Source organism: Pantoea sp. SGAir0175 (assembly GCF_043547855.1).
This window is the reverse complement of the sequence record NZ_CP028081.1, coordinates 1,611,394-1,669,064: the sequence shown is the minus strand read 5'-3', so window position 1 is coordinate 1,669,064 and position 57,671 is coordinate 1,611,394. Positions and strand designations below refer to the sequence as shown.

Annotated in this window: 53 protein-coding genes and 1 other annotated feature (2 of these 54 only partly in view); of the genes, 25 read left to right on the top strand and 28 right to left on the bottom strand. The window is 54.3% G+C overall.

All coding sequences use genetic code 11. From position 1 onward, the window contains the following. A protein-coding gene (locus C1N56_RS07570; protein WP_346302972.1) for a TonB-dependent receptor crosses the window boundary here: on the top strand, nt 1–715 show its 3' portion. The gene continues 557 nt to the left of window position 1, outside the view; the window shows 715 of its 1,272 coding nt (coding positions 558–1,272); its start codon lies beyond the left edge, outside the window; its stop codon occupies nt 713–715. Nucleotides 716–889: 174 nt separating this feature from the next. On the opposite strand, the gene C1N56_RS07565 is transcribed toward C1N56_RS07570, so the two are convergent. From C1N56_RS07565 to C1N56_RS07555, 3 genes are read right to left on the bottom strand one after another with little or no spacing between them, the layout of a single operon-like run. Next, on the bottom strand, nt 890–1,546 hold the full coding sequence (locus C1N56_RS07565) for a methionine ABC transporter permease (RefSeq protein ID WP_088518053.1): 657 nt from the start codon (nt 1,544–1,546) through the stop codon (nt 890–892). After that, entirely contained in the window at nt 1,527–2,651 is a 1,125-nt protein-coding gene (locus tag C1N56_RS07560; protein WP_394517345.1) for a methionine ABC transporter ATP-binding protein, read from the bottom strand. Before C1N56_RS07560 ends, C1N56_RS07565 begins: the two co-directional genes overlap by 20 nt. An 11-nt stretch (nt 2,652–2,662) precedes the next feature. Next, complete coding sequence (locus C1N56_RS07555) at nt 2,663–3,490, bottom strand: MetQ/NlpA family ABC transporter substrate-binding protein (protein ID WP_394517344.1); 828 nt, start codon at nt 3,488–3,490, stop codon at nt 2,663–2,665. 212 nt (nt 3,491–3,702) lie between these two features. On the opposite strand from C1N56_RS07555, the gene C1N56_RS07550 reads away from it, so the two are divergent. The 3 genes from C1N56_RS07550 (at nt 3,703) to C1N56_RS07540 (ending at nt 6,655) form a co-directional block, all read left to right on the top strand. Further along, nucleotides 3,703–4,344, top strand: a complete 642-nt coding sequence (locus tag C1N56_RS07550; RefSeq protein ID WP_125310083.1) for a TetR family transcriptional regulator — start codon at nt 3,703–3,705, stop codon at nt 4,342–4,344. A 78-nt stretch (nt 4,345–4,422) separates the two neighbouring features. Then, the gene (locus C1N56_RS07545) at nt 4,423–5,805 is read left to right on the top strand and encodes a D-arabinono-1,4-lactone oxidase (RefSeq protein ID WP_394517343.1); all 1,383 of its coding nucleotides are present in this window, start codon (nt 4,423–4,425) and stop codon (nt 5,803–5,805) included. Nucleotides 5,806–5,827: 22 nt separating this feature from the next. Beyond that, nucleotides 5,828–6,655, top strand: coding sequence for a glycosyltransferase family 8 protein (locus C1N56_RS07540; protein ID WP_058771104.1), 828 nt, complete (start codon nt 5,828–5,830; stop codon nt 6,653–6,655). A 304-nt stretch (nt 6,656–6,959) separates the two neighbouring features. On the opposite strand, the gene C1N56_RS07535 is transcribed toward C1N56_RS07540, so the two are convergent. The 3 genes from C1N56_RS07535 to C1N56_RS07525 form a co-directional block, all read right to left on the bottom strand. After that, nucleotides 6,960–7,370: a type II toxin-antitoxin system HicB family antitoxin gene (locus C1N56_RS07535; protein ID WP_058771103.1), complete on the bottom strand. Its 411-nt coding sequence runs from the start codon at nt 7,368–7,370 to the stop codon at nt 6,960–6,962. Between the two features lie 18 nt (nt 7,371–7,388). Further along, nucleotides 7,389–7,577 (bottom strand): type II toxin-antitoxin system HicA family toxin, encoded by a 189-nt coding sequence (locus C1N56_RS07530; protein ID WP_058771102.1) that lies wholly within the window; start codon nt 7,575–7,577, stop codon nt 7,389–7,391. 120 nt (nt 7,578–7,697) lie between these two features. Next, nucleotides 7,698–8,720: an LLM class flavin-dependent oxidoreductase gene (locus C1N56_RS07525; protein WP_021509376.1), complete on the bottom strand. Its 1,023-nt coding sequence runs from the start codon at nt 8,718–8,720 to the stop codon at nt 7,698–7,700. 217 nt (nt 8,721–8,937) lie between these two features. On the opposite strand from C1N56_RS07525, the gene C1N56_RS07520 reads away from it, so the two are divergent. Together C1N56_RS07520 and C1N56_RS07515 are read left to right on the top strand one after the other, a co-directional pair. After that, entirely contained in the window at nt 8,938–10,005 is a 1,068-nt protein-coding gene (locus C1N56_RS07520) for a fatty acid desaturase (RefSeq protein WP_394517342.1), read from the top strand. Continuing rightward, a complete protein-coding gene (locus C1N56_RS07515; RefSeq protein WP_394517341.1) occupies nt 9,902–10,687 on the top strand; it encodes a phosphate/phosphite/phosphonate ABC transporter substrate-binding protein in 786 nt (261 codons plus the stop codon). Before C1N56_RS07520 ends, C1N56_RS07515 begins: the two co-directional genes overlap by 104 nt. A gap of 38 nt (nt 10,688–10,725) precedes the next feature. Here the strand turns inward: C1N56_RS07515 and fusA are convergent, their stop codons facing one another. Further along, nucleotides 10,726–12,825, bottom strand: a complete 2,100-nt coding sequence (gene fusA / locus C1N56_RS07510) for an elongation factor G (protein WP_394517340.1) — start codon at nt 12,823–12,825, stop codon at nt 10,726–10,728. A 210-nt stretch (nt 12,826–13,035) separates the two neighbouring features. Between fusA and C1N56_RS07505 the strand changes: the two genes are divergently transcribed. Then, a complete protein-coding gene (locus C1N56_RS07505) occupies nt 13,036–13,947 on the top strand; it encodes a ketopantoate reductase family protein (RefSeq protein ID WP_288421905.1) in 912 nt (303 codons plus the stop codon). A 215-nt stretch (nt 13,948–14,162) separates the two neighbouring features. Here the strand turns inward: C1N56_RS07505 and C1N56_RS07500 are convergent, their stop codons facing one another. Next, nucleotides 14,163–14,933, bottom strand: coding sequence for a YdcF family protein (locus C1N56_RS07500; protein WP_058757325.1), 771 nt, complete (start codon nt 14,931–14,933; stop codon nt 14,163–14,165). 99 nt (nt 14,934–15,032) lie between these two features. Between C1N56_RS07500 and C1N56_RS07495 the strand changes: the two genes are divergently transcribed. After that, nucleotides 15,033–16,100 (top strand): LacI family DNA-binding transcriptional regulator, encoded by a 1,068-nt coding sequence (locus C1N56_RS07495; protein WP_394517339.1) that lies wholly within the window; start codon nt 15,033–15,035, stop codon nt 16,098–16,100. Nucleotides 16,101–16,143: 43 nt separating this feature from the next. On the opposite strand, the gene tmaR is transcribed toward C1N56_RS07495, so the two are convergent. The 3 genes from tmaR to dacD all read right to left on the bottom strand — a co-directional run bounded on the left by tmaR (nt 16,144) and on the right by dacD (nt 19,023). After that, nucleotides 16,144–16,464 carry a PTS system regulator TmaR gene (tmaR, locus tag C1N56_RS07490; protein ID WP_021509369.1) on the bottom strand — a complete coding sequence of 107 codons (321 nt, stop codon included), beginning with the start codon at nt 16,462–16,464 and terminating at the stop codon, nt 16,144–16,146. A 171-nt stretch (nt 16,465–16,635) separates the two neighbouring features. Continuing rightward, nucleotides 16,636–17,694 carry an FUSC family protein gene (locus tag C1N56_RS07485; protein ID WP_021509368.1) on the bottom strand — a complete coding sequence of 353 codons (1,059 nt, stop codon included), beginning with the start codon at nt 17,692–17,694 and terminating at the stop codon, nt 16,636–16,638. Nucleotides 17,695–17,856: 162 nt separating this feature from the next. Beyond that, a complete protein-coding gene (gene dacD, locus C1N56_RS07480) occupies nt 17,857–19,023 on the bottom strand; it encodes a serine-type D-Ala-D-Ala carboxypeptidase DacD (protein ID WP_394517338.1) in 1,167 nt (388 codons plus the stop codon). A 202-nt stretch (nt 19,024–19,225) separates the two neighbouring features. On the opposite strand from dacD, the gene sbcB reads away from it, so the two are divergent. Beyond that, a complete protein-coding gene (sbcB, locus tag C1N56_RS07475) occupies nt 19,226–20,647 on the top strand; it encodes an exodeoxyribonuclease I (protein ID WP_394517337.1) in 1,422 nt (473 codons plus the stop codon). Nucleotides 20,648–20,806: 159 nt separating this feature from the next. Here sbcB and C1N56_RS07470 read toward each other — a convergent pair whose 3' ends face one another. Both C1N56_RS07470 and C1N56_RS07465 read right to left on the bottom strand, forming a co-directional pair. Continuing rightward, nucleotides 20,807–22,165, bottom strand: a complete 1,359-nt coding sequence (locus C1N56_RS07470) for an APC family permease (protein ID WP_058757322.1) — start codon at nt 22,163–22,165, stop codon at nt 20,807–20,809. 366 nt (nt 22,166–22,531) lie between these two features. Further along, on the bottom strand, nt 22,532–23,947 hold the full coding sequence (locus C1N56_RS07465; RefSeq protein ID WP_238561823.1) for a glutamine synthetase family protein: 1,416 nt from the start codon (nt 23,945–23,947) through the stop codon (nt 22,532–22,534). A 211-nt stretch (nt 23,948–24,158) separates the two neighbouring features. Between C1N56_RS07465 and puuD the strand changes: the two genes are divergently transcribed. The 3 genes from puuD to C1N56_RS07450 are packed head-to-tail and all read left to right on the top strand — an operon-like array spanning nt 24,159 to nt 26,779. After that, complete coding sequence (gene puuD, locus C1N56_RS07460; RefSeq protein ID WP_021509363.1) at nt 24,159–24,923, top strand: gamma-glutamyl-gamma-aminobutyrate hydrolase; 765 nt, start codon at nt 24,159–24,161, stop codon at nt 24,921–24,923. After that, a complete protein-coding gene (gene puuR, locus C1N56_RS07455) occupies nt 24,920–25,477 on the top strand; it encodes an HTH-type transcriptional regulator PuuR (protein ID WP_058757319.1) in 558 nt (185 codons plus the stop codon). Before puuD ends, puuR begins: the two co-directional genes overlap by 4 nt. Nucleotides 25,478–25,498: 21 nt before the next feature. Further along, nucleotides 25,499–26,779: an NAD(P)/FAD-dependent oxidoreductase gene (locus C1N56_RS07450; protein ID WP_058771096.1), complete on the top strand. Its 1,281-nt coding sequence runs from the start codon at nt 25,499–25,501 to the stop codon at nt 26,777–26,779. 201 nt (nt 26,780–26,980) lie between these two features. Here C1N56_RS07450 and C1N56_RS07445 read toward each other — a convergent pair whose 3' ends face one another. Next, nucleotides 26,981–27,808, bottom strand: coding sequence for an SDR family oxidoreductase (locus C1N56_RS07445; RefSeq protein ID WP_058757317.1), 828 nt, complete (start codon nt 27,806–27,808; stop codon nt 26,981–26,983). 180 nt (nt 27,809–27,988) lie between these two features. On the opposite strand from C1N56_RS07445, the gene hisL reads away from it, so the two are divergent. The 13 genes from hisL (at nt 27,989) to C1N56_RS07380 (ending at nt 39,131) form a co-directional block, all read left to right on the top strand. Then, on the top strand, nt 27,989–28,036 hold the full coding sequence (gene hisL / locus C1N56_RS07440) for a his operon leader peptide (protein ID WP_100396937.1): 48 nt from the start codon (nt 27,989–27,991) through the stop codon (nt 28,034–28,036). After that, nucleotides 28,012–28,133 (top strand) — a sequence feature (His leader region). Its footprint overlaps the gene before it by 25 nt. Before the next feature lie 54 nt (nt 28,134–28,187). After that, complete coding sequence (gene hisG, locus C1N56_RS07435; RefSeq protein ID WP_031280070.1) at nt 28,188–29,087, top strand: ATP phosphoribosyltransferase; 900 nt, start codon at nt 28,188–28,190, stop codon at nt 29,085–29,087. A gap of 3 nt (nt 29,088–29,090) precedes the next feature. Next, nucleotides 29,091–30,398, top strand: a complete 1,308-nt coding sequence (gene hisD / locus C1N56_RS07430; protein WP_021509356.1) for a histidinol dehydrogenase — start codon at nt 29,091–29,093, stop codon at nt 30,396–30,398. Continuing rightward, complete coding sequence (gene hisC, locus C1N56_RS07425) at nt 30,395–31,471, top strand: histidinol-phosphate transaminase (protein WP_058757314.1); 1,077 nt, start codon at nt 30,395–30,397, stop codon at nt 31,469–31,471. Before hisD ends, hisC begins: the two co-directional genes overlap by 4 nt. Beyond that, entirely contained in the window at nt 31,468–32,535 is a 1,068-nt protein-coding gene (hisB, locus tag C1N56_RS07420) for a bifunctional histidinol-phosphatase/imidazoleglycerol-phosphate dehydratase HisB (RefSeq protein WP_021509354.1), read from the top strand. The genes hisC and hisB overlap by 4 nt, the downstream gene beginning before the upstream one ends. Further along, a complete protein-coding gene (gene hisH / locus C1N56_RS07415; protein ID WP_141495236.1) occupies nt 32,535–33,125 on the top strand; it encodes an imidazole glycerol phosphate synthase subunit HisH in 591 nt (196 codons plus the stop codon). Before hisB ends, hisH begins: the two co-directional genes overlap by 1 nt. Beyond that, complete coding sequence (hisA, locus tag C1N56_RS07410) at nt 33,125–33,862, top strand: 1-(5-phosphoribosyl)-5-[(5-phosphoribosylamino)methylideneamino]imidazole-4-carboxamide isomerase (protein ID WP_394517336.1); 738 nt, start codon at nt 33,125–33,127, stop codon at nt 33,860–33,862. Before hisH ends, hisA begins: the two co-directional genes overlap by 1 nt. Beyond that, nucleotides 33,844–34,620: an imidazole glycerol phosphate synthase subunit HisF gene (gene hisF, locus C1N56_RS07405; protein ID WP_021509351.1), complete on the top strand. Its 777-nt coding sequence runs from the start codon at nt 33,844–33,846 to the stop codon at nt 34,618–34,620. The genes hisA and hisF overlap by 19 nt, the downstream gene beginning before the upstream one ends. Then, nucleotides 34,614–35,225 carry a bifunctional phosphoribosyl-AMP cyclohydrolase/phosphoribosyl-ATP diphosphatase HisIE gene (gene hisIE, locus C1N56_RS07400; RefSeq protein ID WP_394517335.1) on the top strand — a complete coding sequence of 204 codons (612 nt, stop codon included), beginning with the start codon at nt 34,614–34,616 and terminating at the stop codon, nt 35,223–35,225. The genes hisF and hisIE overlap by 7 nt, the downstream gene beginning before the upstream one ends. A 105-nt stretch (nt 35,226–35,330) precedes the next feature. Continuing rightward, a complete protein-coding gene (locus C1N56_RS07395; RefSeq protein ID WP_072209928.1) occupies nt 35,331–35,807 on the top strand; it encodes a YbaK/prolyl-tRNA synthetase associated domain-containing protein in 477 nt (158 codons plus the stop codon). A gap of 66 nt (nt 35,808–35,873) precedes the next feature. Then, nucleotides 35,874–36,671 carry an ABC transporter substrate-binding protein gene (locus C1N56_RS07390; RefSeq protein ID WP_058782016.1) on the top strand — a complete coding sequence of 266 codons (798 nt, stop codon included), beginning with the start codon at nt 35,874–35,876 and terminating at the stop codon, nt 36,669–36,671. Nucleotides 36,672–36,783: 112 nt separating this feature from the next. Beyond that, on the top strand, nt 36,784–37,899 hold the full coding sequence (locus tag C1N56_RS07385) for a succinylglutamate desuccinylase/aspartoacylase family protein (RefSeq protein ID WP_166711523.1): 1,116 nt from the start codon (nt 36,784–36,786) through the stop codon (nt 37,897–37,899). A gap of 146 nt (nt 37,900–38,045) precedes the next feature. Continuing rightward, on the top strand, nt 38,046–39,131 hold the full coding sequence (locus tag C1N56_RS07380; protein WP_394517334.1) for an acyltransferase family protein: 1,086 nt from the start codon (nt 38,046–38,048) through the stop codon (nt 39,129–39,131). A gap of 150 nt (nt 39,132–39,281) precedes the next feature. Here C1N56_RS07380 and gndA read toward each other — a convergent pair whose 3' ends face one another. From gndA to C1N56_RS07310, 14 genes are all read right to left on the bottom strand, one after another. Beyond that, nucleotides 39,282–40,694 carry an NADP-dependent phosphogluconate dehydrogenase gene (gndA, locus tag C1N56_RS07375; protein ID WP_394517333.1) on the bottom strand — a complete coding sequence of 471 codons (1,413 nt, stop codon included), beginning with the start codon at nt 40,692–40,694 and terminating at the stop codon, nt 39,282–39,284. A gap of 130 nt (nt 40,695–40,824) precedes the next feature. Next, on the bottom strand, nt 40,825–42,063 hold the full coding sequence (locus C1N56_RS07370) for a capsular polysaccharide export protein, LipB/KpsS family (protein WP_394517332.1): 1,239 nt from the start codon (nt 42,061–42,063) through the stop codon (nt 40,825–40,827). A 14-nt stretch (nt 42,064–42,077) separates the two neighbouring features. Further along, a complete protein-coding gene (locus C1N56_RS07365; protein ID WP_394517331.1) occupies nt 42,078–43,205 on the bottom strand; it encodes a glycosyltransferase family 4 protein in 1,128 nt (375 codons plus the stop codon). Nucleotides 43,206–43,238: 33 nt separating this feature from the next. Then, nucleotides 43,239–44,111 carry a glycosyltransferase gene (locus tag C1N56_RS07360; RefSeq protein WP_394517330.1) on the bottom strand — a complete coding sequence of 291 codons (873 nt, stop codon included), beginning with the start codon at nt 44,109–44,111 and terminating at the stop codon, nt 43,239–43,241. Next, nucleotides 44,108–45,259 carry a UDP-galactopyranose mutase gene (gene glf, locus C1N56_RS07355; protein ID WP_394517329.1) on the bottom strand — a complete coding sequence of 384 codons (1,152 nt, stop codon included), beginning with the start codon at nt 45,257–45,259 and terminating at the stop codon, nt 44,108–44,110. Before glf ends, C1N56_RS07360 begins: the two co-directional genes overlap by 4 nt. A 4-nt stretch (nt 45,260–45,263) precedes the next feature. Then, on the bottom strand, nt 45,264–47,165 hold the full coding sequence (locus C1N56_RS07350) for a DUF4422 domain-containing protein (protein ID WP_394517328.1): 1,902 nt from the start codon (nt 47,163–47,165) through the stop codon (nt 45,264–45,266). A gap of 9 nt (nt 47,166–47,174) precedes the next feature. Beyond that, nucleotides 47,175–47,912, bottom strand: coding sequence for an ABC transporter ATP-binding protein (locus C1N56_RS07345; protein ID WP_260640495.1), 738 nt, complete (start codon nt 47,910–47,912; stop codon nt 47,175–47,177). Beyond that, the gene (locus tag C1N56_RS07340) at nt 47,912–48,679 is read right to left on the bottom strand and encodes an ABC transporter permease (RefSeq protein WP_346303239.1); all 768 of its coding nucleotides are present in this window, start codon (nt 48,677–48,679) and stop codon (nt 47,912–47,914) included. Before C1N56_RS07340 ends, C1N56_RS07345 begins: the two co-directional genes overlap by 1 nt. Before the next feature lie 281 nt (nt 48,680–48,960). Then, complete coding sequence (galE, locus tag C1N56_RS07335; RefSeq protein ID WP_058757297.1) at nt 48,961–49,974, bottom strand: UDP-glucose 4-epimerase GalE; 1,014 nt, start codon at nt 49,972–49,974, stop codon at nt 48,961–48,963. A gap of 45 nt (nt 49,975–50,019) precedes the next feature. Next, nucleotides 50,020–50,916, bottom strand: a complete 897-nt coding sequence (gene galF / locus C1N56_RS07330) for a UTP--glucose-1-phosphate uridylyltransferase GalF (RefSeq protein WP_021509335.1) — start codon at nt 50,914–50,916, stop codon at nt 50,020–50,022. A gap of 548 nt (nt 50,917–51,464) precedes the next feature. Continuing rightward, nucleotides 51,465–52,805: an MOP flippase family protein gene (locus C1N56_RS07325; protein WP_021509334.1), complete on the bottom strand. Its 1,341-nt coding sequence runs from the start codon at nt 52,803–52,805 to the stop codon at nt 51,465–51,467. After that, complete coding sequence (locus tag C1N56_RS07320; protein WP_394517327.1) at nt 52,802–54,025, bottom strand: glycosyltransferase; 1,224 nt, start codon at nt 54,023–54,025, stop codon at nt 52,802–52,804. Before C1N56_RS07320 ends, C1N56_RS07325 begins: the two co-directional genes overlap by 4 nt. 3 nt (nt 54,026–54,028) lie before the next feature. Beyond that, complete coding sequence (gene wcaK, locus C1N56_RS07315) at nt 54,029–55,291, bottom strand: colanic acid biosynthesis pyruvyl transferase WcaK (RefSeq protein WP_058757295.1); 1,263 nt, start codon at nt 55,289–55,291, stop codon at nt 54,029–54,031. A 309-nt stretch (nt 55,292–55,600) separates the two neighbouring features. Continuing rightward, on the bottom strand, nt 55,601–57,671 hold the 3' portion of the coding sequence (locus C1N56_RS07310; protein ID WP_394517326.1) for a phage tailspike protein. Its footprint extends 140 nt past the window's final position; 2,071 of the gene's 2,211 nt are visible here — the last part of the coding sequence; its start codon lies off the right edge, out of view — the gene reads right to left on this strand; its stop codon occupies nt 55,601–55,603.

Genomic DNA, 57,671 nt, shown 5'->3' with positions numbered 1-57,671 from the left:
CGACGATCAGTTCCTGGATACCACGGCCTATTCGGATATCGATGAGCGCACTAACGGCATGTGGGCGATTGGTGGCGGACAGGGCACCCAGTGGGATAACAAAAAACTTACCGGACAAGTGTGGTATCAGGAATATGCTGATTATTCCCGCGTTGTCTATGGCGAAAGTCATATGCAGTGGCAGGATACATTGTTGCAGCCGGATGTGGCTCTGCAGTTTATTCGCGGTACCAGCTTAGGGAAAGCGCTGGCCGGAGAGGTCAATAGCACCTCTTACGGTGCTCAGCTCGCGCTGAGTTTCACTCCTGCACTGAACTGGAAATTGGGCTACGACCATATTGCTGCCAGCCCCAATAGCTGGGGTAACGGTTCACTGGTGGTGCCTTATGCCCACAACAGTTCATCGGGTCCCTATTTCGCCCAGCCGTTTTTCACCAGTACCCAGGATCTTGGCAGTGGCAATGCATATATGACCAACCTGAACTACGTGCTTAATGAGCATCTTTCTCTGGGTACACAATATTCGTTTATGGATTTAAAACCCTCGGCACAGTCTGCCAGCATTAATCAGTCGGAATATCTGGTGTATTTCACCTGGGCGTTCAGCGGTGTATTAAAAGGATTAAGCGTGACCGATTTTGCCGGCGTGCAGACATCGCCTCTGTACGATTCACATTTCTGGCAGAATCGTTTGAGTTTGCAATACGACTTTTAATCATTCATTCCATCAGAATTAACTGTCTTTACCTGCTGCCCAGGATGGATGAATTGCTGATTAACCCATAGGCCCCTTTAACAGGGGCCTGTTGAGTTTTTGTACAATATTCACCGCCAGCGCCTGATGCGAAGCATTTGTCTGCAGGAGAGCGTACTGGCGCAGACGTTTTTCTCAGTGCCGCCTGTCAATGCGCTGCACCAGCCGATCGCCGAGCCACTGGATACCGCACACCAGCACGATCAGTACGGCGATCACCGCCACCATCACCGCAGTGTCAAAACGCTGATAACCGTAGCGAATCGCCAGATCGCCCAGGCCGCCCGCCCCGATGGCACCCGCCATTGCCGAGGCGCCGATCAGCGCCACCAGCGTGACGACAAAACCAGAAAGAATGCCCGGCAGCGCTTCAGGAATCAGCACCTCCCAGACAATACGTAATTTGCTGGCACCCATGGCACGCACCGCATCAATCAGCCCGCGATCGACATCGCGCAGTGAAACTTCCGCTACCCGGGCAAAATACGGCGTGGCGGTGATCGATAACGGTACAATTGCGGCCCAGGTGCCCAGAGAGGTGCCGACCAGCAGACGGGTAAAGGGAATCAGCGCCACCAGCAGAATAATGAACGGCAGCGAGCGAAAGCCGTTGATCACTACGCCCAGCAGACGATTGATGCTCCGGTTTTCAGCAATGCCGCCGGGGCTGGTGGTCACCAGAATCAGTCCCAGCGGTAATCCGGCCAGCAGCGAAAACAGGCCGGCCACCGCCGTCATCAGCAGTGTTTCACCCAACGCATTGAGCAGTAAATCAATCATCACTGGCGACATAACCGACCAACTCCACCTGTGCCTGCTGCGCACGCAGCCAGCTGAGAACCTGATACTCATCGGCAGCGTTGGCGGCCGGGAGCGCAATAAAGAAACGCACTACCGCGTAGTGCTGAATGTGGTCGATGCCCCCCTGCAGCAGGCGAAATTTACCCGGCAGAGCGCTGGCAAACTGCGTCAGCAAATCCCCCTGCGCCGCCACACCAGCAAAGTGAACGCTATAGATCGCCTCACCTTCACGCTGTTCGCTGAGCCGCGCTGCGAGATTTTCCGGCAGCTGCGGCAGCAGCCCGCGCAGCAACGTGCGCGTCAGCGCGGATTGCGGATGGGCAAACACCTGCCACACCGGGCCCTGCTCGACAATCTCCCCGGCATCGATAACGGCCACGCGATGCGCCACGGATTTGATCACCTCCATCTCATGCGTGATCAACAGAATGGTGATACCAAGCTGCTGATTGAGCGATTTCAGCAGCGCGAGAATCGAGCGGGTGGTTTCCGGATCGAGCGCCGACGTGGCTTCGTCACACAGCAGCAGCGCCGGGCTGGCGGCCAGCGCGCGGGCAATGCCGACGCGCTGTTTTTGTCCACCGGAGAGCGCCGCCGGATAGTGTCCGGCCTTGTCGCTCAACCCCACCAGCGCTAGCAGTTCCGCTACGCGCTGGTTGCGCTGTGCCTTTTCCATGCCAGCTATTTTCAGCGGCAGCGCCACATTCTGCGCCACGGTTTTTGCCGACAGCAGATTGAAGTGCTGAAACACCATGCCGACGCGACTGCGCACCGCCTGCAGCTGCTGTTCCGACAGACCGGTAATACCCCGCCCTTCAATCTCGATTACGCCTTCGTCGGGCTGCTCCAGCCCGTTGAGACAGCGAATCAGCGTCGATTTTCCGGCGCCGCTGCGCCCAATCAGGCCAAGGATTTCGCCTTTTTGCACCGTCAGTGAGACATTGCGCAGCGCCTGTGTCTGGCCGAAACGGCGCGACACGCCTTGCAAACGCACCACGTTGCTGTGCTGCGCCACGCGATCGCGTACTGTTGCCTCTTCGATCACGCCGCGCGCTACGGCGGTCAGGGGCACGGTGGCCTCGGAAAATAGCGTCATGGATGGGTTCCTTACCAGGCGGTTTCGCCCGTGCCTTTGTAGACCTTGTCAAACACCGTTTTGACGGCATCGTTCTGGTACGATGCCACCAGGGTTTTCACCCATGGGGCGCTGGCGTTCTCTTTTTTCACCGCGATAAAGTTGTTGTACGGGTTGTCTTTCACCGGCTCCTGCGCGATACGATCCGCTGCGGTCAGGCCGCTTTTCAGCGCCCAGTCGGTATTGACCACTGCTGCATCAAGATCCGGCACCGAGCGACCAATGATGCCGGAATCCAGCTCTTTGATTTTCAGGTGATGGGGATTGTCTGTGATGTCGGCCGTGGTGGCGGCAATGCCGACGCCCGGTTTGAGTTTGATCAGCCCTTGCTGCTGCAGCAGCACCAGACCGCGCGCCTCGTTCGACGGATCATTAGGCACGCCAATTACCGCTCCGTCTTTCAGAGCGTCGGCGCTTTTCACTTTCTTCGAATAGAGACCGATCGGCCAGACGGCGGTATCGCCGACGCGCACGATATCGTAATGATTGACCTTGATTTGATTATTCAGGAACGGTTGATGCTGGAAGGCATTGGCATCCACTTCACCATTCTGTAACGCTTCGTTGGGCTGATTATAATCATTGAAAATCACGGTCTTCACCGTCAGCCCTTTCGCGGCGGCCTGCTTGATCACTTCACGCCAGACGTCTTCGTCCTCGCCGCTCATGATACCGACCTTCACCGCGGTTTTATCCGCCGCCTGCGCCACAGAAAACGGCGCGACCACGCTGCCGGCAACCAGTAACGCGCCGACGGTTAACAACAATTTCTTTTGGGCTGATGCGAAGCGTGTGTGCATAAATTATTTCCTGAGTGTTATTATTACGCGAGTCAAAATAAGCTGCCGTGATCGACAGATACGCGCAGTATACGCAGTTGCTTATTCCAGCATTATGATTTATCCGGGAATGCTATTCCTGAAATGAATAAAGCCATGCCGCCGCTCATCGCGCCAAAAGGCCCCGGGCGGCTGTGCTACCATGCCTGTTTGATTGACCGTTATTGAGCGCTATGTCGGATACCACACCCAAACGTAAAAATGACCCGGAAGGGTTGAAAAAACGCATCCTCGCCGGTGCGCTGCAAACCTTCGCCGAATACGGTATGCAGGGCGCGCGAATGGAGCAGATTGCTGAACTGGCACAGACCACCAAGCGCATGGTGGTGTATCACTTCATCAACAAAGAGAAGCTGTATATTGAGGTGCTGGAGCAGGTGTATCAGGCGATCCGCCAGCATGAAACCGGCCTGAATCTTACTACGCTGGAGCCGGAAGAGGCGATGATCAAACTGGTGGAAGCCAGTTTTGACTATCACGTCACGCATCCCGATTTTATGCGCCTGGTGTGTACAGAAAACCTGCTGCGCGGGCGTTACATCATGCAGTCGGATCGCATCAAAGCGATGAACAAAAGTACCCTCGATTTGCTGGATGACATCCTGTCCCGCGGCCAGCGTCAGGGCATCTTTATCGACGGCCTGGATACCGTGGACGTACACCGCCTGCTCAGCAGTATTTGTGTGCATCACGTCTCCAACCGCTACACCTTCCACACGCTGTTTACCCCCCACGACAGTGAAGAGGACAGTATTCGCCGCAACCGTCAGCTGGCGGTAACGGCCACGCTGCGCTATATCCGCAAAGCCCCGTAATCTGCGGGTTCGCTGTGATGGTCTACGCTTGATCAAATAAACGGGACCGTGACAGACCTCAGATTAAGGAACGCTGTAGTGAAGAAAGATGCTCTCCTCTATCCGTTACGCAACACGCAACACACCGATGACACGCCTGCGCTCTGGAACTGGGCGCAGAATTCGGTAGTTGGCCAGCGCCAGCAGTTGCATCAGCCGCGCAGTGAAGCCGAGCTGCAACAGCTGTTGCGCGACTCGCACGGCAAAGTGCGCGTGCTCGGCAGCCGTTTGTCGCCCGGTCGCATGCTGTGCGTACAGCCGCAGGACGTACTGCTGGATCTCAGTGCGCTGCGCGGCATCCTCGCTCAGGATGAAGAGAGCGTAACGTTTGCCGCGGGCACGCCGCTGCAGCAGGTGTATGACAGCCTGACAAAGATGGATCGCATGCTGGCCTCCTCGCCCGGCGTGATTGCGGTACAGACGCTGGCAGGCGCGCTGGCAACCGGCACCCACGGTCAGGGCCTGGCACAGAGTTCGCTGGCGGACGAAGCGCTGCATATCCGCATGGTGCTGGCCGATGGCAGCGTGCGCGAGTTTCAGCGCGGTGACGCCGATTTCCCGGCGGCGATGGTGTCACTTGGCGCGCTCGGCATCGTCACCGCCATTACGTTGCGTACTCAGCCATTTCGCCTGTTTACCTGCCATAAATTCGCGGCGTCTGCCGATTCACTGGAACAGGATTTGCTGACGTGGAATGAGCAGCACGAACTCAGCAAAGCCTGGTGGTTTGTCGATGACAACCTTATGCATGTCTGGAACGCCGATGTCGCCAGTGCGGAAGACAGCCAGGCGTGGCACGACCATCAGCGCGAGGTGATTGAGCATGGCGATCAGGCCGACAGCAGCCTCAACGACACCATCGATCAGACGCTGGAACACATGCATCGCGACACGCAGATTCACGGCAAAGGCGGCAAACAGTTCCGTACCGTCACCCGCTTCCGTGATTTCACCGACATCAGCGGCGATATCTACCAGCTGTTTTGTCGTGGCATCGCCGTACCGCAGATCAACGTTGAGATTGGCGTGCCGCTGGCCAAAACGCCGGAAATTATCAGCAAGATCAAAGCCTGGTACGCACAGAATCGTCCGCACATGCACTATCCCATCATCCTGCGCTGCACCGGCGCTTCACAGGCGTGGATGAGCCCGGCGCATCAGCAACCAACCTGCTTTTTTGGTTTCGTGGTGTATTACGCGGATGACGGCTCACTGTCGCAGGACGGACTGCATTTCCTCACCGAAGTGGAAAAACTGCTGGCGGCAGAAGGCGGACGTCCGCACTGGGGTAAATATTACGATCCGCAGCGCTATCAGTGGCGCGCCATCTATCCGCAGTGGGATGCGTTTCGTGCAGTGCGTGAACAGCTGGATCCGACGCACCGCTTTAGCAATGACTATGTCACGGCTTTGTTCGATTGATTGAGTTTGATGGGGAGAATTTATGTACGCCTGGGTAACGCTGTTAACGCAGCCGGAATATTATGTCGGGGTGAAAGCGCTGCATCGCTCACTCAAACGCAGCGAAACGCGCTGGCCGCTGATTGTGATGGTCACCGATGCCATCGATCTGAGCATGCGCGAAGCATTGCAGGCGCTGGGCTGCGTGATCCATCCGGTCCAGCCGCTGATGCCGGACGCTGCGCTGGAGCAGCATTATGCCTCGGCACAGTTTGGTGAAGTGTGGAGCAAGCTGCGCGCCTGGGAGCTGACCGGCTGCGAGCGCGTGGTGTTTCTTGATGCCGATATGCTGGTGCTGCGCAACATGGATGAGCTGTTTACCCTTGACCTCGGCAAGCATGCGCTGGCGGCCTGTCACGCCTGCCGCTGCAACCCGAATCAAATCGCCAGCTATCCCGACAGCTGGCAGCCGGAGCATTGTCACTACACCTGGCAGGCGCGCGGTGAGACACCGCCCGCCGATCTTGATAACTATCTCAACGGCGGCTTTCTGGTGCTGCAACCGGATCAGGCGGTTTTCGACTGGCTGCAGCAGAAAGTGGCTGAGATTGACGACCTGCGCCGCTATCCGTTCTCCGAACAGGATTTGCTCAATGAAGTGTTTGCCGGACGCTGGCTGCCGCTGCCGTACATTTATAACGCGCTGAAAACCCTGCCGTTCCAGCATGCCGGCTTATGGCATGACGATGAGGTGAAGAATCTGCACTACATTCTCGCCAAACCGTGGAAACGCGATCTGAACCAGCCAGAGGCGCAGCGCGATCGTTATTACGCGCTGGATAAGCTGTGGTGGGAATTGGGCGCGGATTAATGGCTGGTCGCGGCGCGATTTGTCGGGCAATAGTTGGTCGCCATAAATGGCGACCCTACAGAATCTAAAACGGGTTAAAGCCTTTGCTGAATTTCGTAGGGTGCGCATTTATGCGCACCTGGTCGCGGCGCGATTTATCGCGCAATGGTTGGTCGCCATAAATGGCGACCCTACAGAATCTAAAACGGGTCAAAGCCTTCGCTGAATTTCGTAGGGTGCGCATTTATGCGCACCTGGTAGCGGCGCGCTTAATCGGGCAATGGTTGTCCGCCGCAAAAACTGCCATCGTTTCGCCCTTCCTGCTTCAGCGCGTTTTTGCAATGCGCTCCAGCGCAACCTGCGCCAGAAATCCTGAACGGGTTTTAAATTCCGGATGCGTCGCCACGCAACGGTCGATGCGATCAATCAGTAACTTCGGCAGAGTGACATTGATTTTTTCCGAGCCGCCCAGAATTCGGGTCACATCAACATCCACCAGCACCCACACGTAACCAGCAAACTCCGCCGATTTCATCAGCGATTTAAGGTCGGAGACCGCCGGAATATCCTGGCCGAGTTCAACCATTAACTCCAGATGACCGATAATCGCCTCTTTGGCGTTTTTTACGGCCTCCTCCAGCGTATCTCCCGCGGAAAAGCAGCCGGGTAAATCCGGCACCGTAACGCCGTACGCGGTGGTTTCATCTCCCGCTTCGATTGCGATGGGGTAAAACATAAGTGTGCCTCTTGCAAATTAATGGACGGTCAATCCGGCCTGTTTTCTGATACTTTTTACCGTTTTAATCGGCAAATCCTTTTTGGGATGCGGTATCGTGACCAGGCCTTTTTTCGTCGGATGGACAAAATGATGGTGGCTACCGTTAATTCGTATCAGCTCCCAGCCGTCGGCTCTGATTTCGGCCATTAGCGATCGGCTATCCATGCGCGTGTCCTGCTACGTCCTGAAAGCAATAAAATAACCCCAATAACCCTGAAATGCAACAGTCAGAGTTATTGGGGTTATTAAATTTCAATAATTGTGCGCTTCCCTGCGCACTGTGGCTTAACGCCAGCCGAGCTCTGGCGCGACGTGGGTCAGAATGCTGTCGATCACGTGCGCACAATAATCCACGCCAAGCTGATTAGGGATGGTCAGCAACAGGGTATCGGCTTCCGCAATCGCTTCATCCTGTGCCAGCTGTTTGATCAGTTGCTCCGGCTCTGCAGCATAGCTACGCCCAAAGATGGCGCGGGTTTTCTCATCGAGGAACCCGACGGAATCCTGCTCCTGTCCGCCGCGACCGAAGTAAGCGCGGTCGGTGTCGTTCATCAGGGCAAAAATACTGCGGCTGACCGACACGCGCGGCGCACGCTGATGCCCTGCAGCCTGCCAGGCTTCTTTATAGGCGCGAATCTGCTTCGCCTGCTGCACATGGAATGGTTCGCCGGTCTCGTCATCCTTGAGCGTCGAGCTCTGCAAATTCATCCCCAGCTGGGCTGCCCAGATCGATGTGGCGTTCGAGCCGGAGCCCCACCAGATACGCTCACGCAGGCCTTCGGAATACGGCTCGAGGCGCAGCAGTCCCGGTGGATTCGGGAACATCGGCTGCGGATTGGGTTTGGCAAACCCTTCGCCGCGCAGCACTTCCAGCAGCTCTTCGGTGTGACGACGTCCCATATCCGCATCGGTTTCTCCTTCACGCGGATTAAAGCCAAAGTAACGGTAGCCTTCAATCACCTGCTCCGGCGAGCCACGGCTCAGGCCGAGCTGCAAACGGCCGTTGGCGATCAGGTCCGCTGCTCCGGCGTCCTCCGCCATATACAGCGGATTTTCGTAACGCATGTCGATCACACCGGTACCAATCTCGATGCGGCTGGTTTTGGCACCGACCGCCGCCAGCAGCGGAAACGGTGAACTCAGCTGGCGGGCAAAGTGGTGTACGCGGAAATAGGCACCGTCGGCACCCAGTTCTTCGGCGGCGACGGCCAGGTCAATCGACTGCAGCAGCACATCCTGCGCCGAACGGGTGGCCGAGTGTGGTGACGGGGTCCAGTGACCGAAAGATAAAAAGCCAATTTTTTTCATGCTAAATGCTCCTCGCGGGCCAGAACGGCGCCGGCGTCATCAATCAGAATTCGATGAGGTAAGGTTACGCCTGTGCGAAGAGGACTGATAGCCAATAGTTTTCGCGCGCTTCTTCAACTTTTTTGCATAACAAAGCAATTTTCCGTCTTTGTGTTTATCACGCGTATCGCGCATCGTGAGCGCATCTTTTCCCGTCTCGCTGACTGAATTCATGAACATGGTCAAAGGAACCTCCGCCTACCTCAGTACCCAACAGCGCGAAGTGGTGCACCAGCTGGCGCGCAGCTGGCTATGGCGCAGCGAATTGCCGACCTGGCTGTTAATCATTACCGTTTATAGCGGCTGGTTCGCCAGCGTGCTGTACTGGCAAACGCTGGGCCTGCCCCTCGCCACGCTGCTGCTGATCCTGTTCACCACCTGGTATATGTCGCTGCAGCATGAGCTGATTCATGGCCATCCGACGCGCCTGCCGCGCCTTAATCAGCTGTTTGGCACGCTGCCGCTGGCGGTGTGGTATCCGTATGGTCTGTACCGGGATTCGCATCTGGCGCATCACCGCAACCACACCCTGACCGATCCGCATGATGATCCGGAAACCTATTATCTGTCGCCGGCGCACTGGGCACGGCTCAACCCCTGGCAGCAGCGCGTTATCCATCTGCGCAACACCTTTCCGGGACGTCTGCTGCTGGGACCGCTGCTGGATATCCTCGCCACGCTGCGCGCGCTGACGCAAAGCATGGTGCAGCGCGACGTGCCGGAGATGATGATGTGGCTGGTGCATTTGCTACTGCTGGCCGGACTGTTTTACTGGCTCAGCCTGCACGGCTTTTCCCCGCTGTGGCTGGTGCTGGCGGTGAGCTATCCGGCGCTGATGCTGACCAAGGTGCGCTCATTTTACGAACATCGTGCCGATGAGGCGCCACTGGCGCGCTCGGTGAATAACGAAGCGGCCTGGCCGTGGCGCCTGCTGTTCCTGAATCTCAACTATCATTCTGTACATCACGATCTGCCCGGTTTACCCTGGTACGGTCTGCGCAAAGTCTATTTGCTCTACCGCGACGGCTACTATCAGCGTAATCAGGGTTTTCGCGTTGCCGGTTACGGCCAATGGATGAAGCGCTTCTGGCGTCAGCCGATCGACGTTAACGCCCACCCGGGACACCACAAGGACGCACAGAATGCACATCATCTCTTTACCGATGTACGACATCGACCACCCGAGCACGCTGGCAATGACCTCAGTGCTGACGCGGCTGCTGGCGAAGCGCGGCGTGCAGGCTGAGGTGCAGTGGCACGACGACCTGCTGCCACACTGGCGTGATGACAAGCTGCTGCTGAGTCAGACCTGCGGTTATCCGCTGGTGGCGCTGCTGCCTGATGTGCAGCTGGTCGGCACCTTTCAGTCCAATGCGGCAGGCTGTCATGACCTGCGCTATCGCAGCTGGCTGGTGGCGCGCCTTGAGGATGAGAACCTGAGCCTCGCCGATTTCCGCGGCCGCCGCGCAGTGTGTAACAGCGATGACTCGCACTCCGGATATAATGCGCTGCGCTACGTAGTCGCGCCGCTGGCGCAGAACGGCAAATTCTTCGCCACCACCCGGTTCAGCGGCAGCCACCGCCAGTCGCTGGCCGCGCTGCGCGCCGGACAGGCCGACCTCGCCGCCATTGATTGCATCACCTGGGCGCTGCTGCGTAAATACCGGCCGCAGGAGCTGCAGGGCTTAGCCATTATCGGTGAAACCCCGCTGTGTGCCGCGCTGCCGCTGATTACCTCGGCGAAAACCGACAGCCTGCTGCTGGAAAAACTGCGCAGCGCACTGTTTGAACTGGCCAATGTGGACGACTACAAGGATGTGATGCAGGCCAATCTGCTGGCGGGCTTTTCGGTGCCGCAGCGCGACTGGTTTGATGAGGTTAAACGCTGGGAGGATGACGCCGCCGCGCTGGGCGTGACGGCGCTATAATAAAGCACGAACCGGCGGCGTCCCTGCCGCCAGCGGACTTACTGCGCGCGTGCCGCAATAATCGTCTCCGCGACATTACGCGGTGCTTCGGCGTAGTGGGCAAACTCCATGCTGTACGTGGCGCGGCCCTGAGACATCGAACGTAGCGTGGTGGCGTAGCCAAACATTTCGGCCAGCGGCACTTCAGCACGGATAATGCGCGCGCCGAAACGCTCGTCCATGCCCTGTAGCGTGCCGCGACGTGACGACAAATCGCCCATCACGCTGCCGGCATACTCTTCCGGCGTCTCCACTTCCACCTGCATCACCGGCTCCAGTATCACCGGATCGGCCTGCTTCGCTGCCGCTTTGAAGCCAAAGATCGCCGCCATGCGGAACGCCATCTCGGACGAGTCAACGTCGTGATAAGAGCCAAACGTCAGCGTGGCTTTGATGTCGACCACCGGATAACCGGCCAGCACGCCGCTGTTGAGCGCTTCGCGAATGCCCTTCTCCACTGAAGGAATAAATTCGCGCGGCACCACGCCGCCTTTGGTCGCGTCTTCAAAGGCGAAACCGCTTCCGGCCGCCTGCGGCTCCAGCGTCAGCACCACGTGACCATACTGGCCCTTACCGCCCGACTGACGCACAAATTTCCCTTCCACCTCGCGCACCGTTTTGCGGATGGTCTCGCGGTAAGTTACCTGCGGCCGGCCAATGTTGGCTTCCACGCCAAACTCGCGTTTCAGACGGTCGACGATGATCTCCAGATGCAGTTCACCCATGCCGGAGATGATGGTCTGACCGGACTCCTCATCGGTGTGCAGCCGGAACGACGGATCCTCTGCCGCCAGCCGCTGCAGCGCCAGCCCCATTTTTTCCTGATCGCCTTTGGTCTTTGGCTCAATCGACAGCGAAATCACCGGATCGGGAAATTCCATGCGCTCCAGCGTGATTACCGCATCAGGATCGCACAGCGTTTCGCCGGTGGTGACCTCTTTCAGCCCGACGCAGGCGGCAATATCGCCGGCGCGGATCTCATCAATTTCGATGCGATCGTTAGCCTGCATCTGAACGATGCGGCCAATGCGCTCTTTACGCCCTTTCACCGCGTTCCACACGCTGTCACCCTTGCGCAGTACGCCAGAATAGACGCGCACAAAGGTCAGCTGACCGACGTAAGGATCGCTCATCAGCTTGAACGCCAGCGCCGAGAAAGGTTCCTCATCGTCAGCATGGCGTTCGTCGTGTTCGCCGCGCTCGTTGATGCCGGCGACCGGTGGCACGTCGAGCGGTGAAGGCATCAGTTCGATGACCGCATCAAGCATGCGCTGCACCCCTTTGTTTTTAAACGCGCTGCCGCACAGCATCGGCTGGATTTCGCCCGCCAGCGTGCGCTGCCGCAGCCCGGCAATCACCTCGTCTTCACTGAGATCGCCCTGCTCCAGATAGCGGTCCATCAGCGTTTCGCTGGCTTCTGCCGCTGCTGCCACCATGTTTTCCCGCCACTCCGCCGCCTGCGCCTGCAGCGCGTCCGGAATCGGCGCATAGCTAAAGCTCATGCCCTGGCTGGCGTCGTCCCAGTAGATGGCGCGCATTTTGTTGAGATCGATGACCCCGCTGAACTGCTCTTCAGCGCCAACAGGAATGACAATCGGCACCGGATGCGCCTGCAGGCGATCTTTCATCATCTGCACCACGCGGAAAAAGTCCGCGCCCTGGCGGTCCATCTTGTTGACGAACGCAATGCGCGGTACGTGGTATTTATTCGCCTGCCGCCAGACGGTTTCTGACTGCGGCTGAACGCCACCGACCGCGTCGTACACCATCACGGCACCATCCAGCACGCGCATTGAGCGCTCCACTTCAATGGTGAAGTCAACGTGTCCGGGAGTATCAATGATGTTGATACGGTGCGGCGTAAAACTGCCGTCCATGCCCGGCCAGTAGCAGCTGACCGCCGCCGAGGTGATGGTAATGCCGCGCTCCTGCTCCTGCGCCATCCAGTCGGTGGTTGCCGCGCCATCGTGCACTTCACCCAGCTTGTGGCTCATTCCGGTGTAAAACAGGATGCGCTCAGTGGTGGTGGTTTTACCGGCATCAATGTGCGCGGAGATGCCGATGTTGCGATAACGTTCGATGGGGAGGGGTCGGGGCATGATGCGTCCTTAGTCTGTTGACGAAAAAACCGGCAGGCACCATTGCCCGCCGCTGTGCCCCAGCATAAACCCATTGTACGAATGAATACGAACAGTTTGAGCTTTTTTTGCTCATCGCTGAGATTGTCACGGTTTTCCGCATTTGCGGTGTGGCGCAGTGACGCGCAGCGCTTTAAGGTAAGGCTTTCATGCTTAACGGGAAAACAGTCCATGCGTATTCTGATTGTGGGAGCCGGTGCCACCGGCGGGTACTTTGGCGCGCGCCTGGCGCAGGCCGGCCGTGATGTGACCTTTCTGGTGCGCGAGCGCCGCCAGCAGCAGTTGCAACAGACCGGACTGGTGCTGCAAACACCGGAAGGCAGCACGGTGCTGCAGCCGCAGCTGGCGCTGGCCTCGACGCTGACTGGTGATTACGATCTGATTATCCTGACGGTGAAAAGCTTTGCGCTGGAACAGGCGATTGAAGACATCGCCCCGGCGGTCGGGCCGCAAACGCTGATCATGCCGATCCTCAATGGTATGCGTCACATTGATACGCTGCGCGCACGTTTCGGTGACAAGGTGATTGGCGGGCTGTGTAAGATTCACGCCACGCTGGGCGAGCACGGCGAAGTGATGCAGCTGTCGCCGCTGCACGTGCTTTACTACGGCGCGCTGGACGGCAACAACGATGCCCGTCTGGCGCGCGTGGATGCCGCGCTGCGTGACGCGCAGTTTGACAGCGTGTTCGCCGATAACATTATCAGTGAGCTGTGGGAGAAGTGGCTGCTGCTGAGCACGCTGGGTGCGGTGTGTTGTGTGGCGCGCGGCAATACGCAGCACATCCTGCGTTCAGCCGGTGGTGAAGCGCTGCTACAGGGCATTTTCGCCGAGGTGCTGGCGGTGATCACCGCTGATGGCTACCAACAGCGTCCGGCCGTGACGGCGAAGATTTATGAGACGCTGAACAATCCTGATGCGGCGATGACCTCATCCATGTACCGCGATTTAACCCAGGGCTATGATATCGAAGCCGATCAGATCATCGGCGATTTGCTGGTGCGCGGCGCGCGCCATGCGGTGGCGACGCCGTTGCTGAACGCGGTGTATGTGAACTTGCAGGTGTATTTGCAGACGCGGTGATCGGTCCGGTGCGTGGCGTGCCAGGTGCGCATGAATGCGCCCCCTGTTATTTGTGCGACATGTCATTGCGGCACCAGCCAGTCGCACAAACCGTAGCGGCGCGATTTATCGCGCAATGTGCATTTCCGCACCGCGGCCGGTTGCGCAATAAATTGCGCCGCTACGGATAGTGCAAAATATTATTTTACTCAATCACATATGCTTTTGGTGACGGCTTAACCCAACCGCGACTGCACGCCGGGCAGCTGCATCAGGCGCTGCCAGGCTGCTTCGACCGCGTCGGGTACATCAACGTGACCGAAGAACCCCTTGCCGTTCGGGCCATAGCCGCTGGCGTCGTCACGCAGGCGCTGCACCTCGCCCATCAGCAGCGACAGAAAACGCTCCACTGACCACAACCCCTGCGGCGGCGCGCCAACGATGCGCAGCATGCCCGCATCCATCATCACCTGCGGCACAAACACCGGCCAGCTGATGAATTCCGGCGCATGCTCACGATCGCGCCACTGCCAGCGGAAAGTTTCCCAGCTGCGGCGCTGCATCAACGGATCCTGCACCAGCAGCACGCGCTGCGGCTGCCACTGCTGCTCATCCAGCAGGCGCTGGCTTAAGGCGGCGTTTTCGCCACAGTTGCGCGAGGCGGTTTCCAGCAGCAGCTGATCGTCAGGCAGCTCAGCGAACACGCGCGCCATCTCGCCCAGCAGCTGTGCTTCGCCCTTGCCGGCGGTGTCGATCTGGCGATAGAGCGGATGGCTGGCAATCATCGCGGCCAGCAGCGCGGTTGAGTGACCGATGCCGCCGCTGATCAGCAACGGCAGCTGATATTTCTTCGCCAGCGCAATCACCGCTTCGACGTTCGGCAGCACCGCATGTCCGGCAAGTATGGCTAAATCGACCTCCAGCGTACCGTCCTTTGGCAGCTGATCGAGCGCCAGCCAGGCGGCAATGGTGTTGATATCCTGAATTTGATGGTCATTGAGCTGCATCACTTTCTCCTTGCGTTATCACTGGCAGTGTAACGCCTTAATACCGCGACGGCAGGGAAAAATTTGCTACACTCGCCGCATTCTCATCAGGAGGGATCAATGACAGCGCGTTCCGTAACGCTTGACGATGTCGCCCGGCTGGCTGGCGTCTCCTATCAAACGGTTTCCCGGGTGCTGAACCATTCGGCGCAGGTGTCACCCCGCACCCGCGCGCGGGTGGAAGCCGCGATGCAGCAGCTCAGCTACGTGCCAAACCGGGTCGCGCAGCAGCTGGCCGGCAAGGCCACGCGCACGCTCGGGCTGGCGACCAGCGATCTGGCGCTGATGGCGCCGGCGCAGATTGCTTCGGCGATTCAGCAGCGCGCGGCGGCGCAGGGCTATCATCTGGTGATCGCCATGGCCAATGCCACCAGCCACGCGCAGGACACGGTGCATGAATTGCTGGCGCAGCGCGTCGATGCTCTGCTGATCAACCTGCCGCTGGATGCCGCGCAGGCGGCGCAGATTCAGCAGCAGTGCGGCAGCAAACCGACGCTGTTTCTGGATGTGGAGCGCAGCGCGGCCGTGGCGCAGTGTCAGTACCGGAGCACCAGCGGTGCGCAGCAGGCGGTGGATCATCTGGTGGCGCTCGGCCACCGGCAGATTGGCGTGCTGAACGGGCCTGCCAGCTCCGCGTCAGCGCGGGCGCGATTTAGCGCCTGGCAACAGGCGCTGGCGCGTCATCAGCTGGTGCCGGACTGCGTACTGAGCGGCGACTGGAGCGCAGCGTCCGGCTATCAGGCGCTGCTGACCCGGCTGCCCGACCAGCTGCCGCAGGCGCTGCTGGTGGCTAACGATCAAATGGCGCTGGGGGCGATGCGCGCGCTGCATCAGCATGGCGTACGAATTCCGGCGGAGATGTCGATCATCGGTTACGACGATACAGCGGAGAGCGCGTGGTATCAGCCACCGCTGACCACGGTGCGCCAGGATTTACAGCAGTTAGGCACGATGAGCGTCGATCGTCTGCTGGCGCAGCTGGAGGGAGAGATGCCGGACAGTCAGCCGCTGGAGACCGAGCTGGTCCTGCGCGCCACCACGGCGGCGCCGTTGCAGCGGCAGGTGGATGTGGCGGAGATTGCGCAGCAGTTACAGCAGCTGGCGCGGGCATTAAAAAGGTCGCCGTAAAGGGCGACCCTGGAACAAAACGCGGCTATCGAGCCCGTGAAGCTTACTGCCCTTTCGGTTCGCCCATCGCTTTGAGCTTTTTCGACAGCTCGCGGCGCTCTTTCGACAGATCGGCGTTTTTGATGATGTACTCATCTACGCGATCTTCATAATCTACGCGCATGCTGGCGATGATTTCCTGAATCGCTTCCACGCTCATACCAGGTTTGATGTACTCGCTCAGGTTGTCCAGCAGCAACACACGTTTCTGGTTATCACGGATTTTCTTTTCGTTGTCCGTAATTTCGCGCTGCAGTTTGTTTTTACGACGAAACATACGCACAAACTCCAGTACGTCCTGAAATGATTGCTTGGCATTTTCCATGTTGGCACCTTTCTTGTGGCCTGCCGCGGCAGGCAAAATAGTCATAAACCGGGAAGACATTTAGCTTAGCGGCTTATAAGCCGGGTTCGCAATTTTCACCGCTAAATTCGGACTGGCACTTATCTTAGCGCAAAGAAAGGGCAATTCGCACTAAGTCATTGCCTGAGAAAACTATTTGCGCAGCGCCAGACGCACCAGGTCGGTCATGCGCTCCAGCTGACGCGCCTGCTCCAGACTCAGCCAGACGTAACCGTAAATCGCGGTGGTCTCCAGCCGCGCGCTGCCGTTGGCGATCAGCGCTTCCAGCTCCTGGGTGATGGCTTCCAGCTCGTGGCTGTTGGCAATCACCTGTTCGGTCTCGCCTTTTACCATCAGCGCCGCCAGCGCGTTCAGGGTGTTCTCGGTCATCTGCTGCGTGCGGCGCAGTGTCGGCGCGTTAAGCAAAATCAGATGGCTTTCGCGCGACGCCCACCAGGCTTCAATCTGCATCTGCATGGTGTTAACCATATTACGGTTAATGGTCTGAATGGCTTCAAACACCGATTTAGGGATGCGCGTCTCTTTGCTCGCTGGCTCCAGCAGCGCGCGCATTTTGATCACGCTGGTAAGCAGCTTCTGGAAGCGCGGATTGAGGCGCGGCTTCTCCACCAGGTTGGCGGAAAAGCCAGCGTGATGAATCTTCGCCATGTTGATAAAGGCGTCCGACAGCTGAATGCGCCAGTGAGTATAGGCGCGCTGCGCCCAGATCGCGCTGAACAGCAGGGCCATCAGCGAGCCGAGAATCACATCGCCGCCGCGCCACAGCGCCACGGTGAAATCGCCGGCCGGCGCGCCGACCACGACGCCGAGCGTGATGCCGATCAGCAGTGCCATATACGGGTGTTTGCCCAGCGTCAGATAGCCGCAGACGATCATCACGATAAAGCACCACACCAGCATCAGCGGCAGTGACAGCAGCTCCAGCTTCAGCGCGATCAGCCCTGATATCAGCCCGGCAAAGGTACCGCTGATACGCTGCACCACGCGCGGCAAAACATTGCCCCAGGTGGAGATCGGTCCCATCACCACCACCAGCGTAATCAGCGGCCAGGTGCCTTCCGGAATATCGGTCAGACGGACAAACAGGAAGCACAGCACAAAGGCGATAGCGATGCGTACGCCGTGCACGGCGCGGTAGTGGCGGTAAAACCAGAACTCAATCGGAGAGATGGGCTTATCAGCGCGTAACATGGTGGTCCGGGTGCGATAAAAATTTGCGCGCTATGTTACCCTGGCGCAGCACGAACATTGAGGGGCTGGCGCAACTTTTTGCGCAATAATACAACTGCGCTACATCTTGTTTTCTCAGTGCTCACAAGGATGTAACGCAGCGTTTGCTTATCGCCCGACGGCTTACAGTTTCTGTTTCACGTAATCGCTGATGCGCGTGATGATGCCTGCTTCATCGACCGACTGCAGCGCGTACAGCGGATAGCTGGCCAGCTGCTTGTCTTTATCCAGCACCTCAATTTCGCCCACCTGCTCGCCGGCTTTGAGTGGCGCTTCGAGGTCTTTACGATTGATCACATACTTCGCCATCACGTTCGACACTTCGCTGCGCGGCAGTGACAGATAGATATCTTCGGTGGTACCGACGTCCACTTTGTGCGGGTTGCCGTACCAGACGTTTTCGCTGCCGATCTTTTTCCCGGCGTGGAACAGCTGCACGGTGTCGAAGTTGTTCTGTCCCCACACCAGCAGTTTACGCGCCTGCTCTTCACGTCCCTTCGAACTTTTCCCGCCCATGATCACCGCAATCAGACGATGGTGACCGACAATGTTCGAGGCGACGATGTTGAACCCGGCGCTCTCGGTGTGACCGGTTTTCATGCCGTCGACGTGCAGATTCTGATCCCACAGCAGGCCGTTACGGTTGTTCTGGGTAATGCCATTGAAGCTGAGGGTTTTCTCGCTGTACATGGCGTAGAAATCCTGCTCACCGTTGATGATAGCGCGCGACAGCACCGCCAGATCGCGCGCGGTGGTGTGCTGCCCCGGCGCATCAAGACCGTGCACGGTTTCGAAGTGGGTGTGCGTCAGACCGAGCTTCTGCACGTAGCTGTTCATCATGTTGACGAAGCTCTCCTGACTGCCGGCCACATAGTCGGCCAGCGCCACGCAGGCGTCGTTGCCGGAATCGATGATCACGCCGCGCATCAGATCGCGCACGGTGACTTTATCGCCCGGCTTAAGAAACATCAGCGACGAGCCTTTAAACACCGGATTGCCGGCGGCCCACGCGTCTTTACCCACCGTGACCACATCGTCGCGGGTGATTTTCTTCTGATCGACCGCGCGGTCGACGACATAACCGGTCATCAGTTTGGTCAGGCTGGCCGGGTTGCGCTCCGCGTCCGGGTTGCCTGCGGTGAGGATCTGCCCGGTGGTGGCGTCCATCAGCACCCAGGACGCGGCATCAATGGCCGGCGGCGTCAGGGGAAACGGCATGCTGTCATCCGCGTGCGCCAGCGATGCCCAAACAATCATTCCAGATACAGTTACCAACAGACGCCTTTTCAACACTTCTTCCTCAACATCAAATAAATGAATTTACCGCCGCACGTTTTACGGCAAATAGCGCTTTGATATCTGAATAAATTGAAAAAAAGTATGAACCGCGGACAAATGCTGCGCGCCCGCTCGCAGCGATGGCGATCGAGGTTGTGCTGTACCGGGCTGACGACTATTCTGTGCGTTGATTTTCCATAGCCAGGATAACGCCGTGCCCGCCTCTGAGTTCACTTTTCTGTTCCACGATTATGAAACCTTCGGCAAAAGCCCGTCGCTGGATCGTCCGGCGCAATTTGCAGGCCTGCGCACCGACAAAGCCTTTAACGCCGTAGGCGAACCGCAGGTGTTTTACTGCCAGCTCGCGGACGATTACCTGCCGCAGCCGGAAGCGGTAATGATCACCGGTATCACGCCGCAGGTGGCCAACGCGCGCGGCGTGCCGGAAGTGGAGTTTGCTCAGCGCATTCACGCGCTGTTCAGCGAACCGCAGACCTGTGTGATCGGTTACAACAACGTGCGCTTCGATGACGAAGTGACGCGCAATATCTTCTACCGCAACTTTATCGACCCGTATGGCTGGAGCTGGCAGAACGGCAATTCGCGCTGGGATCTGCTCGACGTGATGCGCGCCTGCTATGCGCTGCGCCCGGAAGGCATCGTCTGGCCGGAGAACGACGACGGTTTCCCGAGCTTTAAGCTGGAGCATCTCACCCAGGCTAACGGCGTGGCACACGAACAGTCGCACGATGCGATGTCCGATGTGTACGCCACGCTGGCGATGGCAAAGCTGGTGCAGGAGAAGCAGCCGAAGCTGTTTGAGTTTCTGTTTACCCATCGCAACAAGCAGAAACTGATGACGCTGATTGATATTCCGCAGATGAAGCCGCTGGTGCACGTTTCCGGCATGTTCGGCGCAGCGCGCGGTAATACCAGCTGGATTGTGCCGCTGGCATGGCATCCGGATAACAAAAACGCGCTGATCGTGGCCGATCTGGCCGGCGACATGACGCCGCTGCTGACGCTGTCGCCGGATGAGTTGCGCGAGCGGCTGTATACGCGACACAGCGATCTGGGCGATTTGCCGGCGGTGCCGATCAAGCTGGTGCACATCAATAAGTGCCCGGTTCTGGCTCCGGCCAATACATTGCGCCCGGAAGATGCCGAACGGCTGGGTATCGATCGTCAGCACTGTCTGGCGAATCTGGCCCTGCTGCGCCAGCATGCCGAAGTGCGGGAAAATGTGGTGACGCTGTTTGCCGAAGCGGAGCCGTTCACGCCATCGGAGGATGTCGATGCGCAGCTGTATGACGGCTTCTTCAGCGACGCCGATCGCGCCGGCATGAACATCCTGCGCCAGACGCCGCCGCAGAACCTGCCGGCGCTCGATTTGACCTTTGAGGATAAACGTATCGCGAAGCTGCTGTTCCGCTATCGCGCCCGCAACTTCCCTGGCACGCTGGATGATAAAGAGCAGCAGCGCTGGCTGCAGCATCGCCGCGAGCAGCTTAATGCGGAGCGGGTACAGGCGTTTTTGCTGGAGCTGGAGTCGCTGGCCAGTTTACATGAGGGCGATGCAGAGAAGATGGCGCAGCTGAAAGCGCTGTATTTGTATGCGCAGGAGCTGGTGTCGTAGCAGGGTTTCGTGCGGGCTGATGCCCTCACCCCGGCCCTCTCCCACGGGGAGAGGGAGAGGTATAGTGCGTTCTGGTACAGCTACTGGGCTGATACCTGACACACGCTCGGGCGGTTCCCTCTCCCGCGGGCGGGAGAGGGTTAGGGTGAGGGAAAAGCCTTACACCTCTTCGCTAAACTGCGGTACTGGATTGCGGAACGTGCGGGTCACAAACGCCAGGTAAACAATACCAATCGCCGCCCACACCAGGCCGAGCACCATCGAGGTCTCTTCCAGGTTGATCCACAGCGCACCCACCGTCAGTGCACCCATAATGGGCAGCACCAGATAGTTGAGGTGGTCTTTCAGCGTCTTGTTACGCTTCTCACGAATCCAGAACTGGGCAATCACCGACAGGTTCACAAAGGTGAACGCCACCAGCGCACCGAAGTTGATCAGCGCGGTCGCAGTAACCAGGTCGAAGTTGATCGCCAGCAGCGCTACCGCACCAACCAGCAGCACGTTCAGCGACGGCGTGCGGAATTTCGGATGCACGAAGCCAAAGAAACGCTGCGGGAACACACCGTCACGGCCCATCACGTACATCAGACGCGAAACGCCGGCGTGTGCCGCCATGCCGCTGGCCAGCACCGTCACCACCGAGAAAATCAGAATGCCGATCTGCAGAGCTTTACCCGCCACGAACAGCATGATTTCCGGCTGTGAAGAGTCCGGATTCTGGAAACGCGAGATATCCGGGAAGTACAGCTGCAGGAAGTACGAGACGCCAATAAAGATCACCCCACCAATCAGCGCGGTCAGGAAAATCGCGCGTGGAATGGTGCGCTCGGCATCTTTGGTCTCTTCCGACAGCGAGCTGATACCGTCAAAGCCAAGGAACGAGAAGCACAGAATGGTCGCACCGGTAATCATCGGCACCACCTGCGCATTTTCAGACCAGAACGGCTTCGTACTGGTCAGCGTACCGGCGCCAATACCGTGTGCCACACCATACACCACCATACCGGTGATCACTGCCATCACCACTACCTGCAGCACCACAATGACGCTGTTGAAGTTGGCCACGGTTTTAATCCCACGCAGGTTGGAGATGGTCATAAACGCCACCAGCAGCACCACGAAAATCCACGACGGAATGCCCGGCACCAGCGACTCAAAGTAGCTTTTCGCCAGCAGGATGTTGATCATCGGCATGAACAGATAGTCCAGCAGTGATGACCAGCCCACCATAAAGCCGACGTGCGGACTGATAGCCTTCTGAGCATAGGTGTAAGCGGAGCCCGCAGATGGGAAGCGGCGTACCAGCTTGCCGTAGCTCACGGCAGTAAACAGTATCGCGATCAGCGCGAAAGCATAAGCGGTGGCGACGTGACCGTCGGTGAGGCCTGACACGATGCCGAAGGTATCAAACAGGGTCATTGGCTGCATATACGCCAGGCCCATCATGACGACCGGGATCAGAGTCAGAGATTTTTTCAGATGTGCACGCTGTGGTGCGGCAGAGGTATTAAGCGACATTGTTCAGGCCCCCTACAGCAACAACTGAGTTCAGTTGTACCACAGGGATACTGCGCAATGTGCTGCAGTGAGAAGTGATATTAGTGTTTGCGATTGTCGCCGCGCCATAATCATCACGGAAGCGAGAACCAGCCTGCGCTGGTGCAATTGTAAACAGTCCCATCTTTGTTCCTCAAATCTCACGCACAAGCGTGTTTCAGTGTCTATCTATCCGGATGCGTGTCCGGCCTCGTTCATGTAGTGAAAGCACCATGCAAAAAAATAACCGACGTAATAAGCGTCGGTTATGTTTTGTCTTTTGCAGGGCGCGTATTTTGCCCCAACTTAGGCCATCGACACAAGATGTTGGATCAATTCTTCTGTCGGTCAGGCGTTCTTTAACATCCAGTCAATTTCCGTGGCGGTGATCAGCCGTTCAAACTCGCGCAGCTCATACTGTTTGCAGCTGTGCCACACGCCGCTGAAACGCTCGCCGAGCAGCTTTTGCAGCGGATAGCTGTTTTCAAACTCGTACAGCGCATCGCTCTGGCGAATCGGCAGTTCCAGCCCTTCTGCCTCGTGGCCATTGCCCTTCACCGGATGCGGTAAGGGTAGCTGATTATCCAGACCGTGCAAGATACCGGCAATAATTGCTGACACCACCAGATACGGATTGGCATCGGCACCCGCCACACGGTACTCGACGCGATGGTTTTCTACATCGCCGCAGGGAATGCGCAGCGCCACCGTGCGGTTATTATGTCCCCATGACGCCTGCAGCGGCACAAACGCCTCCGGCAGGAAGCGACGAAACGCGTTGACGTTAGGTGCCAGCAGCGCCATTGATGCCGGCATCAGATCGATCATGCCAGCCAGCGCCCGCTTCAGCAGCGGCGAATCGCTGCCATCATCCAGCGCAAAGGCGTTGTGGTCGGCGGCATCCAGCATACTGATGTGTACGTGCATGCCGCTGCCCGCATACTCCTCATACGGCTTGGCCATAAACGTGGCGGTCATGCCGTGATTTTCTGCCACCTGACGCACCAGCCGCTTCAGCAGAATGGCGTCGTCGCAGGCTTTGAGGATATCGCGCGTATGGTGCAGGTTAATTTCGAACTGGCCCGGCGAGGCTTCCGCCAGCGCGCCGTCGGCGGGGATATTCTGCAGTTTCGCCAGCGCGTCGATATCGCGCAGTACGTCGGCGAAATGGTCGAGATTATCCAGCGAATAGACCTGACTCTGCATATTGCGCTCTTCACTACCCGGCGCACACGGCGGCTGAATATAGCCTTCGGCATCGCGCTTTTTGTCCACCAGATAGAACTCCAGCTCTACCGCTACCACCGGAAACAGACCGCGATTGCGCAGCTGTTGCCACAGCTGGTTCAGCACGTTTCGGGGTTCAACGTCAAAGGGAGTGCCATCTTGGTCGCACATGGTCAGCAGCAGCTGGGCGATGCGTTGCGGGTCAGAGGCGGAAGGAATTAAGGTCCCAGGGACCGGTATGCAGAGGTTATCAGGTTCGCCGAGCGCCTGTCCGAGGCCGGCTTCCTCGACGGTGTTGCCGAGAATGTCCATGGCGAAAACCGAGGCCGGAAAGTAACACCCTTTTTCCAGCTTGGCTAACGCGGAGACGGGAATGCGTTTACCGCGAAATACCCCGTTGAGATCGTTTAACAGAATATCGACATACTGCGTTTCCGGATGGCGTTCCAGCCAGGTTTTCACCTCCAGCTGGAACGCGCTGGTTCGTTTTTCTTCACTGTGTCGCGTGAAGTCTTCTACTTCCACGAGGTTCGTCATCTTCCCACCCGCCCTATACCGTTTAAGATGGTTTGCACATGCTCAAAATAACAGCCACACCTCTAACATAGCTCTAACGCAAATGGTGTGCAAATGTAACAATTCTGTTTGAAGAACAACCAGACGGTTGCTAGATTGACAATATATTGCACACTTTTTCTACTTAGCGCGCAAAACCGGCGAAAATATTGAACAGCAGCGTGGAGACGTAATGGGCATTATTTTTGACAAGCCTTTGATTGGCGTAGTGATGTGCCAGAACCCCATCGGCAACCACGTTGGGCAGACCGTGCATAACAAATACCTCGACGCCGTGGTGCTGGCTGGTGGCGTGCCGCTGCCGTTACCGCATCAGCTGATGCACGCGCCGCAGCTATTAGAAAACAGTATGACGCTGCTGGACGGCATTTTGCTCACCGGCAGCCCAAGCAATATTGAACCCTGGCATTACGGTGAAGAGGGTCATGAGGCGCATGCTGATCCGTCGCGTGACCGCTTATCCTTTGCGCTTATCACCCACGCCAGCGGGAAAAAGATGCCGATGCTGGGCATCTGCCGCGGTTTGCAGGAGCTGGTGGTCGCCAACGGCGGCGCGCTGCATCGCCAGCTGCATCAGACGCATCTGTTTCAGGAGCACCGCGAAGATGACAGCCAGCCGCTGGAACAGCAGTACGCGCCGGCGCATCTGGTGCAGCCCGAACCCGATGGCCTGCTGAGCCAGCTGCTCGGCAGCGCTGCCGCGTTCGCGGTCAATTCGCTGCACGGCCAGGGCATCCGCGAGCCGGGTCCGCAGTTACGCATTGAAGCCCGCGCGCCGGATGGCCTGATCGAAGCCGTCAGCCTGCGCCAGCATCCGTTTGCGCTGGCGGTGCAGTGGCATCCGGAGTGGCAATCCGATCGCGATCCGGTCTCGCGCCGTTTATTCGAGGCCTTTATCCACGCCGCAGCACGTTATCACAAGGAAAAGCAGCCATGAATGATGCCACTCTGGCGCCCGGACGACGCTTATCGCAAATCCGGCAGGAGTTGGGATTGTCTCAGCGTCGCGTCGCTGAGTTGTCAGGTTTAACACACAGCGCTATCAGCACTATTGAGCAGGATAAAGTCAGTCCGGCGGTCAGCACATTACAAAAGCTACTCAAAGTGTATGGGCTGTCGCTGTCGGAGTTTTTCTCGGAGCCGAAAGAGAATGCCACGCCGCGCATCATCGTACGCCCGGATGATTGCGTTGAGATCGGCAGTCTCGGTGTTTCTTTACAGCTGATTGATAACGGTGCGGCGAAGCGTGCGCTGGCGATGCTGCTGGAGCGCTACGAGCCGGGGGCCAGCACCGGTGAAAAGCTGCGCCATCCGGGGGAAGAGACCGGCACGGTGCTGGAGGGGGAAATCACCCTGGTGGTGAACGGTCAGAGTTATCACCTTAACCGCGGCGAAAGCTACGTGATTGACACCGGTTTGCCGCACAGTTTTACCAATACGTCAGATCAGCCGTGTCGCATTGTCAGCGCGCATACGCCCGCCAATTTCTGAGTTCACGCGCTACAGGAGGTTATGATGCACCACGTGCAAAGTTATTACGCTGCGACCGCCAATGCGCACGCGCCGTGGCCGCAGCTGCAGGAGAGCATTCAGTGTGACGTCTGCATCATCGGCGGTGGGTTTACCGGGCTCTCTTCCGCGCTGTTTCTCACCGAAGCCGGTTACGATGTGGTGGTGCTGGAAGCGGCCCGCGTCGGCTTCGGCGCCAGCGGCCGCAACGGCGGCCAGGTGGTGAATTCTTACAGCCGCGATGTCGATGTGATTGAGCAGCGCTACGGCAAACAGACTGCGCAGATGCTGGGCAGCATGATGTTCGAAGGGGCGGAGATTATCCGCGACCGCATCGATCGTTACGCCATCGCCTGCGACTATCGTCCCGGCGGCATTTTCGCAGCCCTCAATCAGCGCCAGATGGGGCATCTGCGCAGCCAGCAGGCCAGCTGGGCACGCTACGGCAATAGCGATCTGGAGCTGCTGGACGAGCGCGGCATCCGCCGTGAAGTGGCCACCGACCGTTACGTCGGCGGCCTGCTGGACCGGCGTGGCGGCCATCTGCACCCGCTCAATCTGGCGTTGGGTGAAGCCGAAGCGATTCGCCGGCACGGCGGCCGTATATATGAGCAGTCGGCGGCGCTGGCAGTGACTTACGGCGCACCCAACCGGGTCAAAACCGCGCAGGGTGAAGTCAGCGCCACCTTTGTGATTTTTGCCGGCAACGCCTATCTGCCGTCGCAACTGGAACCGCGGCTGGGGCGCAAAAGCATGCCGTGCGGCTCACAGATCGTCACCACCGAGCCGCTGAGCCGCGATCAGGCGCTGGGGCTGATGCCCAATAACCACTGTGTGGAAGATTGTAACTATCTGCTGGATTACTTCCGCCTGACTGCCGACAACCGCCTGCTGTACGGCGGCGGCGTGGTGTATGGGGCGCGCGAACCGGAAGACATCGAGGCGTTGATCCGGCCCAAGCTGCTGCGCACCTTTCCGCAGTTGCGCGACGTGAAGATCAGCCATCGCTGGAGCGGTAACTTCCTGCTCACGCTGTCGCGCATGCCGCAGTTTGGTCAGCTGGAGAAGAATGTGTTCTTTATGCAGGGCGATAGCGGACATGGCGTGACCTGCACGCACCTCTCCGGCAAGCTGATCGCCGAAGTGCTGCGCGGCCATGCAGAGCGGTTTGATGCATTTGCGAAGCTGCCGCACCTGCCGTTTCCCGGCGGAAGACGATTTAAGGTGCCACTGACGGCGATGGGTGCGGCCTGGTATGCGTTAAGGGATCGGCTGGGGGTTTAGGTGGGTGCGGTTTGCTGCTTTCACCCCGGCCCTCTCCCACGGGGAGAGGGAGAATGATGGTGCGTTCATCTGCAGTGAGAGGGAGAATAACGGTATCTTTATTTAAGCCGGGAGCAGTACCAGGAATGTGCGCTCGGCCGGTTCCCTCTCCCGCGGGCGGGAGAGGGTTAGGGTGAGGGTGAGGGCAACCCCGCACCGCCCCTACTCCAGCGGCATCTTCATCGGGTCATCGTAGCTGTACTCAAACCCCAGCTCGTGACAAATCTTCGAACCGTCAATCACCTTGCCGCTGGCGCGCACCGGCTCGGCAACAAACGTCGGTGGCACCAGGCCTAACTGCTTCGACACGCTCGGGTAAAAGCTGTCGCGTGACGGATGTTTCGGGGCGCACAGGTTGTAAACGTGCCCGCCCTTCGGCGTTTGCAGCAGCAGCACAATCGCGTCGACCACATCATCAAGATGCACCAGGTTCACCGCGTGCGCGCCGTTTTCCAGGTTGGTTTTGCCGGCGAGGAAACGGCCCGGATGACGGTTCGGGCCGACCAGTCCGGCGAGACGCACGATATCCACGCTGGTGCCCGGCAGGTCATGCAGCCAGTTTTCCAGCTCCACCAGCGTTTTGCCCGCTACCGTCTCCGGCTGCAGCGCACTGCTCTCTTTTCTCACGCCGTCGCCGCTGCCGTACACCGAGGTAGAGCTGGTAAAGATGATGCGCGGCACTTTATTCGCCAGCGCGGTATCAACCACATTCTGCACCGCCTGCATGTAATCTTCGCCGCCCTGCACGGTGCGGCTGGCGGGCAGCGTCACCACCAGCGCATCCACCGCCATCAGCGCGGCCAAATCGTCTGCTTCACACTCCAGCTCCGGTGACAGCACCAGCTGAAACGCATCAATCCCACAGCGGCGCGCCGCATCGACGCCGTCCGGTGAGGTTTTGCTGCCGGTCACCTGCCAGCCGCGCGCTGACAACGCCATCGCCAGCGGCATTCCCAGCCATCCCAGACCTACAATCGCCACCTTTTTCATATCGACTCCTGCTCTCCCGCGCTAAGATACCCCATCTTAGTGCCGGCGCGTCAGCCAGACCAGCGCAAACTGTTGCCGAAGGTTGCGAAAACTGACGTTAAAAAAGGGTTGCCAAGCGCCGCCATCTTCGTTAGGTTAATCAGCACGCAAATGAATACTCATTCAGCAACGGAATTTTTTATGACACGCGTTCAGTTCAACCACCATCATCACCATCACCCTGACTAGTCTTTCAGGCGATGTGTGCTGGAAGACGTTTAGGATCTTCCAGTGGTGCGAGCGCAAAGAGAGCCCCCGGAAGATCATCTTCCGGGGGTTTTTTTATGGGCGAACGCAACCCAAAACGCTTCAGACAGGATTGAATAAGAGGACAGGAACCATGTTAGATAACACCCGTTTACGCATAGCTATGCAGAAATCTGGCCGTTTAAGTGATGAATCACGCGAACTGCTGGCACGCTGCGGTATTAAAATTAACCTTCAGCAGCAGCGTCTGATTGCGTTTGCGGAGAACATGCCGATCGACATCCTGCGCGTGCGCGATGACGATATTCCTGGCCTGGTGATGGATGGCGTGGTCGACCTCGGTATCGTTGGCGAAAACGTGCTGGAAGAGGAGCTGCTGACGCGCCGCGCGCAGGGCGAAGACCCGCGCTACTTTACGCTGCGCCGCCTCGATTTCGGCGGTTGCCGCCTGTCACTGGCAATGCCAGTCGATGCCGAGTACACCGGTCCGCAATGCCTGAATAATGCCCGTATCGCCACCTCTTACCCGCACCTGCTGAAGAAATACCTCGATAAACAAGGCATCGCGTTCAAATCCTGCCTGCTGAACGGCTCTGTTGAAGTGGCACCGCGCGCCGGTCTGGCCGATGCCATTTGCGACCTGGTGTCCACCGGCGCCACGCTGGAAGCCAACGGCCTGCGTGAAGTTGAGGTGATTTACCGCTCCAAAGCGGTGCTGATTCAGCGCGATGGCGAACTGCCAGCGGCGAAACAGCAGCTGGTGGACACGCTGATGACGCGTATCCAGGGCGTGATTAAAGCGCGTGAATCCAAATACATCATGCTGCACGCGCCGAGCGAGCGGCTGGAAGAAGTTATCGCCCTGCTGCCGGGTGCCGAGCGCCCTACCGTGCTGCCGCTGGCCGGTGAAGTGAGCCGCGTGGCGATGCACATGGTGAGCAGCGAAACGCTGTTCTGGGAAACCATGGAAAAACTAAAGGCGCTGGGCGCCAGTTCGATCCTCGTGCTGCCAATTGAAAAAATGCTGGAGTAACCGATGAGCGCAATCATGCAACCTATCGACTGGCAGGCGTGCAGTGCCGAACAGCAGCAGGCGCTGCTGCAGCGTCCGGCAATCTCGGCATCGGCCAGCATCAGCGCCACCGTGCAGGACGTGCTGGTGCAGGTAAAACAGCAGGGCGACGCGGCGCTGCGGGCGTTTAGCGCGCGCTTCGACAAAGCCCAGGTGGAGAATCTGCGCGTGTCCGCCGCTGAGATGCAGGCGGCCGGCGAGCGGCTGAGCGACAGCTTAAAACAGGCGATGGCAGACGCCATGGCGAATATCGAAACCTTCCACAACGCGCAGATTCTGCCGCCGGTGGACGTGGAAACCCAGCCGGGCGTGCGCTGCCAGCAGATCACCCGTCCGGTGAAGTCGGTCGGGCTGTACATTCCCGGCGGCTCGGCGCCGCTGTTCTCCACCGTGCTGATGCTGGCAACGCCAGCGCGCATCGCCGGCTGTGGCCGCGTGGTGCTGTGCTCGCCGCCGCCGATTGCCGATGAAATTCTGTATGCGGCGCAGCTGTGCGGCGTGCAGGAAGTGTTTCAGGTCGGCGGCGCGCAGGCGATTGCCGCCCTCGCCTTCGGCACAGAAAGCGTACCGAAAGTAGACAAGATTTTTGGCCCGGGCAACGCGTACGTGACCGAAGCGAAACGTCAGGTCAGCCAGCGTCTCGACGGCGCAGCGATCGACATGCCTGCCGGTCCGTCTGAAGTGCTGGTGATTGCCGACGAAGGCGCGACGCCGGCATTTGTCGCTTCAGATTTGCTGTCGCAGGCCGAACACGGTCCGGATTCCCAGGTGATCCTGCTGACGCCTTCACTACAGCTGGCCGAAGGCGTGGCGCTGGCGGTTGAACAACAGCTGGCGCAGCTGCCGCGTGCCGCTACGGCACGTCAGGCGCTGGAGAGCAGCCGCCTGATCGTAGCGCAGGATCTGGCGCAGTGCGTGGAAATCTCCAATCAGTACGGCCCGGAGCACCTGATTATCCAGACGCGCCAGCCGCGCGCGCTGGTTGAGGAAATTACCAGCGCCGGTTCGGTGTTCCTCGGCGACTGGTCGCCGGAATCCGCCGGTGATTATGCCTCCGGCACCAATCACGTGCTGCCGACCTACGGCTACACCGCGACCTGCTCCAGCCTTGGGCTGGCCGATTTCCAGAAACGCATGACGGTACAGGAGCTGACGCCACAGGGCTTCCTCAACCTCGCCGCCACCATTGAAACCCTCGCCGCCGCGGAACAGCTGGACGCGCACAAAAATGCCGTGACCCTGCGCGTCGCCGCCCTGAAGGAGCAAGCATGAGCAACAACGTTGAAGATTTAGCCCGCGCCAACGTGCGCGCGCTGACGCCGTATCAGTCTGCTCGTCGCCTCGGTGGCAACGGTGACGTATGGCTGAATGCGAACGAATTTCCGCTGCCGGTGCCGTTTGAACTGTCGCAGCAGACGTTGAACCGCTATCCGGAGTGCCAGCCCAAATTAGTCATTTCGCGCTACGCCGCCTATGCCGGCGTCCAGCCGGAGCAGGTGCTGGTGAGCCGCGGGGCGGATGAAGGGATTGAGCTGTTGATGCGCGCCTTCTGCGAGCCGGGCAAAGACGCCATTCTGTTCTGCCCGCCGACCTACGGCATGTACAGCGTCAGCGCCGAAACCATCGGTATTGAGTACCGCACCGTGCCGGCACTGGACAACTGGCAGCTCAACCTGCCCGCCATCGCGGACCAGCTGGACGGCGTGAAAGTGGTGTACATGTGCAGCCCGAACAACCCGACCGGCAATCTGATTGATCAGGATGACATCCGCCAGCTGCTGGCGATGACCGCCGGCAAAGCGCTGGTGGTGGCCGACGAAGCCTATATCGAGTTCTGCCCGCAAGCAACGCTGGCCGGCTGGCTGCAGGAATTCCCGCACCTGGTGATTCTGCGCACGCTGTCAAAAGCCTTTGCGCTGGCGGGCCTGCGCTGCGGCTTTACGCTGGCCAACAAGCCGGTGATCGATCTGCTGCTGAAGGTGATTGCACCTTACCCGCTGGCGACGCCGGTGGCCGACGTGGCGGCGCAGGCGCTGAGCGAGCAAGGCATCGCGCTGATGCGTCAGCACGCGCAGCAGCTTAACGACAACCGCGCCTGGCTGTGCGAACAGCTGCCGCAGCTGAGCGTAGTGCAGCAGGTCTTCCCGAGCGAAACCAACTATATTCTGGCGCGCTTCACCGACTCGCCAAAAGTGTTTAAAACGCTGTGGGATCAGGGCATTATTCTGCGCGACCAAAACAAAAACCCTGGCCTGGCGGGATGTCTGCGCATCTCCATCGGCACCCGTGAAGAGTGCGAGCGCCTGATCGCCGCGCTGCAAGCCTTATCTGTGGAGCAAGCATGAGTCAGAAGATCCTTTTTATCGACCGCGATGGCACCCTCATCTCTGAGCCGCCGACAGATTTTCAGGTGGATCGTATGGAGAAGCTGGCGTTTGAGAAGAACGCCATCCCGGCCCTGCTGGCGCTGCAGGAGGCGGGTTATCAGCTGGTGATGATCACCAACCAGGACGGCCTGGGCACTGAACGTTTCCCGCAGGCCGATTTTGACGGCCCGCACAACCTGATGATGCAGATCCTGCGCTCACAGGGCGTGAACTTCAGCGACATCCTGATCTGCCCGCATCTGCCGGAAGAGAACTGCGACTGCCGCAAGCCAAAGACCAAAATGGTTGAAGCCTGGCTGGCCGACGGCGCGCTCGATACCGCCAACAGCTATGTGATTGGCGACCGTCTGACCGACATCCAGCTGGCGCAGAACATGGGCATTCAGGGCCTGCGCTACGGTGCGGAAGGCGAAGACTGGGACGCGATTCAGGCGCGCCTGACCAAACGCGACCGTCACGCGCTGGTGAACCGCAACACCAAAGAGACGCAGATCAAAGTGGAAGTGTGGCTGGATCGCGAAGGCGGCAGCAAAATTAACACCGGCGTCGGCTTCTTTGATCACATGCTGGATCAGATCGCCGTGCACGGCGGCTTCCGCATGAACATCGAGGTGAAAGGCGACCTGTATATTGACGATCACCACACGGTAGAAGACACCGGCCTGGCGCTGGGCGAAGCGCTGCTGAAGGCGCTGGGCGACAAGCGCGGCATCGGCCGCTTCGGCTTCGTGCTGCCAATGGATGAGTGCCTGGCACGCTGCGCGCTGGATATCTCCGGCCGTCCGCACCTCGAATACAAAGCCGAGTTCAGCTATCAGCGCGTTGGCGACCTGAGCACAGAAATGGTCGAGCACTTCTTCCGCTCGCTGTCGTACGCCATGATGAGCACGCTGCACCTGAAAACCAAAGGCCGCAACGATCATCACCGCGTAGAAAGCCTGTTCAAAGCCTTTGGCCGCACGCTGCGTCAGGCGATTCGCGTTGAGGGCAACACCCTGCCGAGCTCGAAAGGAGTGCTGTAATGAACGTGGTGATTCTTGATACCGGCTGCGCCAACCTCTCTTCGGTTAAGTGGGCGATTGAGCGCCTCGGCTACACGCCCGCGGTGAGCCGCGATCCGGACGTGGTGCTGCGCGCCGACAAACTGTTTCTGCCCGGCGTCGGTACTGCGCGGGCGGCGATGGACCAGCTGCAGGAGCGCGAGCTGATCGAGCTGGTAAAAGCCTGCACCCAGCCGGTGCTCGGCATCTGTCTCGGCATGCAGCTGCTCGGACGCGGCAGCGATGAGAACGGCGGCGTCAGCACGCTGGGCATCGTTGATGAGCCGGTATCGCTGATGGATACCCGGGGTTTACCGCTGCCGCACATGGGCTGGAACCAGATCACCGCGCAGGCCGGCAATCACCTGTTCCGCAACATTCCGGACGGCAGCTACTTCTACTTTGTGCACAGCTACGCCATGCCGGTGAATGCCGCCACCATCGCCCAGTGCGACTATGGCCTGCCGTTCACCGCCGCCCTGCAGAAAGATAACTTCTTCGGCGTGCAGTTCCACCCGGAGCGCTCGGGTAAAGCCGGCGCGCAGCTGCTGAAAAACTTCCTGGAGATGTGATGATTATCCCCGCATTAGATTTGATTGACGGCAAAGTGGTGCGCCTGCATCAGGGCGACTACAGCCAGCAGCGCGATTACGGCAACGATCCCCTGCCGCGCCTGCAGGATTATGAACGCCAGGGCGCGGAAGTGTTACATCTGGTGGATTTGACCGGGGCGAAAGATCCGGCAAAGCGCCAGATCCCGCTGCTGACCACGCTTTTACGCGGCGTCAGCGTGCCGGTGCAGGTTGGCGGCGGTATTCGTCATCGTGACGATGTGGCCGCCCTGCTGGCAGCCGGCGCCACGCGCGTGGTGGTTGGCTCCACCGCAGTCAAGCAGCCGGAAGAAGTGAAAGGCTGGTTCAGCGAATTTGGTGCCGACGCCATTGTGCTGGCGCTTGACGTGCGCATTGACGCCAGCAATCGCAAAGAAGTGGCGATCAGCGGCTGGCAGGAAGCGGCAGGCGTGACGCTGGAAGAGGTGATTGGCTGGTATCAGCCGGTGGGCCTGAAACATGTGCTGTGCACTGATATTTCGCGCGACGGCACGCTGAGCGGTTCCAACGTGGCGCTGTATCAGGAAGTGTCCCAGGCGTTTCCGGACATCGCGTTCCAGTCTTCCGGCGGCATCGGTTCACTGGACGATATCGCTGCCCTGCGCGGCAGCGGTGCACAGGGGGTGATTGTCGGTCGCGCCCTGCTGGAAGAAAAATTTACGGTAGCGGAGGCAATTGCATGCTGGCAAAACGGATAATCCCCTGTCTGGACGTGCGTGACGGGCAAGTAGTGAAAGGCGTGCAGTTCCGCAACCACGAAATCATTGGCGACATCGTTCCGCTGGCGCAGCGCTATGCCCAGGAAGGCGCTGACGAACTGGTGTTTTACGATATCACCGCCTCTTCCGACGGCCGCGTGGTAGATAAAAGCTGGGTATCGCGCGTGGCGGAAGTGATCGATATTCCGTTCTGCGTCGCCGGGGGCATTAAAACCCCGGAAGATGCGGCGCGCATTCTGCAGTTTGGCGCAGATAAGATCTCCATCAACTCGCCCGCGCTGGCCGATCCGACGCTGATTACCCGGCTGGCGGACCGCTTCGGCGTGCAGTGCATCGTGGTGGGCATCGATACCTGGTTTGATGAAGCCAGCGGCAAGTATCACGTCAATCAGTATACCGGCGACGAAGCGCGCACCCGCGTTACCCAGTGGGAAACGCTGGACTGGGTAGAGGAAGTGCAGAAGCTGGGCGCTGGTGAGATCGTACTGAATATGATGAACCAGGACGGCGTGCGTAACGGCTACGACCTGGTGCAGCTGAAGAAGGTGCGTGACGTGTGTAAGGTGCCGCTGATCGCTTCCGGCGGCGCAGGAACCATGGCGCACTTCCTCGAAGCCTTTGAGCAGGCAAACGTCGACGGCGCGCTGGCGGCTTCGGTGTTTCACAAACAAATTATCAATATCGGCGAGTTGAAAAACTTCCTGATCGACAACGGTGTGGAGATTCGCGCGTGTTAACTGCAGAACAACTGGCCAGACTGGACTGGGCCAAAACCGCGGGCATGATGCCCGTCATCGTCCAGCACAACGTCTCCGGCGAAGTGCTGATGCACGGTTATATGAACGAGGACGCGCTGCACAAGACGCTGGCCGACGGCAACGTCACCTTCTTCTCCCGCACCAAAAACCGTTTATGGACCAAAGGCGAAACGTCGGGCCACTTCCTCAAAGTGGTCAGCATCACGCCGGATTGCGATAACGACACGCTGCTGGTGCTGGCCAATCCGATTGGCCCCACCTGCCATCTCGGTACCTCAAGCTGCTTTTCGCTTGCTGCACCGGACTGGACGTTCCTGTATCAGCTGGAGCAGCTGCTGGCCTCGCGTAAAAGTGCCGATCCGGCCAGCTCCTATACGGCGAAGCTGTACGCCAGCGGCACCAAGCGCATTGCACAGAAGGTGGGAGAAGAAGGTGTTGAGACCGCGCTGGCCGCTACCGTCAATGACCGCCACGAACTGACTAACGAAGCCTCCGACCTGCTGTACCATCTGCTGGTGCTGCTGCAGGATCAGGAGCTGGATCTCAGCACCATCATCAACAACCTGCGCGCACGCCATAAGTAACGCTTGTGCGCCATGCTGCTCAAAACGGGCTTTCTGTCTCGATTTTGAGCAGCATACTTCGCAAAAGAGTGCGATCAATTGCGCTTCATCAGAATGGAAACCCCCATGACCACGCATGAAAAACTGCTCGCCCTGCTCGATCAGCACAACGCCCGTTACCGACTCATGGAGCATGAAGCGACCGGAAAGTGTGAAGCTGTGGCCGCGATTCGTGGCACGGAAGTGGGACAAGGTGCCAAAGCGCTGGTGTGTCACGTCAAGGGCAACGGCATCAAACAGCATGTGCTGGCGGTGCTACCGGCCGACCAGCAGGCCGACCTGAGTAAAGTGGCAGCCGCCGTGGGTGGCCGTCGCGCCTCGCTGGCCTCGCCGGCTGAGGTGGATGCGCTGACCGGCTGCGTATTTGGCGCGATTCCGCCGTTTAGCTTTCATGCGGATTTACAGCTGGTGGTCGACCCGCTGCTGTTCGAGCGCTACGACGAAATTGCCTTTAACGCCGGGCTGCTGGAGAAGTCGGTGGTACTGCAGGTGGAGGATTACCGCGCACTGCATAATGGTAACGTGATGAAAATAATACTCTAATTGCCATACACCACGCTGAGCGGTACTCTCGATGTCTTATCATCACGACAAAAGAAGACCGCAACTATGGCAAGTTCCCGTTTTACCGCCCGTCTGCGCCAGACGCTGGCACTGGCTGTGCTGGCAGGCTGCGCGTTCGGCGCTCAGGCAAAAATCGATCAGGTGCGTTTCGCCGTTGATCCTACCTATCCCCCTTTTGAATCCAAAACGCCGCAGGGCAAGCTGGTCGGGTTTGACATCGACCTCGGCAATGCGCTGTGCGCGCAGATGCAGGCCAAATGCGTGTGGGTCGAGAGCCAGTTCGACGGCATGATCCCGGCGCTGAAGGCGCGTAAGTTTGACGCCATCCTGTCGGATATGGGTATCACCGAAGAGCGTCTGAAGCAGATCGACTTCACCGTGCCGCTGTATGACACCCACACCCAGCTGATTGCGCGTAAAGGCTCCGGCCTGCTGCCCACCGCGGAATCGCTGAAAGGCAAAACCGTGGGCGTGGAACAGGGCACCGTGCAGGAGCGCTACGCGCTGGCGAAATGGCAGCCGCACGGCGTGAACGTGGTGCCGTATGGCGATCAGGCCCAGGTTGAGAGCGACCTGATTTCCGGACGCCTTGACGTGGTGTTCACCGATGCCGCACAGGCCGCAAATGGCTTCCTGAAGCATCCGCAGGGCAAAGATTTCGAGCTGGCTGGCCCGATTGTGCAGGATCCGATTATCGGCCCCGGCACCGCCATCGGACTGCGCAAAGGCGACACCGAATTAAAAACCGCGCTGGACAATGCCTTCGCAGAGATCAAAAAGAACGGTACCTTTGATACCTTGCAGAAGAAGTATTTTGCGACGGATATCTCTATTAAGCCGTGATCGATGGGGCGGCGCATTTGCCGCCCTTTTTCCAGCAGAACTATAATTCCCTTCATCAATTTCATGCGGCGCGGCCACGAGCGTGCCCCAGACACAGGACATCGACTGCGTTATGCAACAACAACATCATCCTTTGTTAAGCGCGACGCTGGGCACCCAGCGGGAAATTGTCAGCTTCCACTTCGGCACCGACTCACAGCAGCGGGTGTATATTCAGGCGGCGCTGCACGGCGATGAGCTGCCGGGCATGGCGGTGGCGTGGTATCTCAAGCAGAAGCTGCTGGCGCTGGAGTCGGCGGGCAAGCTGAAAGCCAAAGTCACTTTGGTGCCGGTCGCGAATCCGCTCGCGCTGGGTCAACACTGGCACGGCACTCACCTCGGACGTTTTCATACTCTTTCTGGTCAGGATTTTAACCGTCGCTTCCCGGCGCTGGGCGATACGCTGGCGGCAGAACTGGCGGGATCGCTGACACAGAGTGAATATGAAAACAAACGACTGATTCGCGACGCCATCGATCGTCACTACCGCGACCGCATCGCCAAAAGCGAACTGGAGGCCCAGCGATTCACCCTGATGCGCATGGCCAGCCAGGCAGACCTGATGATTGACCTGCACTGCGACTGGGATGCCTTGCCGCATCTTTACACCACACCGCACGCCTGGCCGGAGATTGAGCCGCTGGCGCGCTGGCTTGGCAGTGAAGTGCAGCTACTGGCGCAGATCTCCGGTGGAGAGCCGTTTGATGAGGCCTGCTGCGAACCCTGGCTGACGCTGGCTGAACGTTTTGGCAAGGACTACCCGATGCCGCGCGGCCTGCTGCCGGTGACGCTGGAACTGCGCGGCGTAGCCGATGTATCGCCGGAACAGGCGGAGAAAGATGCGGATGCGATTATCAATGCGCTAATTGAAGGGGGATATATTGCCGGAGAAACCGGAGACTCCCCTGCCCTGATACATGCACCAACGCAACTGGCGGGCTGTGAGTACATCCACGCGCCTCACTCCGGACTGCTGCTGAACCGCAGGAAGCTAGGCGAATGGATTAAAGCGGGCGAAGTAGTGGCGGAGGTTGTCGACCCGATCAATGACTACGTGACACCGCTGGTCGCTGAGTTTGGCGGCGTGCTGTATGCACGAAACCTAACCAAGTTTGTCACGGCCGGGATGCTGGTGGTGAGGCTGGCGGGGGAAAATGCGGGACGTAAGGGGGAGTTGCTGGTGGTTTGATAAACCCGAAAATCATCAAAAGTGAGTACACAGGGAAATCTGGACATGGCTTAGTAAAAAAACTTAAACAATGCTTGCTCGCTAGCGTAAATTAGCTTAAAAATTCTTTTCGATAAATTTACACTATCTTGATGAATCGGAGCTTTATGAAGCGCAGGCTGTTAGAGTTAGATGGATGCCGGGGTTTACTGTGCTGGACAGTCGTTGCTGGACATTGGTTGGGGAGTAGACTTGGATGGGGCAACGTCCATTTTTCTCATTCTTACATTTCAGTTGATGGTTTCTTTATCCTATCAGGAATTGTTTTAACTTATATTTATAAAGAAAAGTTATTACACGGTAGCAAAGAATATTATAAGTTTGCAGCACACAGATTTGAACGTTTATATCCCTTACACTTGCTAACTTTCTTAGTGTCAATCTACATTTATTTTACATTTTTTGAAAAGATACCTTTCAATGAACCATTTGCAACTGGCATCTATAATTTATTTTTGCTACATGGGATGGGGTTAGCTAATTCATGGAATTGGAATGATCCAAGCTGGTCTATATCAGTTGAATTTTACGCATCAGTTTTAGCGTTCCCATTGCTGCTAAAAATTCGCAATACGCATCTCTTAATTTCACTATCTGTAATATTATACGGCATCGTTATAGGAAGACATCACAATTTAGAAGCAGCCACAGACGTTTATTTCAATATACTATCCTCTGGATTTTTGAAATGTGTAGCTGGTTTGGCATTAGGAATAGCAATAATAAACTGTTCGGAAGTGACAAATGATTTAAAACGCACCGAAAACAATTCAATTGTACTTATATTACAGACTCTTGCAATAGCCTATGTGGCATACTTTATTTATACGAAAGATGATGTTACTTCCTACGATATAATAACTATAGTTTGTTTTACCTATATATTTTATAGCCTGATTAACTTTGATACATTTTGGAATACTTTATTTTCAAATTCATTACTGGTCTACTTCGGAAAAATAAGCTTTGCAATTTACCTTACTCATACTCCTTTAATGCTTTTGTTAGATCAAATCAATTATTATAGAAGCCTGAGCTTACAAAGCCAGACGATAGTATTCCTCAGTGTTTTAATAATCATTTCGCACTTTATTTATAATTGGTTCGAGATGCCTATTTATAAGAACACCAAGAAAATAACAGACACATTTTACTCAAAAAAATCCAAACAGCTAGCAGAAAAACGGCATTAAAATACTTTAAAAAATGCCGATTATTTTTCCGTTTAGTGTATCTGAAAAGATTATTCTAACAATTAATAAAAAAGCCATAGCTCGTTGATTACGAACTATGGCTTTGAAAACTAGCGGATAAATAGGATTAGTTTATCAACAAAGATTATTTTAATCAGCTAACCACTCAGTATGGAATACACCGTCTTTATCAATACGCTTGTAGGTGTGCGCACCAAAGTAGTCGCGCTGCGCCTGAATCAGGTTGGCAGGCAGCACTTCTGAGCGATAGCTATCGTAGTATGCAATTGCCGCTGAGAAGGTTGGTGTTGGAATACCGTTCTGAATGGCATAAGAGACAACATCACGCAGCGCCTGCTGATATTCATCAGCGATGTTTTTGAAGTAGGGATCAAGCAGCAGGTTTGCGATGTTAGCATCGGTCGCATAAGCATCAGTAATTTTCTGCAGGAACTGTGCACGGATGATGCAGCCAGCACGGAAGATCTTCGCGATTTCACCGTAATGCAGATCCCAGTTGTTCTCTTCTGAAGCCGCACGCAGCTGAGAGAAGCCCTGAGCATAAGAAACGATCTTACCCAGATACAGTGCACGGCGCACTTTCTCAATGAACTCAGCTTTGTCACCGGTGAAGGCTTGCGCCTGAGGGCCGCTCAGCACTTTAGAAGCTGCAACACGCTGTGACTTGAGTGAAGAGAGGTAACGAGCAAATACTGACTCAGTAATCAGAGAAAGTGGCTCGCCAAGGTCCAGGGAGCTCTGGCTGGTCCATTTACCGGTACCTTTGTTGGCTGCCTCATCCAGAATCACATCAACCAGGTATTTACCGTCTTCATCTTTCTTGGTGAAGATATCTTTGGTGATGTCGATCAGGTAGCTGCTCAGCTCACCGTTATTCCAGTCAGTGAAGGTTTTAGCCAGCTCTTCATTGTTCAGACCGAGTGCGCCTTTCAGTAAAGCGTATGCTTCTGCAATCAGCTGCATATCGCCATACTCGATACCGTTGTGTACCATCTTCACATAGTGACCAGCACCGTCCGGACCGATGTAAGTAACGCAGGCTTCACCGTCTTCTGCACGCGCAGCAATTTTATCCAGAATTGGCGCTACCAGTTCATACGCTTCTTTCTGACCGCCAGGCATGATCGATGGGCCTTTCAGTGCGCCCTCTTCGCCGCCGGAGACACCGGTACCGATGAAGTTGAAGCCCTGATCAGACAGTTCTTTATTACGACGGATAGTGTCTTTATAGAAGGTGTTACCACCATCAATCAGGATGTCGCCCTTATCAAGGTGTGGCGTCAGTGAAGCGATGGTTTTATCTGTCGCTTCGCCTGCCTGTACCATCAGAAGGATGCGGCGGGGTTTTTCTAACGACTCAACAAACTCTTCCACGGAGTAATAAGGGGCAAGTTTTTTGCCTGAGTTATCCGCTATGACTTCATCTGTTTTCTCGCGTGAACGGTTGAAGATAGAAACAGTGTAACCGCGGCTCTCAATGTTAAGAGCCAAATTGCGACCCATGACTGCCATACCTACAACGCCGATTTGTTGCTTGGACATTATCTACTCCTATCACAAGTAAAGTTGGTAACGAGATACCAACGTAACTTTAAAGTTATATCAAAAAAAAATTATAACAGCTACTGAAAATGAAGTGTTTAATTAAATTCTTAAAAGATAACTTAAATTGCTAATCACTTCTATTTTCTAAGGCGATAATTTTCTTCTCTAATTGCTCAACTTGGCTTTCGTAGGCTCTAATTTTCTCAATGTAATATTTAAACTGACTTAATGTATTTGAATGTTCTTCTTTTAAAGCCTTATATAACTTAATTATGGATGAAGAATCAAATTCAGCTAATTTTGACTTCCGAATTTCATATTCTAATCTACCTTGTAGATCGAGTATAACTGGCAACAAAACATCTGGAGAAGATATTTTATCAGCTTCTACTCCATATTCATTATCGAACCCCTTGAATGCATCATCAATAGCAGCTTCAAGAGACTCTGAATTGGAAGGATTAATCCAGTACTTTTCAAGCAAATATGCAAGGTATTTCACTTGATTTTCGTTCATAGGAATGGCGTCTAAAATAAATGCATTTTCCAAGTCCTTAAGATCAATCAATTCTTGACAAGAAAACTGCCATTCACATTTTCCTGAACAATAAACTGTAGTGCCATCAATAAGAGCTTCAATACCAACACCTGAATTAATAGTAATAACTGATTTGGCTTTTCTAATTAAATGGTGAATATTGCTATTGCTTTGTATAACCCATGGATTAGATGTTGATAATTTTTTTAATGTCTCTTCTACAGCAGTAGAATTACAAAACGGATGTCGTTTGACGACAAGATGAGTTTTTGTTCGTTGTGCTATATTTGCTGCATCAACAAGGAGCTGAACGCCATCAAAATGACTATGAATCGAAACGGGATCATTCTGGACTTGCATAGGATAAAAAACAAAGTCATGAATGTCCGAAGGAAGAGGTTCATCAGACTGAGGATATTTTGAATCGTTGGTTTTTTCAAAAATGCCACGCCACTTCTCCAGCACGGAATTAGCAATAGCGATATCTTGTGATTTTATGCTTCTTTCGTAGAATTCAGGGTTGACGCAAATATCAGCCCATCCTGAATAACCCCTACGATCAAAAGTAAAAAGTGGCGTGACCGGTGCCTCTTTGATATGAATAACATTTTTTTCATTACTCCATGAATGATATGAAAAGATTAGCTCTCCTTTAGCCGGTTTTCTAGGTGCTTCATCGGCCCCAAACGGTACCTCCCTAAAATATAAGGGAATTTTCCTTTGAGCTAAAGTAATTATGAGTTTTGAAATTAAATGTTCATGTTTATACCCATCCACAGGATTTTTTATCCAGGATATAGGCATCTCGACGACAATTTTATTAATCATGGATTGCTCCTTCATTAGTTCAAATTTTTATAGATGCTGAGTGTCCTGTTAATAACATTATCTGATGAAAAATTAGCAATTACCAATGCTCTGGCTCTCAAACCAAAAGTTTTACGCAATTCATAATTCTTTAGTAAACATTCGATTTTTTGGGTCAAGTCCTCTAGGTTCTTTTTCTCAACTAAATAACCAGTGATAGCATGTTTTATGATACTGCTACAGCCGCCATTGTCATATGCAATGCTTGGCCTGCCTACTGCAGATGCCTCAATCAATATACGAGGAACCCCCTCCGCATAAGTTGAAGGTAACGCAATTAAGCTAGAATTTTGGATTAGTGAATTGACATCATAAGACCTGCCAAGCCATGTAATTAAACACTGCTCATGCCATTGTTGAATTGTTTCAATGGGAATAGAATCCGGATCATCTTTAACAACAATGCCAGCAACTTTTAATTCAAAATCAACTCCTCGCTTGAGTAATATTTTCTTTACTTCTACTAAATCTCCTAACCCTTTGCTCCAAATTAATCTACTTGCATATAAAACTGATGATCGCGACCCTTGTTTTTCTAATTCATATTTAAATTCATTTATGTTGACGCCAGCACCGTCTATTACTTCAGTCTTAGCAGAGTCAACATTAGTTAATCCAATAATCACCTTACGATCATTTTCATGTTCGAAAATGAGGAAAACATTTTTTTTAGCTACTATCCAGCTATAGCATTTTTTAACAAAAAATCTTAAAAATTTGTATTTTTTGCTATTGTGAGAAAAAACACGTCCCAAGCCGACAAAACTTAATACTAATGCTTTATTAAAAAATTTAGCGTAAATACCACCAATCAGGCATGATTTGATAGTTATACAATGAATTAAATGTGGATTTATATTTAGCAAAATTCGAAAGGCTTTATAGGAATCCAATAGTGACCGACAAATCCCAAGTGATTGCTCGGCCATATTTGAATTGTGAGTAATAAATCCCATACCATTAAGTTCATTCCTAATGGATGTACTTTCGAAATTGCAAACAATATGAACTTCATAACCTTCACTTAAGGCAGCAAGCGCGCGCTCTTTCCAGTGTAGATCGAAGTACCAATCAGAATTGATAAAATAACATACTTTTTGCATAATTTTAATTACCTTAATCTCCCTCCCCCCGCATTAATTAAATAAACCGTCGCAAATCCCTCTCATTATATTTTTCATATATTCGCGTTTATTATCACTCTTAAACACCAAAGAAGAATATTTAATTAGTCGCAAAATTATTGATAAATTACTGAATGGTGGTTTTGTTTTGAAATATTTCCTCCCCCACAATAAGTTCCTTGTTAAATAATAAACTTTCCAAGGTGGCATTACGACATTAGTGTGAGGAACATCATGGTAAAATGTTAACGATGGATAATGCCACATTATCCTTTTCATAAGATGAAGCGACCAAGCATAATACACGTCGTCAAAATATATAAATAAATCCTTTCGTATTTTATAGAAACTTTCTTTAACGACTTGTGTTCTAATAAACGTTCCAACAAAAGAAAAAGTGACAATTCTTTCGTTATATGTATCTTGTGCAATAAATTTTTCGTTGTTAATTAATGAAGAAAAAACTTCAAAAACAGTCGAAGGTATTTTCACCCATGGGATATTCATTTTACAGCGCAAATGATCGGTACTCACCACATTCGTAGTGATGACATCAATCTTGTCATTATCAACTAATATAAATTTTTCAAGTAGATTACTTTCTGGATAAGCATCATCATCATAAAAAAGGATCCATTCTGCATTACAATATTTTGATAGCCACTCTGCACCTCGAAAAAAACCACCGGCACCGCCATCATTTACATCACTATTTATAACGACAATTCTGTCATCTGTTAATTTAGCTAGCCATTCTGTCGTGCCATCATTTGAAGCGTTATTAACAATAACTATTGATTTGAAAGGGAGCAACAATGTTGCTCCTAAAGTTTTTTTAAGTTTTTCTAATCGGTTATAAGTTACGATAAGAGCTGTAACACTCATCTTGCATCGACCGCAAAAGAAGGCATTTTTTTACCTTCTTTCTTATTATTAATGAACATTTCAGCAGTATTTAACGCTTCTAAAATAGTAACATCCATATCCAGGTAACGATAAGTCCCCAAGCGGCCAATGAATGTTATATCTTCTTCCATTTCTGCTTTATTTAAATATTTTTCCAGTAACGACATCTCACCCATTTGCCGAATCGGATAATAGGGGGTGTCCTTTTCAGAACATAGGCGACTATATTCACGGTAACATACTGACGAATCATGCTTTTCCCATGGCGAAAAATATTTATGCTCTGTTATCCTAGTATACGGAATCTCTAGCTCACAATAGTTCATGACCGCACAGCCTTGGTAATCGCCATTATAAGTAAACTTTTCGAAGTCAAGAGTGCGATACCCCAGTCGCCCTAAATCATAATTGAAATAACCATCGAGAGGGCCACTAAAAAAGATATGCTCATAGTTATTTTTAGAACTAGGATCATATTCTGTATCTAGTTCAACGCTAATATTTTTATGATTCAGGATTGAGGCAACAATTGGAGTATAACCTTCTCTCGGCATGCCCTGATATTTATGATTAAAGTAATTGTCATCATAGTTAAATCGCACTGGCAAACGTTTAAGAATAGAGGCTGGAAGCTCGCTTGGATTCATCCCCCATTGCTTTATAGTGTATCCTTTAAAGAAAGCCTCATATAGCTCTTTCCCAACGAAGCGAAGGGCCTGCTCCTCAAAAGTCTTAGGGTCAATAATACTAACATCACCCTTTGATTCTATTAACTTTTTTGCTTCATCTGGCGAACAAGTCTTTTTAAAGAATTGGTTTATCGTATGCAAATTGATTGGTAATGAAAAAACCTGCCCCGCTACAGTTGCTTTTACACGATTTGTATAAGGCATCATTTCACAATGGTTACAAATAAATTCCCATACTTGCTGATTATCGGTGTGAAAGATATGGGGGCCATATGTATGGACCATTACCTTGGTTTGTTCATCTCTTTCACTATAACAGTTACCTGCAATGTGGCTTCTAGAATCAATAACCTTAACTTTATAATTTTCCTCAGCTAATTCACGGGCAATAACAGCTCCCGAAAAACCAGCACCGACGATAAGAATATTTTTATTCATGTGTCTATCCTAATATTACCCTACGAATTCTGTAATAATTTTTTGCTATTAACTGCCTACGTGAACTACCAATTGGTGCAAACTTATTTAACCAAGGCATTAGTCTTCTTTTAATTTTAGTTTGGAAAAGAATGGTTTCTTCTTTATTAACTACGATAGGTTGAGAATGTTTATTTAGCCGTTCGTATACTTCTTTTTGCCATGGCGTATTATTAATATAACTTATAAAGTTGTCGAAAAAGTCAACAGCAGGTGTATCCCAAGGTTTATTTTCACCTGCGTAATGAATCATCTTTGGTGCTTTTCTTGACTTCAGAAAACTCATATAAGTACTAAATCGTAAGTTAGGGAAAAAGTCATCAGTGTTGCCATTCCCATGATAAACATTCCACTCATACGGTAAATAATAAGTTCTATTATAGAAAACCTTGTTCATTATATCTTGATCTAAAAACCAAAAGTTTCTTGACTTCATTGTGGATATTAATTTTTCATAGGTATTTTCGTCATTCATTTGAGCAATGTTAAATACTATGATGCCTGCCTGAAAATACTTTTCTGTATCTTCCATTTTTAAAACATCACGCAAGTATTCCTGCGCAGTAACGTTTTTCAAGTCATCGACGTGAGCAATAGCACCAAACTTTACGAATCCTTCCATTACAATATCTTTTACAGCAGCAATGAGATTATTGCCAAGCTCTAAAGACATCAATTCGGAAACGTCACTCTCAACAACAGTATCGGCATCTATAAACAATACTTTTTTAAAACTACTAAACAATGATGGAATAAACAAACGCGCATATGTTGCAGCACTGAAATGAGCTCGTGTATAAACAGCTTTCATTTCACTAAAAGCATTAACATCGAAGAATCTGATAGAGATATTTTTATTATTATTTACTAACGTCAGAATCCTGGATTTATTTCTACTCGAAACATTATTCTCAAGTACCACTATGTCATAGTTATGGTGCTGATTTGAGTTTTTTATGATTGAATTAATCAACGCACCGCCGCTATGAGCATAATTTTCATCAAAACATATAACGACTGGTATAGCTCGCTCATCGAAAGCAGGTTTTATTTTTCCATTAAAAGTTTCATTAGTTACAAATGTTCGCTGTAACTCTTTTATTTTAAGTGTAGATGAATTACATTTATGGATAATGAATATATTGAACAGTCGTTCTGATATATGCCCAATAACTCTCTTTTCTTGTGCATTGTAATTTTTCAAAGAAAAATTATCTTCTAGATTGCTTAAAATATTAAAGAGCCACTCTGAATATTCTTCAAAAAGTTCCTTTTTCATCACAAACATATTTGTGTAATAACCTTCAGAGGACGAGTTGAAGGTTTTGACTGCAGCAGCATATTCAGGATATAAATAAATCAGGCTATCAATAGCACTTTGATAATCTTCAATATGTAAGTAACGAGAAACTTTATAGTGTTCGTAGTTATTCTTACTTCCCGCCTGTTTTACATTCCATATTTTAGGTAATAATACATCAAATCCATCGATTGCTTTTAAAATATCGCTTTTATTTAAACCATATTTTTTTTCATAATTCTTATCGATGATATCTTCATTTATTACACCCCATACATCTTCTTCGAAATCCTGATTTTCCGAAAAGTTTAAATGTCTACGATAATGCATGAAGCCAATATAATCGGAAAGTTCAGTATTCTTCCATACCCAATATTGTGCAGTCAATTCACAATAGAAAGGATTTTTATATGAGATATGATCACCGGTGTCATCTCCTGCGCAACATATGTCATTTAAGCTATTTTCTTTGCCGACATGAAGCGGCTTTATTATAGGATCAGACAAAAATGCGCTAGGTTTGTGATGGCTTGTATATATTGATATTGAGGGATTTTTGACTTCCATTTGCATTCCTTACATTGAAGAGCGATATTGTTCGAGTATATCTGTAGCGCTGCCGGTTGCTTTCAGACGATGATTTTCTATCCAAATCACGCGATCGCATATTTTTTCGATGTCTGAGAGATTATGACTCACAAAGAGAATAGTTACGCCCTTAGCTTTGAATTGGTTAATTGTATCAATGCATTTTTTCTGGAACGCATAATCACCAACCGCGAGCACTTCGTCAATAATCAAAATATCAGGATCAACTTGTGTTATTACCGAGAAACCCAGCTTCGCCAACATCCCGCTTGAATAAACTCGAATAGGCTCATCAATAAACTCACCCAACTCAGAGAATTCTATGATTTTATTGATTCTTTCATTGAGTTGTTTTCTTCTAAGCCCTAATAGGGTTGCGTTTAAACGGATATTTTCTCTTCCTGTTAACTCAGGATGAAAACCGCCTCCTAACTCAAGCATTGAAGCCACCCTGCCGCGAGTTACAACGCTTCCTGAAGATGGTTTTATAACTCCAGCTACGAGCCCTAATGAAGTACTTTTTCCTGCTCCATTCCTGCCAATTAGCGCAACCGACTGACCTTTTTCTACATGAAACGATATATTTTCGATAGCTAGATAACTTCTACCAGATAGTAGAGATAAGGCTCTCTTTGGGTTAAAAATGAGTTCTTTTATACCTGAACCAATATGATGGTACAGCGGATATTTTTTCGTAACGGAGTTAAATTCAATTGCTATGTCCATTATAAAATCTCCGCAAAGCGATATTTTAACTTATTAAATACCCATGACCCTAATGCCAGAACGACAAACCCAACCAAATATAATGTCAGGATCTTTTCGTAATCAATATATCCATCCATAAATAAAGACCGCCAACTTAATACCATATCAGCCAGCGGATTGTAATTTATTAGCCATTGATACTGTTGTGGTATCATATCCCCAGCATATAGAATGGGGGTGCAATAAAATAACAACATAATCCCTAAAGTGATAAACCTCTCTAGATCTCTAAAAAACAAATTCAATGTAGATAAGATTAGAGATATACCATAGGAGAAAATAAGCTGCCCCAATAAAATAATTGGTATTCCCCATAACCAGTTCCAGTGAGGTGTCATATTATAAATTAATAGAAATATAATAATGACTGGAATTGTGCATAAGAAATGCAAGCATTCCATCATAACGTTACTAAACGGTATGACGGAACGGGGAAAGACTGTTTTCTTTATTATCTGAGCATTCGCAATAAAGGAGAAAAGTGAATTTGTTGTCGAACTCGCAAACCATTGCCAAGGAAATAATCCAGTAATTATGAAAATGGTATAGTTGGGTATTTGCACTCTCATTATTAGTTTAAAAATAAAATAATAAATCATTGCAAATAATAAGGGATTGGCAATAGACCAAAGATACCCAAGGAAACTACTCTTATAACGAACCTTTAGTTCTTTTTCTGTTATGACTGTTATTAAGTCAATCAGATATCCCAAACTTAACTTCATACGTTTCGCTCTAGTCTCAAGCTTGCGCTAGTGGTTAATTTATACTCAACAAAATAGATTTGACACGCTACCGCCCCTGGCTTTTACGCTACCAGAGAGCAGAACATTCTATAAGCAAATTTGAAAAGCCTTGTTTAAATAACGAACCTTTAACTGGTGCTGTTTGCGCCATTAAATCGACGCCCGAGCTTACCATTTCTGATTCAATAATTAAAATAACTGCCGCTTTGAAAAGCAAAAAAGCCTGTCCGCAGACAGGCTTATTATTAGTTTGAAACTAATTATTTGAATCCATTCGGGTTCTTCGACTGCCAGTTCCAGGTATCGCGCATCATCGCATCAATACCGCGCGTGACGCGCCAGTCGAGCTCTTTGTTCGCCAGGCTGGCATCCGCCCAGAACGCCGGCAGATCGCCGTCGCGACGCGGTTTGAACTCGAACGGAATCTGTTTACCGGACGCCTGCTCAAACGCCTTGATCATCTCCAGCACTGAGAAGCCTTTGCCGCCGCCGAGGTTGTAAGCTTTGTAACCTTCAACTTTTGGCAGGTGATCCAGCGCTTTAAGGTGCCCTTCCGCCAGGTCGACGACGTGAATGTAGTCGCGCTGGCAGGTGCCATCTGGCGTCGCGTAGTCATCGCCAAACACGCCCAGCTTGTCCAGACGCCCAATCGCCACCTGCGCAATGTACGGCAGCAGGTTGTTCGGAATACCGGTTGGGTCTTCGCCAATCTCGCCGGATTCGTGCGCGCCGACCGGGTTAAAGTAGCGCAGCGCGATGGCTTTGAAGTTCGGCTCGGCTTTGGCGAAGTCGCGCATCACGAACTCAATCATCAGCTTGGAGGTGCCGTACGGACTGGTGGTGCCACCAATCGGCGTCGTTTCGACGTACGGAACCGGTGCGTCAGCGCCATACACGGTGGCGGATGAGCTGAAGATAAAGTTCCACACGCCGGCGGCGCGCATCTCTTCCAGCAGCACCACGGTCCCGGCGACATTGTTCTCGTAATATTCCAGCGGCATGCGCGTGGATTCGCCTACCGCTTTCAGCGCGGCGAAGTGGATGACGGCCGAGATGTCATTGCTGGCAAACAGATCGCGCAGGCAGGCGCGGTCGCGGATGTCGCCTTCAACGAATACCGCTTTCTTACCGGCCAGCTTCTCAACGCGATTGATTGCTTCGCGCGAGGCATTGCAAAGGTTATCCAGGACTACAACGTCGTCGCCGCGCTCTAACAGCGCCAGCACCGTATGGGAGCCGATGTACCCTGCTCCGCCCGTTACCAAAATAGCCATGTGTACTCCTTTAAAACCGCGCAACCTGCGCGGCGGGGAAAGAGATTATTTTGCCAGAATTTTTTGGATTGCTTCGCGGAAATCGCGGCCCTGGGTGTTGTTGCGCAGACCGTAAGAGACGAAGGCCTGCATGTAGCCGAGTTTACGGCCGCAGTCGAAGCTGGTGCCGGTCAGCAGCTGAGCATCAACCGGTTTTTTCTGGCTCAGGGAGGCGATGGCATCGGTCAGCTGGATACGGCCCCAGGCACCTGGCTCAGTGCGCTCCAGTTCACCCCAGATATCCGCAGAAAGCACGTAACGGCCCACGGCGGTCAGGTCTGAGTTCAGCTCGGACGGATGCTCAGGTTTTTCTACGAAGTTGGTGATGGTGCTGATATCGCCCGGGTTATCCAGCGGCTGCTCGGTGGTCAGCACGCCATACTCAGACAGGTCTTCGCCCGGCATATGTTTCGCCAGAACCTGGCTGCGGCCGGTCTCTTCGAAGCGTGCCACCATCGCGGCAAGGTTGTAACGCAGGTGGTCAGCGGTAGAGTCATCCAGCAGCACGTCTGGCAGGACCACCACAAATGGGTTGTCGCCAATCATCGGACGGGCACACAGTACCGAGTGGCCAAGACCCAGCGGGTTCGCCTGACGCACGTTCATGATAGTCACGCCCGGCGGGCAGATTGACTGCACTTCGCTCAGCAGCTGGCGTTTCACGCGCGCTTCTAGCAACGCTTCCAGCTCGTAGGTGGTATCGAAGTGGTTTTCCACTGCATTTTTGGAAGCATGGGTGACCAGCACAATCTCCTTGATGCCCGCCGCCACGCACTCGTCGACAATGTACTGAATCATTGGTTTATCGACGATAGGCAGCATCTCTTTCGGAATGGCTTTAGTCGCAGGGAGCATATGCATACCGAGACCCGCAACCGGGATTACTGCTTTAAGCTTGGTCATATTTATTCCATTTCATGAAGTGAATACGTGGGTCGATTATGCAGGATCGGCCGGTTGAGCAAGTATAATCTTTATCTGAAAAACCGGCACTAACTCTCTGTCAACACATAAAAAATCGTCAAAAAGTCCATCTACCACCCGGTAATCAGGCGGGAAAAAAAAGTGGCTAAATGGCTGAAAAACAGTGGAAGGCAGAGAGATGAGCGATGACCGGTGAGGCCAGTGATTGTTGAGCGTTCAGACCGGCGTTGCGGAAACATCATTGGGGCGAAGATGGAAGCGTATTTTTGAAAGGTCGCCATGAATGGCGCCCCTACGAGATCACAGCAAGTTTTTGTAGGGTGCGCATTGATGCGCACCGGCAGCTGCACATCAGTCACCGATCACATCTGATTTTAAAGGTCGCCATGAATGGCGCCCCTACGGGATCACGGCAGGTTTTTGTAGGGTGCGCATTAATGCGCACCGGCAGCTACACGTCAGTCACCGATCACATTTGATGATGGCGGGCGGTCGCCGTTGCCGACGACCGCCCCCGTCATCACCGCTTACAGCCAGCCCTCAAACCACTCGGGCATCACGAACAGGTTGAAATGATTCACCAGCAGCATCAGGCCGACAAACACCACCGACACCGACACCCACTGGCGCGCATACGGCATAAAGCGGATGCCAATCACCGGTTTGATGAAGAACGGATGCGCGAAGGCGGAGATCAGCACCTGTGAAATCGACAGCGTCAGCGCCACGTAAATCACGTTCGGCCAGATCCACGTAGTGGCCAGCACCACCACCACCACCAGGCTGGCGACGATATTCCAGTAGAACTCGACGTTGGTGCGTCCGTTCGCCTGGGAGATCGCGCCGGTCAGGCCGCCCATCGGGCGCAGCATACCGAACAGCAGCATCAGTGGGATCAGGTGATACACCTGCTCGTGCGAGGCGCCATACAGCACACGCACAATCACCGGAGAGAGAATACCAATCGCCAGGTACATCGCACTGCTGAACAGCATGATGACGAAGGTGCCCTTGAGGAACAGTTTTTTCAGCTGCTCGGGATCGTGCTGCTTCTCGGCAAAGCGCGGCAGCGCCAGGCGGTTAATCACCGGCGACACCAGTTTCAGCGGCTGCAGAATCAGCTCTTTCGCCAGTGAGTAAATCCCCAGCATTTCGGCACCCATCACTTTACCGACGATCAGCGCATCGGCCTGAGTACGCAGCTGGTTAATGGTCTGCGAACCCAACTGATAGATACCGTAACGCACCGCGCTGACAAAGGTTTTGCCGTCGAACTCCCAGGTTGGCCGCCACGACTTCTCGCCAAAGTAGATCATGCAGAGAATGCGCGTGAAGGCGTTGATGAACAGCCCGAGAATCGCCGCCGCCACCGTCAGCGAGGTGAAATAGAGCATCGCCACCGTACACAGGAAGGCAAACAGCTTAGTGCCCATCTCAATCTTCGCCAGCGTCACCATGCGTTTGGTTTTCACATAGTGCGCCTGATACTGCGACAGGTGACCGAGCACGAGGAAGTTGAGGCTGGTGAGCATAATCAGCGCCGTCAGCTCCGGCAGATGGTAGAACCACGCCACCGGCCAGGCGATGGCCAGCATGATCAGACCGGTACAGAAGCTCAGCGAGACGTTAACCCAGTAAATGGTGCTCTGCTCACGACGTGTAATCTCCTGACGATGCACGATGTAGCTGCTCATGCCCATGTCCTGCAGCACGGTAGCCACCGCCAGAATGGCGTTGATGATAGCCAGCAAACCCAGCTCGTGCGCTTCCAGCTTGCGCGCCAGCACCGCCAGCTGCAGCACCTGCAGCAGCGCGGCAAAGCAGGTGCTGCCAAACAGCCACACCGCCTGTTTTTTTAATCCACTCACACCATGCGCTCCAGAATTTTCGCCAGCTCACCGTAAGCGATGTGCTGATTGAACTCGGTTTCCACTTTATGGCGCGCTGCGGCCACCACCGGTGCAACGTCAACGTCGCCGCGCGACAGGCGCAGCAGCGTGTCCGCCAGCTCGTCGGCATCATTTTCCGATACCAGCCAGCCGCTGACGTTATTCTGAATCAGCTCCGGGATGCCGCTGTGGTAGGTGGACACCACCGGTAAGCCGACCGCCATCGCTTCCATCAGCGCCACCGGAATGCCCTCCATATCGCCATCGGAGGCGGTTTTCGACGGTAGCAGGAAGATGTCGGCCTCGCTCAGCGCCTGACGAATCTCCTCCTGCGGCTTGAAGCCCGGCATGGTCACCATGTCTTCCAGGCCGGCACGTGCGATGTGCTCGCGCATCATGCCGTCCTGCTCGCCGTTACCGATGATGGTGAACTGGAACTGGCCACCGTTATCACGCAGGATTTCACTGGCTTTGACCGCCACGTCCAGCCCTTTTTTCTCGGTCAGGCGCGCCACCGAAACGATGCGCAGCGGTTTGTGGAATGCTTCACGCGGCTGGAAGTTAAACTTCTCCGGCTCGATGCCCATACGCGTGACGTGCACTTTCTCGCGCGGACAGCCCATCTCAATCAGCTTGTTCTCCCACAGATGGCTGATCGGCAGCATCAGTTCGCTCTGTCTGAACAGGTTGATGTAATCCTGTTTGTGCTCTTCAAGAATGTGACGACGCGAGATGTCCGCGCCGTGGAACACCGTCGCCTGCTTGCCCTTCAGCACTCCCAGCTCGCGCAGTTTATTCGCCAGCGCACCGGCATAGCCGAAGTGCACCAGGAACACATCGGCGGTAAAGGTCTGCCGGGCATTGGCGACAATGGCCGGCAGCAGCAGTTTTTTCGCCTGCGCACCGTAGCGGCCAACGTTAAGCGACTTCAGCAGCGCCGGTTTGGCGATTTTCGGCAGCATCAGCCCGATGCGCTGGGTCAGTTTGTCGAGGTTTGATACCTTCTCTTCCGGCAGCAGATAGTGGGTTTTCGCCGCCAGATTGTACTCATCGAACGCGGCATGACGGTTGATCATGTCGCCCGGAAACACCGAGATGATCTCGACGTCATAGCCGGCATCGATGAAATGCGTCACCTGATTGAGGACAAACGTCTCAGAGGCAACCGGAAAACGCATGGTGAAAAAGGTTAGCTTCATCACTTACCCCAGGACGTTGAGAATTTCTTCGGTGATGCGGTTGCCGATTTCACGCTCCTGCGCCACCGCGGTGTTCACTTTTTGCTTCACGTTGTCGTAGTCCGCCAGCACCGTCTGCACTTTGTCGATCAGCGAGCCGTCCATCAGGCTCTGCACGTCGGTGGCCATCTGCGGCAGCCCCAGCTGGTTCATCACGCCGAGTGATTTGTGCTCGTAGTTGATGGCCACGGCTGGCGTCCCGAAGTTCATGGAGATGATTGCCGAGTGCAGGCGCGTGCCGATGGTGAGATGGCAGTGGCTGAGCAGGATGCCGAGTTCCAGGTCGTTGAACTCGTCCATGATCACATGGTAGTGCTCCGGCTGCTCAACGTGGTCGCGCAGCGTCAGCGCCACCATGCGGTCATCTTTGGCATAGCTGTCGATGCCGGTACAGGTGGAGAACGCCACCACCTGATAACCTTCGGCGATCATGGCGTTGATCACCCGGCCAAACGCGGCTTCGTACTCTTTCTGCGTGACGCCAAGACGTTTGTCGAACGGTGCCAGCTCACGCACGGTGATAGCGATGGTTTTGCGCGACTGAATGATGTTCTGCCAGTGCAGCAGGTTGTGGCTCGGATTTTCCACCTCGCGCGCCTGCACCAGGAACGCGGTGTCCACGCCCTTCTTCACCCGGCTGGTGGTCACGCCATCCTGCTTCAGGCGATCGAGGCTGACCTCTTCGCGCAGCACCAGGCTGTCGACGCGGTCAAAAACAAAGTTTGCCAGCGCATTGACGCGCGGGTTTTCGAACGGGCCCACCGAGTGACCGATCATGTGCAGCGGCTTCTTCGCCATCAGCGCGCACAGCGCGTGATCAAACTGGGTAACACCGTACAGATCGACGAAGAACGAGCCGCCGACCTGAATGATGGCGTCATATTTCGCCAGGCTGCGGGTGAATTCCGCCAGATGCGGCGGCACCGAGAAGGATTTATACACGCCACCTTTGCCGAGGTGCGCCATCATGATGTCCGGCATCAGACGGTTGGCGACTTTGCGCTTCAGGCTGCTGACCAGCCCTTTTGGCGCCTTACTGTTATGCAGAAACAGCGAATCCTGCTGGATGTGCTGCTGCAGTAAATATCCGGAGCTGGTTGGATAGCGGCTGATGACATCGATATCCAGATCCCCACGCGCGGCCTGCAATGAATCAATCAGTCCACGTAAAATCGCGCCATCCCCACGATTTCCACAGGTATGGTTACCCACCAATAAAATCTTCATAAAAACTCCAGATAAATTTTTGTAATTTTTTACAAGCCGCCAGTTCCATACTGGCTAAGTGAACTCTGTAAGAAAAAACTGCTAATGGGCCAGCGGCCCGAAATTAACGACTGCCTGTTGTGACGTAATTGATACCTGCGACAGGTGTTACATGCGCGATAAATCGCGCCGCTACAGACTGTGCAAAGGGTCAGTGCAGAAATCACCTCTGCACAAACCGTAGCGGCGCAATTTATTGCGCTTTGCCCGTCCTCGCTCGGTGCTGTTGTGGCCTCCGCGATAAATTGCACCGTTACCTGCGTTAAATCCTCACGACTTCAGCGCAAAATACGGCAGCGCCACCTGCTCGCCGTTGATCACCACTGAAACAAACCCCTTCGGCTGGCGCGTATCCACCTCTTCGGGCTTCAGCGCGCGCGACGCCAGCAGCAAATCGCCCTGCTCGTTGCCGCCGATGCCGGCTTTACCGTTGTGCAGGCTAAACCGCTGCGGGGCCGGCTGGCTGCCGCTGGTCGGACTGCCCTGCGCCATGGTGGCGTCAACGCGCGCACAGCGGCCGGTGAGGAAACGGTCTTTGGCGGTGCTCTTAATCAGCACCACCGCCGTCGGCGTCCAGCCCGCCAGTTTGACGAACACTTTGCTATCGGTATCGCTGCGCGCATCGACGCGCACCTCCAGCACCGGCGAACTGCCTTCCGCGGACCAGCTGGCTTCCGCCTTGCTGGTTTTGCGCTGCAGATGAATCACCGCGCGACCGCCGGTCTGTTTACCGCCCATCACGTCGAGCAGCGGCTGTTTATCGCTGCCATTGCTGAACTGCGACTGACCAAACAGCTCGATCTCCCAGCTGTCACCCACGGTTGGCGAGTAAAAATTACCCAGCTCGAACCAGGTGGCCTGATTGGTGTTGTTGGTCAGACGGAAACGCGACGTGATGTAGTTGTATTTCAGGCTGCCGTCGATGGCCACGCCGTAAGACTCCACCCGCGTTGAGCCCATCTCCCAGATATTCAGCCAGCGTTCGCCTTCCAGCGAGTTATCGATCCAGCTGCCAGACTGCAGATTGGTCTGGCGCATGTTGAGGCGGGAATTGCGCGCGTTCAGCGGGTTTTTGCAATCTTCCAGGCTCAGCGCATCAATAATCCACTGGCCGTTCGAGATGTCGCCGGGGTGCTCGCTGTGCTCAATCCAGCCGTTATGAATGATCGACTGGCTGCAGCGCGGCAGGTTGAGCACCATGCCGCCGGTACAGCGCTGGGCGTTGAAGTTCGACAGTTCAATCGCCGTACTGTGGTCCCACGCACCCTGCTTCTGTCCGGACCAGCTGGCTTTGATCACGTCACCGGTACAGGTGTCGGCGTACCACTGGTCGATTTTGCAATCCAGCGTATCCAGCAGGCTGATCGAGGTGCCGCCGACGCGGTTGAAGCGCAGGCAGGCGCCGCGGAAGAACTGGCCGCCCGGACAGGTGTTGCAGAACAGCCCCTGTTTGTTTGGCCGCTTGTCGTTCTGACCGTTGAAGATCAGGTTGGAGATTTCGGTCCAGCGCGCATTCACCTGGAACAGGAATTCGGAACGACCGTCAGAAACCAGCGTGGTCGCCGGGAAATAGCCGAAGTTAACCATCGCGCCGGAAATGCGGAAGAAGCGCTGCTGCTGATCGCCAAAGTCACAGCCGGTCACAAAGAAGGTGCCTGCCGGAAACTGCACGCAGATCTGCTGGTTAGCCTTGAGCGACCACTGATACATGGCTTTGATCGCCGGCGCCGTATCGGTTTTGCCATCGGCGATGGCGCCGAAGTCAAACAGCGTCAGACGGTTGAAATCTTCCACCACGCGGCGCCAGTAGAACCCGTTGCCGCTGAAAATCACGCCGCCATCATCTTCGCCTTCGCCATACACGCCGACGAACTCGCCGCCGCCCACTTCCAGCCCTTCGTGCCAGCTTTTCAGCTTGATTTTCGCCCCGGCAAACAGCGGTCGGGTTTTACGCAGCTCTTCCACCGACGGAATTTCGCCGATCAGCTGATAGCCGTTCGGCTGCGCCAGGCGCTGGCTGAAGTTGCTGGCGTTCGGGCGCGACACGTCGCTGATGGAAAACAGCGTATTGCCCTGGTTATCTTCCACCACCATCGAGTGTGCAGGATTGGCGATTAACGCGGCGTTATCGTGAATAAACTGGGCAAAGTTGCCTTTATTGAGCGCAATTGGCTGGCTCACCTGGGAAACCTTGCCGCTGGCGTCGCGCAGATACACCGGAATCTGGTTGCCGGCCTGGCTGGCATCTTTGCCTGCTGCGCCAATCCACAGTTTGCCCTCAAAATTCTGCCAGAACTGCGGTGGCATGGTATAGACGTTTTCCGGCGTCAGAATCGGCACA

Coding starts and splice junctions, on each gene's coding strand:
- C1N56_RS07555 (WP_394517344.1), bottom strand. CDS start 3,490: ATGCACACACGCTTCGCATCAGCCCAAAAGAAATTGTTGTTAACCGTC.
- fusA (WP_394517340.1), bottom strand. CDS start 12,825: ATGCCCCGACCCCTCCCCATCGAACGTTATCGCAACATCGGCATCTCC.
- C1N56_RS07340 (WP_346303239.1), bottom strand. CDS start 48,679: ATGAAGTTAAGTTTGGGATATCTGATTGACTTAATAACAGTCATAACA.
- C1N56_RS07350 (WP_394517328.1), bottom strand. CDS start 47,165: ATGGAAGTCAAAAATCCCTCAATATCAATATATACAAGCCATCACAAA.
- C1N56_RS07485 (WP_021509368.1), bottom strand. CDS start 17,694: ATGTTACGCGCTGATAAGCCCATCTCTCCGATTGAGTTCTGGTTTTAC.
- C1N56_RS07365 (WP_394517331.1), bottom strand. CDS start 43,205: ATGCAAAAAGTATGTTATTTTATCAATTCTGATTGGTACTTCGATCTA.
- C1N56_RS07380 (WP_394517334.1), top strand. CDS start 38,046: ATGAAGCGCAGGCTGTTAGAGTTAGATGGATGCCGGGGTTTACTGTGC.
- hisH (WP_141495236.1), top strand. CDS start 32,535: ATGAACGTGGTGATTCTTGATACCGGCTGCGCCAACCTCTCTTCGGTT.
- C1N56_RS07450 (WP_058771096.1), top strand. CDS start 25,499: ATGATGCACCACGTGCAAAGTTATTACGCTGCGACCGCCAATGCGCAC.
- C1N56_RS07385 (WP_166711523.1), top strand. CDS start 36,784: ATGCAACAACAACATCATCCTTTGTTAAGCGCGACGCTGGGCACCCAG.
- hisC (WP_058757314.1), top strand. CDS start 30,395: ATGAGCAACAACGTTGAAGATTTAGCCCGCGCCAACGTGCGCGCGCTG.
- galE (WP_058757297.1), bottom strand. CDS start 49,974: ATGGCTATTTTGGTAACGGGCGGAGCAGGGTACATCGGCTCCCATACG.
- C1N56_RS07525 (WP_021509376.1), bottom strand. CDS start 8,720: ATGAAAAAAATTGGCTTTTTATCTTTCGGTCACTGGACCCCGTCACCA.
- C1N56_RS07535 (WP_058771103.1), bottom strand. CDS start 7,370: ATGTTTTACCCCATCGCAATCGAAGCGGGAGATGAAACCACCGCGTAC.
- tmaR (WP_021509369.1), bottom strand. CDS start 16,464: ATGGAAAATGCCAAGCAATCATTTCAGGACGTACTGGAGTTTGTGCGT.
- puuD (WP_021509363.1), top strand. CDS start 24,159: ATGGGCATTATTTTTGACAAGCCTTTGATTGGCGTAGTGATGTGCCAG.
- galF (WP_021509335.1), bottom strand. CDS start 50,916: ATGACCAAGCTTAAAGCAGTAATCCCGGTTGCGGGTCTCGGTATGCAT.
- hisD (WP_021509356.1), top strand. CDS start 29,091: ATGAGCGCAATCATGCAACCTATCGACTGGCAGGCGTGCAGTGCCGAA.
- C1N56_RS07500 (WP_058757325.1), bottom strand. CDS start 14,933: ATGCAGCTCAATGACCATCAAATTCAGGATATCAACACCATTGCCGCC.
- C1N56_RS07445 (WP_058757317.1), bottom strand. CDS start 27,808: ATGAAAAAGGTGGCGATTGTAGGTCTGGGATGGCTGGGAATGCCGCTG.
- C1N56_RS07390 (WP_058782016.1), top strand. CDS start 35,874: ATGGCAAGTTCCCGTTTTACCGCCCGTCTGCGCCAGACGCTGGCACTG.
- C1N56_RS07540 (WP_058771104.1), top strand. CDS start 5,828: ATGTACGCCTGGGTAACGCTGTTAACGCAGCCGGAATATTATGTCGGG.
- C1N56_RS07505 (WP_288421905.1), top strand. CDS start 13,036: ATGCGTATTCTGATTGTGGGAGCCGGTGCCACCGGCGGGTACTTTGGC.
- C1N56_RS07320 (WP_394517327.1), bottom strand. CDS start 54,025: ATGAAGCTAACCTTTTTCACCATGCGTTTTCCGGTTGCCTCTGAGACG.
- C1N56_RS07515 (WP_394517341.1), top strand. CDS start 9,902: ATGCACATCATCTCTTTACCGATGTACGACATCGACCACCCGAGCACG.
- hisF (WP_021509351.1), top strand. CDS start 33,844: ATGCTGGCAAAACGGATAATCCCCTGTCTGGACGTGCGTGACGGGCAA.
- C1N56_RS07465 (WP_238561823.1), bottom strand. CDS start 23,947: ATGACGAACCTCGTGGAAGTAGAAGACTTCACGCGACACAGTGAAGAA.
- C1N56_RS07565 (WP_088518053.1), bottom strand. CDS start 1,546: ATGTCGCCAGTGATGATTGATTTACTGCTCAATGCGTTGGGTGAAACA.
- hisB (WP_021509354.1), top strand. CDS start 31,468: ATGAGTCAGAAGATCCTTTTTATCGACCGCGATGGCACCCTCATCTCT.
- C1N56_RS07495 (WP_394517339.1), top strand. CDS start 15,033: ATGACAGCGCGTTCCGTAACGCTTGACGATGTCGCCCGGCTGGCTGGC.
- gndA (WP_394517333.1), bottom strand. CDS start 40,694: ATGTCCAAGCAACAAATCGGCGTTGTAGGTATGGCAGTCATGGGTCGC.
- C1N56_RS07520 (WP_394517342.1), top strand. CDS start 8,938: ATGGTCAAAGGAACCTCCGCCTACCTCAGTACCCAACAGCGCGAAGTG.
- puuR (WP_058757319.1), top strand. CDS start 24,920: ATGAATGATGCCACTCTGGCGCCCGGACGACGCTTATCGCAAATCCGG.
- C1N56_RS07470 (WP_058757322.1), bottom strand. CDS start 22,165: ATGTCGCTTAATACCTCTGCCGCACCACAGCGTGCACATCTGAAAAAA.
- C1N56_RS07345 (WP_260640495.1), bottom strand. CDS start 47,912: ATGGACATAGCAATTGAATTTAACTCCGTTACGAAAAAATATCCGCTG.
- C1N56_RS07360 (WP_394517330.1), bottom strand. CDS start 44,111: ATGAGTGTTACAGCTCTTATCGTAACTTATAACCGATTAGAAAAACTT.
- C1N56_RS07560 (WP_394517345.1), bottom strand. CDS start 2,651: ATGACGCTATTTTCCGAGGCCACCGTGCCCCTGACCGCCGTAGCGCGC.
- C1N56_RS07395 (WP_072209928.1), top strand. CDS start 35,331: ATGACCACGCATGAAAAACTGCTCGCCCTGCTCGATCAGCACAACGCC.
- C1N56_RS07550 (WP_125310083.1), top strand. CDS start 3,703: ATGTCGGATACCACACCCAAACGTAAAAATGACCCGGAAGGGTTGAAA.
- glf (WP_394517329.1), bottom strand. CDS start 45,259: ATGAATAAAAATATTCTTATCGTCGGTGCTGGTTTTTCGGGAGCTGTT.
- C1N56_RS07530 (WP_058771102.1), bottom strand. CDS start 7,577: ATGGATAGCCGATCGCTAATGGCCGAAATCAGAGCCGACGGCTGGGAG.
- hisA (WP_394517336.1), top strand. CDS start 33,125: ATGATTATCCCCGCATTAGATTTGATTGACGGCAAAGTGGTGCGCCTG.
- wcaK (WP_058757295.1), bottom strand. CDS start 55,291: ATGAAGATTTTATTGGTGGGTAACCATACCTGTGGAAATCGTGGGGAT.
- hisG (WP_031280070.1), top strand. CDS start 28,188: ATGTTAGATAACACCCGTTTACGCATAGCTATGCAGAAATCTGGCCGT.
- C1N56_RS07370 (WP_394517332.1), bottom strand. CDS start 42,063: ATGATTAATAAAATTGTCGTCGAGATGCCTATATCCTGGATAAAAAAT.